Annotated in this window: 48 protein-coding genes and 1 pseudogene (1 of these 49 running past the window's edge); 35 read left to right on the top strand and 14 right to left on the bottom strand. The window is 43.6% G+C overall.

Translation table 11 applies throughout. The features are described 5' to 3' along the window. Positions 1–272: 272 nt before the first annotated feature. Positions 273–1,592 (top strand): M18 family aminopeptidase, encoded by a 1,320-nt coding sequence (locus HMPREF9193_RS07275; protein ID WP_021687453.1) that lies wholly within the window; start codon positions 273–275, stop codon positions 1,590–1,592. A gap of 38 nt (positions 1,593–1,630) precedes the next feature. On the opposite strand, the gene HMPREF9193_RS07280 is transcribed toward HMPREF9193_RS07275, so the two are convergent. Continuing rightward, positions 1,631–3,463, bottom strand: coding sequence for a methyl-accepting chemotaxis protein (locus HMPREF9193_RS07280; RefSeq protein WP_021687454.1), 1,833 nt, complete (start codon positions 3,461–3,463; stop codon positions 1,631–1,633). A 253-nt stretch (positions 3,464–3,716) separates the two neighbouring features. Between HMPREF9193_RS07280 and HMPREF9193_RS07285 the strand changes: the two genes are divergently transcribed. Together HMPREF9193_RS07285 and HMPREF9193_RS07290 are read left to right on the top strand one after the other, a co-directional pair. Continuing rightward, positions 3,717–6,389 carry a cadherin-like beta sandwich domain-containing protein gene (locus HMPREF9193_RS07285; RefSeq protein WP_021687456.1) on the top strand — a complete coding sequence of 891 codons (2,673 nt, stop codon included), beginning with the start codon at positions 3,717–3,719 and terminating at the stop codon, positions 6,387–6,389. Positions 6,390–6,477: 88 nt separating this feature from the next. Further along, a complete protein-coding gene (locus tag HMPREF9193_RS07290; RefSeq protein ID WP_051306032.1) occupies positions 6,478–7,071 on the top strand; it encodes a hypothetical protein in 594 nt (197 codons plus the stop codon). 67 nt (positions 7,072–7,138) lie between these two features. On the opposite strand, the gene prtP is transcribed toward HMPREF9193_RS07290, so the two are convergent. From prtP to HMPREF9193_RS07310, 4 genes are all read right to left on the bottom strand, one after another. Then, positions 7,139–9,022, bottom strand: coding sequence for a dentilisin complex serine proteinase subunit PrtP (gene prtP / locus HMPREF9193_RS07295; protein WP_051306044.1), 1,884 nt, complete (start codon positions 9,020–9,022; stop codon positions 7,139–7,141). A 42-nt stretch (positions 9,023–9,064) separates the two neighbouring features. After that, complete coding sequence (gene prcA / locus HMPREF9193_RS07300; protein ID WP_021687459.1) at positions 9,065–10,948, bottom strand: dentilisin complex subunit PrcA; 1,884 nt, start codon at positions 10,946–10,948, stop codon at positions 9,065–9,067. Between the two features lie 123 nt (positions 10,949–11,071). Beyond that, entirely contained in the window at positions 11,072–12,529 is a 1,458-nt protein-coding gene (locus HMPREF9193_RS07305; protein WP_021687460.1) for a flavocytochrome c, read from the bottom strand. Positions 12,530–12,720: 191 nt separating this feature from the next. Beyond that, complete coding sequence (locus HMPREF9193_RS07310) at positions 12,721–13,101, bottom strand: FMN-binding protein (RefSeq protein WP_021687461.1); 381 nt, start codon at positions 13,099–13,101, stop codon at positions 12,721–12,723. A gap of 199 nt (positions 13,102–13,300) precedes the next feature. On the opposite strand from HMPREF9193_RS07310, the gene HMPREF9193_RS07315 reads away from it, so the two are divergent. Further along, positions 13,301–15,292 (top strand): hypothetical protein, encoded by a 1,992-nt coding sequence (locus HMPREF9193_RS07315; RefSeq protein ID WP_051306033.1) that lies wholly within the window; start codon positions 13,301–13,303, stop codon positions 15,290–15,292. Between the two features lie 25 nt (positions 15,293–15,317). Here HMPREF9193_RS07315 and HMPREF9193_RS07320 read toward each other — a convergent pair whose 3' ends face one another. Further along, entirely contained in the window at positions 15,318–15,917 is a 600-nt protein-coding gene (locus tag HMPREF9193_RS07320; RefSeq protein WP_021687464.1) for an MBL fold metallo-hydrolase, read from the bottom strand. Continuing rightward, positions 15,914–16,579 carry a pentapeptide repeat-containing protein gene (locus tag HMPREF9193_RS07325; RefSeq protein WP_021687465.1) on the bottom strand — a complete coding sequence of 222 codons (666 nt, stop codon included), beginning with the start codon at positions 16,577–16,579 and terminating at the stop codon, positions 15,914–15,916. The genes HMPREF9193_RS07320 and HMPREF9193_RS07325 overlap by 4 nt, the downstream gene beginning before the upstream one ends. A 53-nt stretch (positions 16,580–16,632) precedes the next feature. Between HMPREF9193_RS07325 and HMPREF9193_RS10855 the strand changes: the two genes are divergently transcribed. Both HMPREF9193_RS10855 and murI read left to right on the top strand, forming a co-directional pair. Continuing rightward, positions 16,633–16,980, top strand: coding sequence for a hypothetical protein (locus tag HMPREF9193_RS10855; RefSeq protein WP_051306034.1), 348 nt, complete (start codon positions 16,633–16,635; stop codon positions 16,978–16,980). Next, a complete protein-coding gene (gene murI / locus HMPREF9193_RS07335; protein WP_021687467.1) occupies positions 16,977–17,798 on the top strand; it encodes a glutamate racemase in 822 nt (273 codons plus the stop codon). The genes HMPREF9193_RS10855 and murI overlap by 4 nt, the downstream gene beginning before the upstream one ends. 77 nt (positions 17,799–17,875) lie before the next feature. Here the strand turns inward: murI and HMPREF9193_RS07340 are convergent, their stop codons facing one another. After that, positions 17,876–19,900, bottom strand: a complete 2,025-nt coding sequence (locus HMPREF9193_RS07340; protein WP_021687468.1) for a LacI family DNA-binding transcriptional regulator — start codon at positions 19,898–19,900, stop codon at positions 17,876–17,878. 302 nt (positions 19,901–20,202) lie between these two features. On the opposite strand from HMPREF9193_RS07340, the gene HMPREF9193_RS07345 reads away from it, so the two are divergent. The 6 genes and pseudogenes from HMPREF9193_RS07345 to HMPREF9193_RS11555 all read left to right on the top strand — a co-directional run. After that, a complete protein-coding gene (locus HMPREF9193_RS07345) occupies positions 20,203–21,150 on the top strand; it encodes a sugar ABC transporter substrate-binding protein (RefSeq protein WP_021687469.1) in 948 nt (315 codons plus the stop codon). Positions 21,151–21,220: 70 nt separating this feature from the next. Continuing rightward, the gene (locus HMPREF9193_RS07350; RefSeq protein WP_021687470.1) at positions 21,221–22,714 is read left to right on the top strand and encodes a sugar ABC transporter ATP-binding protein; all 1,494 of its coding nucleotides are present in this window, start codon (positions 21,221–21,223) and stop codon (positions 22,712–22,714) included. Between the two features lie 2 nt (positions 22,715–22,716). After that, positions 22,717–23,733, top strand: a complete 1,017-nt coding sequence (locus tag HMPREF9193_RS07355) for an ABC transporter permease (protein WP_040847919.1) — start codon at positions 22,717–22,719, stop codon at positions 23,731–23,733. A gap of 60 nt (positions 23,734–23,793) precedes the next feature. Then, positions 23,794–25,275 (top strand): glycoside hydrolase family protein, encoded by a 1,482-nt coding sequence (locus HMPREF9193_RS07360; RefSeq protein ID WP_021687472.1) that lies wholly within the window; start codon positions 23,794–23,796, stop codon positions 25,273–25,275. A gap of 141 nt (positions 25,276–25,416) precedes the next feature. Next, positions 25,417–26,319, top strand: coding sequence for a PfkB family carbohydrate kinase (locus HMPREF9193_RS07365; RefSeq protein WP_021687474.1), 903 nt, complete (start codon positions 25,417–25,419; stop codon positions 26,317–26,319). Between the two features lie 52 nt (positions 26,320–26,371). Then, positions 26,372–26,521, top strand: a pseudogene (locus HMPREF9193_RS11555) (Rpn family recombination-promoting nuclease/putative transposase); the annotation flags it as partial. A gap of 88 nt (positions 26,522–26,609) precedes the next feature. Here HMPREF9193_RS11555 and HMPREF9193_RS10860 read toward each other — a convergent pair. Next, positions 26,610–27,473 carry an AraC family transcriptional regulator gene (locus tag HMPREF9193_RS10860; RefSeq protein WP_021687476.1) on the bottom strand — a complete coding sequence of 288 codons (864 nt, stop codon included), beginning with the start codon at positions 27,471–27,473 and terminating at the stop codon, positions 26,610–26,612. A 116-nt stretch (positions 27,474–27,589) separates the two neighbouring features. Here HMPREF9193_RS10860 and HMPREF9193_RS07380 point away from each other — a divergent pair, with 116 nt between their 5' ends. From HMPREF9193_RS07380 to HMPREF9193_RS07410, 7 genes are all read left to right on the top strand, one after another. Continuing rightward, the gene (locus HMPREF9193_RS07380; protein ID WP_021687477.1) at positions 27,590–28,864 is read left to right on the top strand and encodes a Gfo/Idh/MocA family protein; all 1,275 of its coding nucleotides are present in this window, start codon (positions 27,590–27,592) and stop codon (positions 28,862–28,864) included. Between the two features lie 14 nt (positions 28,865–28,878). Beyond that, a complete protein-coding gene (locus HMPREF9193_RS07385) occupies positions 28,879–30,141 on the top strand; it encodes an ABC transporter substrate-binding protein (RefSeq protein WP_021687478.1) in 1,263 nt (420 codons plus the stop codon). A gap of 19 nt (positions 30,142–30,160) precedes the next feature. After that, on the top strand, positions 30,161–31,045 hold the full coding sequence (locus tag HMPREF9193_RS07390) for a carbohydrate ABC transporter permease (RefSeq protein ID WP_371440103.1): 885 nt from the start codon (positions 30,161–30,163) through the stop codon (positions 31,043–31,045). Then, a complete protein-coding gene (locus HMPREF9193_RS07395; protein ID WP_021687480.1) occupies positions 31,038–31,865 on the top strand; it encodes a carbohydrate ABC transporter permease in 828 nt (275 codons plus the stop codon). The genes HMPREF9193_RS07390 and HMPREF9193_RS07395 overlap by 8 nt, the downstream gene beginning before the upstream one ends. Positions 31,866–32,009: 144 nt before the next feature. After that, complete coding sequence (locus HMPREF9193_RS07400; RefSeq protein ID WP_021687481.1) at positions 32,010–33,053, top strand: Fic family protein; 1,044 nt, start codon at positions 32,010–32,012, stop codon at positions 33,051–33,053. 161 nt (positions 33,054–33,214) lie between these two features. After that, positions 33,215–33,595: a hypothetical protein gene (locus tag HMPREF9193_RS07405; protein WP_021687482.1), complete on the top strand. Its 381-nt coding sequence runs from the start codon at positions 33,215–33,217 to the stop codon at positions 33,593–33,595. A 31-nt stretch (positions 33,596–33,626) separates the two neighbouring features. Continuing rightward, positions 33,627–35,030: a leucine-rich repeat domain-containing protein gene (locus HMPREF9193_RS07410; RefSeq protein WP_021687483.1), complete on the top strand. Its 1,404-nt coding sequence runs from the start codon at positions 33,627–33,629 to the stop codon at positions 35,028–35,030. Positions 35,031–35,069: 39 nt separating this feature from the next. On the opposite strand, the gene HMPREF9193_RS07415 is transcribed toward HMPREF9193_RS07410, so the two are convergent. Genes HMPREF9193_RS07415 through HMPREF9193_RS07430 form a run of 4 tightly spaced genes read right to left on the bottom strand, consistent with a single transcriptional unit; the run spans position 35,070 to position 37,708 of the window. Beyond that, positions 35,070–35,675 (bottom strand): methylated-DNA--[protein]-cysteine S-methyltransferase, encoded by a 606-nt coding sequence (locus tag HMPREF9193_RS07415; protein WP_021687484.1) that lies wholly within the window; start codon positions 35,673–35,675, stop codon positions 35,070–35,072. Then, entirely contained in the window at positions 35,660–36,877 is a 1,218-nt protein-coding gene (locus HMPREF9193_RS07420) for an NADP-dependent isocitrate dehydrogenase (protein ID WP_021687485.1), read from the bottom strand. The genes HMPREF9193_RS07415 and HMPREF9193_RS07420 overlap by 16 nt, the downstream gene beginning before the upstream one ends. Positions 36,878–36,929: 52 nt before the next feature. Further along, complete coding sequence (locus HMPREF9193_RS07425) at positions 36,930–37,253, bottom strand: hypothetical protein (protein WP_040847922.1); 324 nt, start codon at positions 37,251–37,253, stop codon at positions 36,930–36,932. Continuing rightward, positions 37,229–37,708 carry a hypothetical protein gene (locus HMPREF9193_RS07430; RefSeq protein WP_021687487.1) on the bottom strand — a complete coding sequence of 160 codons (480 nt, stop codon included), beginning with the start codon at positions 37,706–37,708 and terminating at the stop codon, positions 37,229–37,231. The genes HMPREF9193_RS07425 and HMPREF9193_RS07430 overlap by 25 nt, the downstream gene beginning before the upstream one ends. Positions 37,709–37,871: 163 nt before the next feature. Between HMPREF9193_RS07430 and HMPREF9193_RS07435 the strand changes: the two genes are divergently transcribed. The 16 genes from HMPREF9193_RS07435 (at position 37,872) to HMPREF9193_RS07515 (ending at position 56,301) form a co-directional block, all read left to right on the top strand. Further along, positions 37,872–38,666: a threonine/serine exporter family protein gene (locus HMPREF9193_RS07435; RefSeq protein ID WP_021687488.1), complete on the top strand. Its 795-nt coding sequence runs from the start codon at positions 37,872–37,874 to the stop codon at positions 38,664–38,666. Beyond that, positions 38,663–39,136, top strand: coding sequence for a threonine/serine exporter family protein (locus HMPREF9193_RS07440; protein WP_021687489.1), 474 nt, complete (start codon positions 38,663–38,665; stop codon positions 39,134–39,136). Before HMPREF9193_RS07435 ends, HMPREF9193_RS07440 begins: the two co-directional genes overlap by 4 nt. Before the next feature lie 145 nt (positions 39,137–39,281). After that, a complete protein-coding gene (locus HMPREF9193_RS11080; RefSeq protein ID WP_021687491.1) occupies positions 39,282–40,307 on the top strand; it encodes an FMN-binding protein in 1,026 nt (341 codons plus the stop codon). Between the two features lie 16 nt (positions 40,308–40,323). Further along, the gene (locus HMPREF9193_RS07455) at positions 40,324–40,953 is read left to right on the top strand and encodes a rhodanese-like domain-containing protein (RefSeq protein WP_040847923.1); all 630 of its coding nucleotides are present in this window, start codon (positions 40,324–40,326) and stop codon (positions 40,951–40,953) included. A gap of 286 nt (positions 40,954–41,239) precedes the next feature. Beyond that, a complete protein-coding gene (locus tag HMPREF9193_RS07460) occupies positions 41,240–42,949 on the top strand; it encodes an SUMF1/EgtB/PvdO family nonheme iron enzyme (protein ID WP_156882482.1) in 1,710 nt (569 codons plus the stop codon). 288 nt (positions 42,950–43,237) lie between these two features. After that, a complete protein-coding gene (locus HMPREF9193_RS07465; protein ID WP_002672173.1) occupies positions 43,238–43,525 on the top strand; it encodes a BrnT family toxin in 288 nt (95 codons plus the stop codon). Continuing rightward, positions 43,503–43,793, top strand: coding sequence for a BrnA antitoxin family protein (locus HMPREF9193_RS07470; protein WP_051306036.1), 291 nt, complete (start codon positions 43,503–43,505; stop codon positions 43,791–43,793). Before HMPREF9193_RS07465 ends, HMPREF9193_RS07470 begins: the two co-directional genes overlap by 23 nt. Before the next feature lie 98 nt (positions 43,794–43,891). Further along, positions 43,892–45,391 carry a lipoprotein 17-related variable surface protein gene (locus HMPREF9193_RS07475; protein ID WP_021687496.1) on the top strand — a complete coding sequence of 500 codons (1,500 nt, stop codon included), beginning with the start codon at positions 43,892–43,894 and terminating at the stop codon, positions 45,389–45,391. Positions 45,392–45,446: 55 nt separating this feature from the next. Continuing rightward, positions 45,447–47,546, top strand: coding sequence for a formylglycine-generating enzyme family protein (locus HMPREF9193_RS07480; protein ID WP_021687497.1), 2,100 nt, complete (start codon positions 45,447–45,449; stop codon positions 47,544–47,546). A gap of 212 nt (positions 47,547–47,758) precedes the next feature. Beyond that, positions 47,759–48,049, top strand: coding sequence for a hypothetical protein (locus tag HMPREF9193_RS07485; protein ID WP_021687499.1), 291 nt, complete (start codon positions 47,759–47,761; stop codon positions 48,047–48,049). Between the two features lie 43 nt (positions 48,050–48,092). Further along, positions 48,093–50,570, top strand: a complete 2,478-nt coding sequence (thrA, locus tag HMPREF9193_RS07490) for a bifunctional aspartate kinase/homoserine dehydrogenase I (protein ID WP_021687500.1) — start codon at positions 48,093–48,095, stop codon at positions 50,568–50,570. Between the two features lie 6 nt (positions 50,571–50,576). Continuing rightward, positions 50,577–52,178 carry a citramalate synthase gene (cimA, locus tag HMPREF9193_RS07495; protein WP_021687501.1) on the top strand — a complete coding sequence of 534 codons (1,602 nt, stop codon included), beginning with the start codon at positions 50,577–50,579 and terminating at the stop codon, positions 52,176–52,178. Between the two features lie 61 nt (positions 52,179–52,239). Continuing rightward, positions 52,240–53,352, top strand: a complete 1,113-nt coding sequence (locus tag HMPREF9193_RS07500) for an ABC transporter ATP-binding protein (RefSeq protein WP_021687502.1) — start codon at positions 52,240–52,242, stop codon at positions 53,350–53,352. A 30-nt stretch (positions 53,353–53,382) separates the two neighbouring features. Then, on the top strand, positions 53,383–54,366 hold the full coding sequence (locus tag HMPREF9193_RS07505) for a TRAP transporter substrate-binding protein (protein ID WP_021687503.1): 984 nt from the start codon (positions 53,383–53,385) through the stop codon (positions 54,364–54,366). 106 nt (positions 54,367–54,472) lie between these two features. After that, positions 54,473–54,970, top strand: a complete 498-nt coding sequence (locus tag HMPREF9193_RS07510) for a TRAP transporter small permease (RefSeq protein ID WP_169720459.1) — start codon at positions 54,473–54,475, stop codon at positions 54,968–54,970. 2 nt (positions 54,971–54,972) lie between these two features. Further along, the gene (locus HMPREF9193_RS07515) at positions 54,973–56,301 is read left to right on the top strand and encodes a TRAP transporter large permease (protein ID WP_021687505.1); all 1,329 of its coding nucleotides are present in this window, start codon (positions 54,973–54,975) and stop codon (positions 56,299–56,301) included. 2 nt (positions 56,302–56,303) lie between these two features. Here HMPREF9193_RS07515 and HMPREF9193_RS07520 read toward each other — a convergent pair whose 3' ends face one another. Next, positions 56,304–57,671 carry the 3' portion of an RNB domain-containing ribonuclease gene (locus HMPREF9193_RS07520; protein ID WP_021687506.1) on the bottom strand. It continues 522 nt past the right edge of the window, so only the last 1,368 of its 1,890 coding nucleotides appear in the window; its start codon lies beyond the right edge, outside the window; the stop codon is at positions 56,304–56,306.

A 57,671-nucleotide genomic window follows, 5' to 3' on the forward strand; every position in this document is an offset into this window, starting at 1 on the left:
CTTTTATCAGCTGTACAGCGGTCATCGTTTATGCCCCCTTTTGATTGGCAGTACATATGCCGATGTAAACACCAAAGCAGAACCTTCTGTTGTTTTTAAAACCGTCTTTTTCATAGTAAAGTCTCGTTATGAGTATAACGGCACAGCTTTGTTTGCGTCAACACGCACGCGACAAGCACACGCTATAGATATGCGCGGCGTACATGGTACACGGTGCGCTTGTCCGGCTTATACAATGTCGGTATAATGACATTTAAGAGAGGAAGAGCGGTATGAATAAAACGGCTGCCGAAAAGTTAATCGCTTTTATCGACAAAAGTCCTTCGGTGTATCACGTGGTACACAATGCGTTGGATTTTTTACAAGAGAACGGCTTTGTCTATTTAAAGCGCGATGAACCCTTTGATTTGCAAAGCGGCAAAAAATATGTTGTTACAAATAACGGCAGTGCACTTATCGCTTGGCAAATGTGTACCGACAATCTTGCTTTAAGCTCTGCAAAAGGCGGCTTTAAAATTATTGGAAGCCACAGCGATTCTCCGACTTTTAGAATAAAACCGAACCCGGAAATTACGGTAAACGAGCATTATTTAAAATTAAATACGGAAGTATACGGCGGTGCGATTTTATCGACGTGGTTTGACCGACCGCTTTGCGCTGCAGGCAGAGCGCTTTTAAAAAGTGCCGACCCTTTACAGCCTCACGTGCGTCTTGTCGATTTTAATAAAGAATTGCTTGTTATTCCGAACCTTGCCATTCACATGAACCGGGAAGTAAACGAAAACTGTTCTTACAACAAACAAAAAGATACGCTACCTATACTTTCGCTTATAAACGAAAACACAGGTAAAAACGGTTTTTTACTTAAACATATTGCCCGAACACTAGATGTAGCAGAAAGCGAAATTATCGATTTTGATTTATATTTATACGACAGACAGCCGGGCTGTTTTATCGGTTTAAACGACGAATTCTTTTCGGTAGGGAAAATCGACAATTTGGGTATGGCGTACGCTTCGCTCGACGCACTGGTACATACACCGCCGTCTCAAAGCTATGTGCAGCTTGCCGCAGTGTTCGATAACGAAGAAGTCGGCTCGGCAACAAAGCAGGGAGCGGCAAGTCCCTTTTTATACGAAACACTGCAGCGCATTGTACTGCAATCGTGTGCAAAGAATCCGTTTGAAACGCTGCAAATGCTTTTTGAGCATTCGTTTTTAATTTCTGCAGATCAAGCGCACGCATTGCACCCGAATTATACGGAAAAAAACGATATTACCAATTTTCCTTTAATAAACAAAGGACCGGTAATAAAACACGCGGCATCAATGTCTTATACATCCGACGGTTTGTCTGCGGCGGTGTTTAAAAGCATTTGTGAAAAAGCGCACGTTCCGTGCCAAACCTTTGTAAACCGTTCGGATATGCGCGGCGGCTCTACTATAGGACCTATTTCATCTTCTCACGTAAACATAAAAAGTGTGGACGTGGGCAACCCCATTTTAGCAATGCATTCGGTACGCGAATTGGGCGGCACGCAAGATCAAGAATACATAACAAAAGCTTTTAGTCAATTTTACGCGGATTTTTAAACCGCAAAAATCCGCGTAAACACACTCAAAGGCATTTTTTAACTTCGGATTCTAAATTTGCTTATTTTTTGTTCAAGCTCATTGCTGACTTGTTCCAACTCTGTAGACACACTGCGCGAAGTTTCCATAGCCAAATCCAAAGACCGCGCATTTTCGGTTAAACTGTGCATATCGATTTGAACGTTTTCCGATATGTTGTTTACTTCTTGCATCATATTGTTTATTAAAGCCGTTTTTCCGCAAATGTCGCCGAAACGCGTTTTTAATTCGCCGAATATCGTATTCAAATGCGATACGGCATTTTTTATACCGCCGCTGTCGCTTTCCAAATCAGAAAGTCCGTTTATCATATTGGAAATGTCGGTGCTTAAACCTTTTATGCTTGTATCGATTGAATCGAAGATAACGCTGGTGGAATGTGTTTGATTTTGTGCATTTTGCACCGTGTACACAATGCCTTTTACACTGTCTGAAATATCGCGCGAGCCTTTTGCGCTTGCTTCGGCAAGCTTGCGTATTTCACCGGCAACAACGGCAAAGCCTTTACCGATATCTCCTGCATGGGCGGCTTCTATTCCCGCATTCATAGCCAGCACGTTCGTTTCGGCGGCGATATTGTCTATAAGCGTTACCATTTCTTTTATGCGTTCGGTTTGCTCTTCTATGGACGCCATATGATTTACCGATTGGCTTAACAGCGAACGTCCCGAAGAAGAAAGTTCTACCAGCGTTTCGGCATTTTTACCGACGTGTGTGGAATGTCCGTACAGCGATTTTATAATACCGTTTATGTTTTCTACGGAACCGGAAACGTTTGAAAGCAAATCCGCATGGTTGGTTAAATTGCTTTCCAAAGAGGTAATTGCCGTCGATATGGTTTCCGAATTCCGTTTGGTGTTTTCAATGTTTTCTTCAAGCGATAAAAGACGCTTACCGACAGTTTCGGTTGCCAAAAACGTATTGTTTGTTACCGTTTTAAGGTCTGCGATAACACCGGTTACATCCGTTCCCGATTTTCGGTTTGATATAACAGCCGTTTGTATTTGCACAAGTGAATCGTTAAGATAGTTGGTAAAACCGTTGAGCATTTTACCCAGCGAGGAAAGTTCGTCCCGTCCTTTTTCTGCAAAAGAAACGTTTAATTCGCCTTGGCTTAATTTGCTTACTTCTCTTTCGTGGCTTGCTATAAGGTGTGAAAGTTTATTTGCCCACGTAAACGAAAATACCAATCCCGTGCTCACAAAAACAATACCGATGATAACCGATAACAGCATGGCAAACATTTGTACGCGCTTCATATTGCGGTCGACAACGAGCTGCTGCTCGGAAATGGTTGTTTTTATAAGCGTTACTTTATCGGCAAGCAAGTTTAATTGCCGCGTGTAATCGCTGATCATTTCGTCGCGCTCGTCGCTTTGATAGTAATTATGTTTGTATAATTGCAGCGGCGCAAATGCGTCGGCAACAAGCACTTGCTGTTTTGCCTGATCGTATAAATCGCTGTATGCTTTTTGAATGGAGTACAGCGAACTGATAATCAAAGGGCTGAAATCTTTGATAATTTTAAAGCTTTCGGCAACTTGTGAGCCTATGCTCGGAAGATAGGTTACATTGTCCAAGTGTTTAAAAGAACTTTCCACGTCTTTGGTAATCGTCTGCATTTCAGGTATTGAAACTGAAAATACCGTAAATACGCTTCTTTGTGCCGTAAGCACGGCATGATCCAGTGACGAATAAATTTGGTCGAAATATTGCGTTTCGTTGCGCATTTTTTGCAGCGGCATGGATGCTATTAAATATAAACCGAATGTAAAAATGAACACAAAACAAATAAACAGTACTAAAGAATTAAGCTGGGTTTTGATCTTCATCTTTTTCCCCCAAATATATTGTTATACAATATTTTTAAATCGACTGTAGAATAACACAGGTTTAAAATATTTGCAAGAAAAATCTTTTTTTATCGTAAAAAAAATTTGATGAAAATGCAGTTTAACGAGATTTTTTTGCGCAGCGCCGCCTCTCAAGCGAGAGTGCCGTAAAATTTAAACGCAATTTATTGACTTTTATGTGTGTTTCGCTATAATAAAGATTAGTTATATCTAACTAATTAGAGGAGTTGTTATGAAAAGGTTACAAAAACTTATTTACACGATTTTACTTTTCTCAAGTATACTGATCGGCTGTAACCAAAATGTTGTGTCTTCTTCCGGGGGAGGGGGGGGCGCCGGTGCTGACAATAGCGGCTGGAAAAAAGTACATATTTCCGTGCTTGACGGCAATAACCAAGTTTGTACGCTGAGCGGCAGCGGAAACAACTATTTTACGACGGTAAAAACCGAAAAAGCCACGGTTTCCGTCAGCATACCGCTTGGGGCAGAGGTTAAAATAAACGGAGAAAAAACACGCTCCAAAGAACTTACGTTTGCAGCAAACGGAGAGCAAAAAAAGGCTAATGTTTCCGTTTTTTATAGCGGTACTACGCAAAACTACGAAGTAACTATCCGTTATTACAAAGGTGCGATAAAAAAACTTACCGTTAAAGATGAGGGCAACAATGCTGTGCCGGTAGTTTCTCCTGATGCATACAGTTATACGGCAAGTATTGGAACAAAAAAGGCAAATATAACCGTTGAAACTTTTGATGCGGCAGACACGGTAAAAATCGACGGCGAAAAAACAAAGACAAAAAATATTGAACTTGCTCCTACTGAAAAGGAAAAGATTTTGCCGGTAATCGTTACCCACGAAGGCAATGACGAAAACTACACGGTAAAACTTTTATATAGCGACCCGAACGAAGTGCCTAAAGCGGCAGTGCTGAAAAGCATTACCGTAAAAAATGCGGAAGCTCCGGCTCAAACCTTTGCACTGTTGCCGCAGTTTGCTCCGTATAACGATACGTATGCAATTTCGGTTTCGAATAGCGTAAATAAAATAAAAGTAGAAGCTGAAGCGGAAACCGGTATCGATGTTCAAATTGACGGCGGCGAAGAACACATGCTTGTTGACGGCAAAAACGTTATAAAAATAAAGGCGGTACAGCAAGGCAATTCCGCCAATGCGTATGAATATACAATAAACATACAAAAAGCTGCTGCAGGTGCTTCCAACGATGCGTTTCTTAAGTCTTTGACTTTGAACAGCAAATGGGCAGGCAAACCGAAAGACTGGAAGACGCCTCCCGCGCCGTTTGCTAAAGAAACATATACGTATACCTGTACGATGGACGCGCACTGCGACGAATTTTTTATTAAAGCCGAACCCGAAGAAGCGCATGCCGTTATGACGGTACAAGCAAACGGTGAAGATCCCGTTCCCTTAGTATCCGGCGAAGATAAAAAGTTTGTGCCCAAAAACGGTACAAATACCTTTGTTATTACAGTTACCGCTCAGGACGCTTCTACCGTAAAAACTTACACCGTAACTGCGGAAAAAAAAGAAGGCAGTTATGTATTGAAAAACCTTACGGTGAGCGGGGTGCCCGATTTTTATACGGGACGGTACGAAGAGTATAAAAAAACCGGTATATTCGGTTCAAAACGTTTTGATGTAAATGTTTTTGAAACAGCGATTCCGGTAACCGTAAAGGCGGAACCCGAATTTCCTGCAAGCACTACGATGAAAATCCAAATCAACAAAGGACCGGAAAAACCGTTTGACGGTACGCAAGTCGTCGATTTTTCGGATACATGGAAAGCTAAAGGAAAACCCGATACTAAGGATCGTGTACTTCTGACAATAAAGCTTGAGTCGTCCGTAACAAGCGATCCTCAAGACACATACTATCTGTGGTTGTATAAAAAACCTGCAACGGGCGACAACGATAATACGCTTAAAAGCCTTGAAGTGCAGTACTACGGAAACGGCTATAAATTTTATGCCGTTAACTTAAACGAAACGTTTGAATCAACCAAAACCGATTATTCGGTAACTTTACCGTACGGAGTTCAGGAAATCAGAGTAACGGCAACGCCGACCAGCGAAAAAGCTTATATAGACGGTTGGCGCGGAAGCAAAACAAACGCATTTTTCGGTCCGTTCGATACGGTAAAAATTCCTGTAGTTGCTGAAAACGGCGATCGGAAAGTCTATGAAATTACGGTTAAGCAAAAACCGAAAACGACTATAAAGATAAACAATATTACGGAAAACCAAACCATTGACTTAAAGGTTTTGTCGTCCGGTCTTTCCGTAACCGGTGAGTTTGATGGTCCTGACGGAGTTGTCGATAATATCTGGGTCGGCTCTTCGGGATTGCCGATACAAAAAGACAAAGGCGGTAAATGGGTAGAAGCATCAATAAACGGTAAAACATTCAGCGCCGTTTTGCCTTTGGAAACGTTAAAAGAACTTCCGAACGGTTTGCGCGATATAAAAGCGGGCGCTTTTAATTTTTCAGGCAACGCTGTTGCTGTAACGCGCGTACCGGTTACCGTAACGGGGAACCCGGTTGCAACCGCTCCGGTTTACGTAACAATAAAAAAGGCGGCAACGGTTACCGGTTCCATTCCCGCAAACGCTTCAATGAGCATTATAGCTTTGGATCAAGAGCTTTGGGGAAAACATGAAGACGTGGTTTATGCAAGTAAAACGGTAAGTCCGATCGGTACTTTACAGTTCCCCACCAAGATACCGCTTGCCGGCATAAAGGCAGGCGTTGAATGCCGCGTGGAAGTATATATATACGAACGTATCTTAAACAAAGATGTGCTGTTGTATTCCGGTGTCGAAAAAGTGCAAGTGCAGGCGGGATCAGGCAACGCGTGTACGGTTGAGCTGAAAAGCGCTCAATAACTGCGGTATTCAACCGGTACTGCAAAGTACAAAATTACGAGGGCTGCCGAAACGGTAAGTGCCGGCGGCCCTTTTTTTGGAGATAACTATGAAAAAGCGCACCTTTTTTACTGCAGTTTTTCTAACATCGCTCGGCACGGCTTTACTTTTTTGTTTTACAGCATGCAAAATGGACGTTCCTATAAGTAAACCCGCCGTCGACAACCGGGAGCCTATAACCGAATCCGATATTTTCGGCGAGTATGATGGAGATGTTATACCGGTAATGAACGGTATTGTATTCGGCAAAACTTCAGAAAAAATCCAAATAAAAAAATCGCCGGGAACGCAAAAAATTACGTTTAGGACCCGGGAGCAAACTTCGTATAAGTCGATTATGCCTGCGGATTTGAGTTATGGATTCAAAGAAATTACGCTTGTTCCCGCTGCGGACCGAAAGTCTTTTTCTTTTAGCGCAACCGGCGGCTATTTGCGCTTGCACAGTCCGCCGAGCGATATAACTGGGGAAGAGGTAAGTACAAAAACCGTTCTTAAAGACGGCTCCATTTATAAAAAAGAAGGGAAGGTGTATATCAAGTATATCGTTGAATATGATGTGAATGATATACGCGCAACTATACCTACGCTGCCGAAAGATCACAAAACATTGGCTTCTGTTATGAAAAACGGTGTAAAGCAGTAAAAATAAGCATTAAAATCAAAACGGAACGCTTAATAAAAAACCGCCTCAATGCGAGGCGGTTTTTTATTTATAAATTAAAATCATAAGATGTATCGGTATAACCTGGTGCACTAACGGCAAGCGTTTTGTATGTTCCCGCATCGTTAATGCCTATTTCGTATTCGGTGTTCGTACGTAAACCGTAAAAGCGTATTGTACCGTTGTTTTCATCGGTTATGCCGACCGAAGCGCATATACCGTTTGGTTTTTCGTACAGCCACACGGTTTTCTTTTTTTGCGCGATGCCGCCTTTTTTTACGGTTATAATTACCGCTTTTTCGGAGTAGCGGCTGCCCTCTGCGGGAACAGAGCCGCTTTTTATTGCTTGAGCGGCTTTAAGCACATTTACTCTTCCATAGCCGTACCATTTTGAAAAACCGCGCACATCGTACTTGCCGTACGGAGAAAGCTGGTCGATTTTGTCGGCGGTGTTTTCTAAAAGCGTTTTAATTTGGTATGGACTTATGTTCGGATCAATCGATAAAAGATAAGTGAGCGTTCCGGTTACAAAAGGCGTTGCCATAGACGTTCCGCTCATCCACGTATAACTTTTGCGCAATTCGGGAGCGGCGGTATTGGACCAGTTTGTGCCGTTGTTATAACAGCTGTAAATGCTGTCTCCGGGAGCGCACACGCTTATCCATGAGCCGCCGTTACTGAATGCGGCTTTTGTATCGTCCATAGAGGTTGCGCCTACAGCCAATACACCTTGAAGCGCTGCAGGATAGGAAGCGACTGTTTTTCCGTCGTTTGCCATTGCGATAACCGGCAGTACACCTGCTGCGAGGGCTTTGTTCATCATTTCCACTTCATACGGGTGTATCGAATAGCCGCCCAAAGATATATTGACTGGTACGGTTTTTTGCGTCAGTTTCGGGTAAGCGCTTACTTCGGCAGGTAAACCTGCAAAAAGGGCAGGGTTGCGGCTTCCCGGTTCTTTTCGCAGTTCGCTGATGATTTGTGCAAGGTCGCCGAGGCAAGAATACACCGAATACGAAGAGCCGCCCGTTTTGCCTAATCCGCGGTACGTAATCAATTTTGTATTCGCATGAGAAACACCGCAAATGCCTTTACCGTTGTTGCCGACGGCCGCAATGGTTCCCGCACAGTGTGTGCCGTGTCCTACGTCGTCCCAATTATCATTTATCGGAATTATCTGGAGCGGATTATATTCCGCGCTGCTTCCTTTATGCAGAGATGATTTTGCATACAGGATGATAGAGCCGTGTGCGTCATAAAAGTCTTCGTGCAAGCCGTTAACGCCGCTGTCTACGATGGCGGCAAGCACCGGGTGTTTTGCATCGCTTGCATCGTATTCTTTAAATGCTTCCAGTGCATGGGTTACGGTTAAGCCCCAATCCGCAAGGGCTGCTTTTGGGTCTTCGTTTACATCCCCATCTTTTGTGCCGAGCGGTTTTACCGAACCGGAATGGGCGGATGAGATCGTTTTTGGGGTACGATACGGCGGCTGATCGTCGCTTTGCATTGCTTGGGGCGCTTCGTATTGATAGTCCGGCTGTGCATACAAAATGCCGTCCAGCTTTCGTACTGCATCGCGGAATTGTGCGGCATCGCCTGCGGATTTTACCAAAAAGTATACGTAGCCGTCGTGCAAATCGAGCGTACTTTCAACGCTGCCGTTCAGTGCGGCAAAGGAATCGCCGTTTACAAAACGTGCGGCTTTAACGATTGAATAATCTTTGTTCACTTTTTCGTTTTCGTCGCGCCGTTCTTGCTGTTCGCTAATCCATTCGGCTCCGAACGGACGCGCTGTGCTGCCGGAAACGCCGGATGTTCCGCCCTTACCCGTTTGAATAAAACCGGCAGGGCAGCCTGCAAGTAGTACGGCAAAAGATGCCGATACAAGCAGCACTACGACCGCTTTTACGGCAAAGACGTGTTTTTTGTGCATTATATTTTTTGTGTACATATTATACCTCTAATTTTATGCTTTTTATTCAGCGGTTACTCTAAAGAAATACTGCCCGTTTGAACTGCTTGCATAGCGGATGGCGTTTGCAAAGCTTTCGCTTGAACTGAGCGGTTCAATATCCGTACCTATTTCATTGCCGTCTACGTCTTTACTTTTCCATGCGGCAGAAAAAGCCGCAGGTTCGTCGTCGTAGGTTTCTTTGAGCCTTTTTCCCCAGTCGAAGATGTCCCACGCGTAGGTAACGCCTGTTTGGAACTTTTCGTCCTTGCACTGCGGGTGGTTGAAACCTTCAGTTATAAGATACGCCGGTTTAATTGTTATAACGCCGTCCTTGTACGAAATAAAATCGTCTTCCGTAAGATTCGAAGCAATAACTCCTCTCGTTTGTAATTCTTTAAAAGAGTATTCCTGAGGGGTCCCCGATATGGCATACTGTAAAGCGAGTTTTTCGCCGCCGTTCTTTTTAAGGTAAAAAGTCGCTTTACCTGCAAAAATAATTTTTTGATTTGAAGTTTTTTCGGTAACGAACAAACCGAACGAAAAAGAGTCTGCAAGTTTGTGCTCCCAAATATCGGGATTTGTCAGACGGAACGAAAAACTCAAATTATTGAGCTTCGATTTTTTTACAAAGCCGTTGTCGGCGGGACTTTGCAGTTCGATAGTGTTTGCAGGCAACAGGCGTGCGGTTGCCGTCGGTGAAACAAGGTTTTTACCGCTGCCGTTAAAAGGTCTGACTTGATATTCGTAAGTTACGTTTTCTTCAAGCGATGTGTCCGTATCGTAACCGAGGTGATATCCCTTGTATGACGGCCAGTTCGGATTGTTTTCACCGGCATAGTCTGCCACATATTGTCTTTGTCCTATGTGGGTCCATTCCGTTTGACCTTGTAAGCGCCGGTAAATATCATAGCCGCGGATGGGTAAATCCTGCGAGGAGGCATCTTTGACTCTAAAGTACAGTAGCACTTCGTAGGTATTGCTTTCCCCGTTGTGCGATCTAATACCGAAGGGGCTTATTGCCGATTGGTCCGGTAGACTAAAAAGTTTTAACGAATGCGGAAAGCGGTGCATTTCAATCCGAAAGTCTTTTACTGAAGAGCCGCTTATATCTGTAAGCGCCGGACGGCGTTCTTTAAATTCGATGGAATTGATATGACGTTCCACACGGTTTCCCGCCGTATCGTATGCGCTGATGATAAAGTCGTCTGTTTTATTCGGAAAGGAAATTTTGTCGAAATTGAAGCGGGCGGTGCATGTCCAGCTGCCGTCGCCATTGCGGACGCATTCGGGTGAAACGGAAGCTATTTTGTTGCGTGAAGAAGGCGAAGAGCCGACTGCAACGGCGCAACCGAAATTGCCGTTAGTCGGTACCGCTTGAATGGCGCGCGAAGGGGCGCGCAAAACAATTTCCAACACCATCGGCTTGTCGACTGCTCCCGCCCACACGCCGCTGTCTTCAAAGGGTACGCCGTTTAATTTAACGGATTGTACGCTCGGAGCTTCCGTTGCAGCACCTTGTTGAGGAGTGCGCTGAAACATAGTAACCGTTTGCGCGTTCGCGCTTTTAACCCAGTAATTTTCAATAACGGAAGCGGCGAGTTTGTTTTTTTCTCCGCTTAAGTATAAATCGTAGCATTGTCCTTCGGGTAAGTACAACTGTGCACTGCCTCCGCTGACCGTAACCGGTTGGCAAGCGGCGGATTTTGTGCCTGCTTTGTATGCGCTCAGGATTGTGCTTTCCATTTGCGGGGTGCCGCCTACCGAATCCAGTATATTGACGGTGACGGCGGTGCCGCTGGCATATATGCCGTTTTGTTGAGCTCCGTTCGGGCACGATGTAAAAAAACATACAAGCGCGCATAAAAAGCAAAACGCTGTATATCTTGTAAATTGTGAATACTTCATAGTTAGTCTATTAAAACAAAATGCGGGATAAATTTCAAGTATACGTAAAAAAATCAAAAAAAATGCGGTTTAACGGATGTTTTGCCGTCAAACCGCACATCGTATAATTATGTAAAAGAGTAATTATTGTTTTGCATAGGCTGCAGCATTGGTTCCGGCAATTTTACCGAATACGGCTATGTCTGCCATAGCGTTGCCGCCCAAGCGGTTGGCACCGTGAACGCCTCCGGTTACTTCTCCTGCAGCGAATAAGCCCGGTACTGCGTTTGCGTTTTCGTTAAGCACTTGCGTATCGGTATTGATGGCAAGACCGCCCATAGTGTGGTGGACGGCAGGAGCTACTTCAACCGCATAAAACGGAGCGGTTTCGATTTTGCGCGGCATATCCTGTCTTGCAAAATCACTGTCTTTTTTTGTATCGACAAAGCTGTTGTAGCGTTTTACGGTTTCTTCCAGTTCTGCCGGAGGAATATTCAGTTTTCCTGCTAATTCGGCTAAGCTTGCACCTTCGGTAAGCAAGCCTTGTTTATAGTAGCTTTCGATTGCTTTAAGTGAATTGCGCACGCCTTGATCGAACAGCAAATAAGCGGTTGCACCCGTTTGTTTTAAAATGGCAGCAGACATTACATCGCGTGTAGTCATTTCCTGTTCAAAACGGTTGCCGTCGCGGTTTACCATAATCGCGCCGTTGCCGCGGACAGCTTCGGTAATCATAAGGTTTTTTACCGGAACAACGGTCGGATGTGTTTGAATTTGGTCCATATCGACCAGGGCAACGCTAAACGGTTTTACCAATGCCAATGCATCACCGGTAGCTCCGGGAAAATTTGTCGTACCGAAACCTTTAAGATTCGGTTTATAAGAAACAACCAGTTCACTGTTTGCACCGAAACCGCCGGTAGCGATAATAACGGCTTTTGCATGTACGGTATACTTTTTGCCGTTTGACAAAACGGTAACGCCGGCAGCCGCGCCGTCTTTATTTACAATGGAAGTAACTTTACTGTTGTAGCGGATATCCGCTCCTGCATTTTCGGCAGCTTTAAGCATAACGCTTGCAAAATGCGATCCGACGGCAGCGCCGCCTGCAGGACGGTGCGCTCTTGCGTTTGTGGCACCGCCGGTTCTACCCACGTCGGATAAATCCATTCCCAAACCGATAAGCCAGTCGACCGTTTGTGCGGACTGTGAGGTAAGCGTGCGTACAAGGTTAGGGTTGTTTAAGTTTTTTCCACCTTTCATTGTATCTTGATAAAACTGCTCATTGGTATCGGCAATGTTCAGCTTTTTTTGCACCGATGTTTCCGATGCGTTTAAGCCTGCCGTTGCATAATTGGTATTACCGCCTGCAAAAGGCATTTTTTCCAACACGATAACGGAAGCTCCCGCTTCACGCGCGGCAACTGCAGCCGAAAGACCTGCACCGCCGGCGCCGACAATAACTACATCAACCGTATCGTAGCTTTGCGTTTTTGATGCACAGCCCGAAAAACAAATTGCGCACAAAAGAACAGCACATACAGCAGTTAAAACGGCAGTTGAAAATCCGTTTTTTTTCGCTTTTTTTTGAAAATTCAACATAAAATCTCCTATTATAAAAACATTTACAAGCAGTTTTAACTGCCGAAAAAGTTTTTATTGCATATAATTTATAGTTTTTTATCGATAAAACTATAAAAAAAGTACCGAACACGCAAACCGATTGAACGTACTCGTTCGGTTTGCCGCACAGCGTTTTTATACACTGCGACGGTTCGGTAACTTAAAAAAAATTAGCGGGCTTTTATAGCACCTTGTTCAACCGCTTTTTTTTCTGCAGCTTGAAGTGCAGCGATGGTTGCTTTTGAAGAAAACGTTGCTCCCGATACGGTATCAAGTTTATCCGCTTTCCCGGTTTTTACCGCTTGAGCTAAAACCGTTTCGATAGCAGGTTTGGTAAAATCGGAATCTTCGCTGGAAACCAGTTTTGCAGCGGTGATTTTGCCGTTGGAAAACGTCGTTTCTATCGTAATCAATCCTTTAAACCCTTGTTCTGCGGTTTGTACCGTAAGAGGCGGGGCTTTTTTTGCACTTATGGTAAAAAAAGCAACCAATGCAAATCCGATAATCGCATATATAACACTTGCGGTTACGGACGTCTTTTTTTCATTCATAGAATCCCTCCATAAAAGATGCTTCAAAAAATATAAAATATAACGCTAAAAAAGGCAAGAGTAGGTACAGGTTTATTTTTTTTATTTTTCGACTGCAACGTCGGCTTTTTTTTTACTCCATAAAAAAATTCGGTAGACGGTGTTAAATTGCTTAGTATAATTGTCTTTCGGCAGTCTTTGTGGTAGTATATTGAAGCTTATGGCAAAAAAAAATATCGGCGGTGTGTGCGTTTTTTTGTGCGTATGCACGCTGCTTTGCTCTTGCAACCGTTCCGTACGCTCATCGTTAAGTCTTTCCGTTCCCGAATCTAAGCGTACTTCCGGTTCTTTTTCCTCATTTTTTTTAACGGCGCTTAACAAAAATGCGCGCTATGGCCGCATAACAAACCCCGAACAATCACCGTATTTATATTTTGAATTTGAAACGGAAACGGCTGCGGCGCTTAAAGATTTTTTAACTTCATCTTCGTATGCGCTCGAATTGCAAATAAAAGCCGAGTCTCCTGCCGGCACCAAAAATACCTTTATTGCCGCTTTTTTATACGATGACGATTTTACTGCTTCGGGCGCCTTAAAAAAACAACTGACAGACCGCGCTGCGGTACGTGCCCGCATTGAAAACGCTTGTGATTTTACTCTAAGCATGGGCTTAAAAGAAGCTGCCGTTTCCGCAGGACAAGCAAGTAGCCGCACACAAGCAAACGCAAATTCCGGCGGTACACAAAACGCGGCGCTCGGACAAACTCAAACGAAAACTCAAGCGCTCGCCGTACGCGGTTTTATGCTGTATGCGCAAGTACCGCTTACAATACAAAATGCGTCAATAAAAAAAGCCCGGTACGGCTGGCATAAAGAAAATTCACGTTTATGGTGCGGGTTTTCCCACGAGGGCGGTTTTATACCGGCTGAATTACTTGCAAGTTCAAGCGCGCATGCAAAAGGTTTTGAAAAAACGGTTTTTTCCGGTGTGCCGGCGGCAAAAAAAGGCGAGCGCCAAACGCTTAAAATCAGCTTGTGCTCAAACGGATTTGACAAACAAGCGCATACAATGCAAACAAATGTTGACAATAACGAGCGCACGGCGGCTGCGCAAGATTCATCCGCTGGGGGGCATGCGGACACTGCGCTAAGCTTCGACAAAGATTCCACTGCGACGGCTGCGGCAAAACAAAACACCGTACGCTTTGCTTGCGGCGGGCGGCGTATAACGGTACAGCGTTCGCCTGCAAAAAAACAGGAACTTACGCTGGACGGCTGTTTTGTTCCGAACGGTTTTAATTCAATCGAATTTGTATCCGGCGCACAGGCGGTGTGCGGTGTAACCGTCGAAAACACGGAATATGAGCCGCTTAAACCCTTAACCGCGGATCCGGGACTTATTTTAGACTGGCCGCAGCGCTCGTGGCGGCAAAACGCGTTTGAACTGTTTTCGTGGGAAAGTTTTCCTTCGGTTTTAATATTCGATTGCGCCGATTACCGCATTCAAGACGCTTTTTTTAAACGCATTTCTTTTTATGCCGAAAAAAAAGGCTATGCCGGTACCCTTGTGCCGGATACAAAGATGAGCGGTATGCACGGTTTTAATGCCCACGATTACCGCGCCGAAACGCTCTCTTCTTTTTTTGCCAAAGCCGAACAAGAGGGTTTTAAGCTTAACGATTTTGAACTTTTGCTGCGCGATATTTTGTATAAAAACGGTGTTATCGAACGCTCCGCTGCCGGTATCCGCGCTGGAAACGGCGCCGTTTTGTCCATAAGCAGAGAATCGCCGCACTATCTTCGCACTCTTTTTATAACGCATGAAGGGCTTCACGGTATATACTTTACCGAAAAACAATTCCGTCAAACGGCGGATGCGGCATTCGAGCGCCTCGATAAAAACTCTCGTCTTTTTTTAAAACGCTATTTTGAACTGACGCCTTCGCTTAATTACAATACTGCCGACGAATATTTATTTAAAAACGAGTTTATGGCATATACGCTGCAGCAGCGTGTTGAAAACGTGCAAAACTATTTTATCGATACTTTATCGTACCGAAAAGCGGTAAGTGCTGCAGAGCCCGAGTTGTGCGACTACATCCGTGCGAGTAAAGCTGCTTCGTTTGTGAGCGCGGCACAGCAGATGAGCGGTTTTTTATACGCAACATGGGGTATAAAAGCCGGCAAAATTGCGCTGGTATCGATTGAATAAGGTCCGCCGCGCTGTGCTTAGCGGCTTAATGTGTGATCGCCGACGGTCCCGGTTTATGCGCGTTTGCAAAATCCAAATTAAAACGCTTTTCGGATGCAACGGTTGAAGGCGGTCCGTGTCCGGGCATAATAACCGTATTTTCTTGCTGAGATAAAATCTTTGATTGAATATTCGTTATTAGCGTATGTTTTGAATAGGTACTGTTTGTGTATCCGGCTTGTCCTGCAAGCAGCACATCACCGGTAAACAAACACAAGCCGATTTTGTATACCATAGAATCGGGAGTATGACCGGGCACCGAAATGTAGTCAATTTGTAATCCTGCTTCCGTTACACTGCCGTCCCCTTGCAGTACAAAACTGTCGTTTTCGCACACTTTGTAATCGGCAGCATATATTTTCGGACGGTATATTTTTTTTAGCGTGTGTAATCCCATAATGTGACTTTTATGGTTATGCGTAATAAACACGGCACTTAAATCATATTTGTCTTGTTCAATTTGATCTATCATTTTTGTCGTAATTTTTCCGGGATCTACGATGAGCGCTTTTTTTGTTTCGGGATTAAGAATCAAATAGGCGTTTGAAAAGCCTTCGATGTTCAAATGAAAATATATTTTCATCATAGCTTGTCTCCGTTACAAAAGATGTCTTCTTTTTGTTCGGGACTGAACAGCGCTTCTCTGGTATTGGACAGTTTGAACGATACATCGGTTTGTTCGGCTTCATAAAAGCAGGTTTTTTTTATATTACAATTGCGGAACGATGTTTGCACCAAGCGCGCACTTATAAAGCGTGAATTATACAAATCCGAATCGTCAAAAGAAGATTGCAAAGCCGAAACACCGTTAAAATTGTTATGAATTAAATCCGAATCGGTAAAAATAGCATGCGAAAACACAGCTCCGGCAAAAGATGAAAATTGAATGTTTGACTTGATAAGATTGCAATCGGAAAAAACCGAAAAATCGAATATGCACATGCGTATTCTGCAATTTTCCGAATGAATGCCCGTAAACGTGCAGTTTTGAAAATTACAGCCGTAAAAATGTTTGCCGCTAAAATCGTCGGAAGCAAACTGCATATCCGCTGCCGATAAGCCGACTATTTTATCGTGCGAATCAATGTATTCACGGATAGACTGCTGCAATTCCTGTTGGTTTTCGCAGTGTTCAAAACAGTACGGGGCTATAGGTAATTCGCCATTTCTTTCGCCGCCTGCTGTTTCAATCAGGGAAACGGCAGGTTTACTGCAGCCCTTTTGTCGGCAAATATCGAACGTAAACATAGCTTGTATGTTAAGTTATTGCACTCATTATGTCAAACGGATATGATGTACATATGTGCTGGAAATGCGGAAAAACGCTCGATATTAGCCCTCCGGTAAGCCGTTCGGAACAGTGTCCGTCGTGCGGCGCCGATGTACGCAGTTGTCGCAATTGCACTTTTTACGATGTCGGCGCTCCTTACGATTGCCGTGAACACATTGAAGAGCCGGTAACGGATAAAGAAAGAGCGTGCTTTTGCACTTGGTTTTCCCTTAACCCTTCGGCAAGCGGCACATCTTTTTCCGCTTATACCGGTGCGCTCTTTTCAGCTAAAAGCGCTGCGAATTCGGTGCGCCCTGCAGCAGTGCAAGCCGAACAGGCAAAAAATGCGTTTAATGCTTTGTTCGGAGACAACGCATGAGTTTTGCAGCGGACTTTGTGTTTTTTGATTCGGGAACCGGCGGCATTCCTTACATGCTCTACCTTAAGCAAAAGAGTCCTCATTCAAGCTGTGTGTATGTTGCCGATACAAAAAACTTTCCCTACGGCGAAAAAAGCGGCGGCGAAATTGTGCGCTGCGCTTCGGATACGGTACATTTGATTTTACGCCGCTTTGTACCGCGTGCTTTTGTTGTTGCTTGCAATACTCTATCGGTTACCGCCCTCGAACAACTGCGCGCCGCATTCCCTGCCGTTCCCTTTGTAGGTACGGTGCCGGCAATAAAACAAGCCGCCGCCGTAAGCAAAAACCGCCGTATCGGTTTGTTGGCAACGCAGCGTACGGTTGACGAGCCGTACACAGCGGAACTTGCACAGCGCTTTGCCTCGGACTGTACGCTTATAAAACGGGCGGATCCTGCTTTAATCGAATTTATCGAACACGATTTTTTTACCGCTTCGGAAGCCGATAAAAAAGCGGCGGTAAAACCTGCCGTAAACTTTTTTTTGGAAAACGGGACGGATACGATTATCTTGGGCTGTACGCATTTTCTTCATATTGCCGATGTGATTGCACAAGAGGCGGGAAAAGAGGTGCAGGTCGTCGATTCAAAAGAAGGAGTGGTAAATCAAGCTTTACGCGTTGCGCCCGCAGATTCCGCCGTGCACTGTAAAGCCGGCAGTACCGACTGTACCTTTTTTATCAGCGGTCCTTCCGGCATCGACGAAGCGCCTTACAAAGTTTTGTCAAAAAAACTCGGCATCCCCTACGGCGGCATTCTTGCGGAGTATAACGTTTAAAACATCTTGCGGACGTCCCTCATTTTTATTTATTTTACTCCATTATTTTTTTTGTTTTGCGGTGCCCGTATAGTTTTTTATAAAAAATTATTCTTTAGTTCTTTTTCCAAATCGGACGGTAGCTTTTCATGCATGATATCTTTCCATGCTTTTATAAGCTGTTTGGGTTTTACAACATACGGATCGACGCCGATGTATTTAATTTTTTTATTTGAAACCAAGGATTTTGCAACAGCCATTGCAGCTGCGACTCCTTGTTCATACGGGCGCTGAGTGCTTAAACCTTTTACCATTTTTTGGCGCAACATATTCATTGAAATATCATGATCAAGATCACATGTGAACACGGCAATATCCAATCTTTTTAAATCGGTAAGGGCACGAATCGCTTCAAGTGCAGGCTGATCCCATGAAATATATAAACCCTCGATTTCGGGGCATGAGTTAACCAAGTCATAGCAGGTTTTGTATGCGTTTGAAATCGAGATAAATTTTTCACATGCAAAAATATTTATATTAGTATAATACTCTCTGACAAGTTTCTCTGCAGTAGAATCTCTTATCTGTGTTCCGTAAAAAGGTATTCCATGGACAAGAAAACCCACCGTCACATGTTCCCTTTTTTTGTAATATTCGCCAAGCAGTGTTCCGACATTTCTTCCATTTTCGTTTTCATTTACCGAAACACATGAAACATATGTGTCGGCATTAAAACCGGCGGGAACATTGCTTAAAAAAATAAGTTTCATCTGTTTTGATAATTCCGTAAATTTAAGAGACGTAAGATTATCATCGGTAGGTATTGCGATCAGAGCGTCGGGTTTTTGCAATCTAATCGCATCCAGCTGTGCAAGCTGTAGTTTAGGATCGAAATCTGCATCCATAACGGATATTACCGAAATTCCAAGATTTCCCAGGGTTTCTCTGATCCCTTGTTCGTGCAATCTTGCCCATGCAGTTCCTCCGTAATGAAGAGAAATCGCAACCTTGGGCTTTTTATTTCTGATAATTTCTTTTTCCCTTTGCGTTAATTCCAATTCTTCAGGTGCGGTTGCTTTTTCTCCAAATGGCCCCATGCTGATCATCTGTATAGATTTACCTTGTATAATTTCAATCGGTATGACAATCTTCTTTGTTTCGGGTCTTTCACCCTGTAAAAGTTTCATCATAAGGACATTTGAACTTTCTATAATTTTTGAAACATTCTGTTTTAATACAGTCAATGGGGGAGAGTACAATTCACTCCAAGGAGAGTCTCCGTATCCGATAACGGATATGTCTTCAGGGCAATCCAAACCAAGTATTTGAAGGACTTTAATTAACGACAAGGTAAGATTGTTTCCGCATGTTATGCAGGCTGTAGGTTTTATGTCTTCTAAAAACGTTCTGATCTTATGCTCTTGATTTTCCATAGATTGCTCTGAGTCAACGGTAAGAACCAGAGAATCTCTAAAGAAAACATTGTGCTCTGCCACGGCTTCTCTGTACCCTTCAAGCTGTTCTGAAACTCTCGATGGGTCATTTTCTAAAACAATAAGAGCAATGTCATGATGTTTGCAGATTAAAAGCTGCTGTGTACTGAGGTAGACGGCCTTTTTATAATCGGAAATTATTTGATATATGTTTTTAGAGTTAAGTTTTCCGTCCAAAAAAACTATGGGTTTGTTTATTTTTATTAAACGTTTATAATTTGCAATGTTATTTGTGGTAGGTATAATAAATATGCCTGCAATAGTTTTATCGGCAGCTAAAGAAGTAAGTATGTCTTTTTCTTGCGATATGTTATTACTCGTAATCTCCACGATAAAGCGGTAATTATGTGACATGAAATACATTCCCAGCATAGTGGCAATTTGAAGATTTACGGTACCGGAAAGATTGGGTAATAATAGGCAGATTACGGAACATTTGTTTCGCTTTTTCAGACCGGTATCTTTTATGTTGTCAGTGATATACCCCAACTCTGCAATAGCTTTAAATACTTTTTCATTCAGGTTTTCGGCGACAAACCTTGTATGATTTATTGCATGAGAGACGGTTGCAATCGATACCCCCGCTCTTTCAGCTACATCCTGTAAGGTAACTTTTTTATTATTTGCCATCGGTGTTCCTCAAATTTTACGTAAAATAATAACATATGATTGCATAAAACACAGAGAATAACAAGGATAAAAGCTTCTGTGTGCGTGTAAAAAGAAACAGCCTGATATTTTTTACAGGTTTTTCTATTATGGTGTATAAATTTATACAGATTATTTGCACTTTGTAATATTTTACGTAAAATTAAAGAAAAAGTCTATATAAAATAAATATTAAAATAAATTTGTTGACATATACCTTATATCGTGTTAATATTTACGTAAAACAAGGGCGGTTGTATCCGCCAAACAAGGAGGCTGGTAATATGAAAAAAGCAGTAAGCATAATCTTATCGCTGTGTGTTGTTTCTATGGCAATGTTTGCCGGAGGAGCAAATGAGAAAAAATCGAAATCTCTTAGATTTGCTTTTTTGCCAAACACGCAGAACAACACATTTCAGAGCACAATGAACGACACTTTTAAAAAGCTTTGTGCCGAAAAAAATATTGAATATACTTGTCTGGATCCGGACTACGATCTGAATAAACAGCTGAATCAACTATCGGATGTTGCAACTCAAGGCTATGACATGGTATTCGTAATTCCGGTGGATTCAAACGGTATTACTGCAGGACTTATCGAGCTTAAAAATGCGGGTGTTCCCGTAATCAATGTCGATACATCTGTAGGAAAGGCGGATTTGGGCTTGGTTTTATCGGTTGTAGCAACGGATTGTTATATGGCCGGACAGCTTGTCGGACAACAGATGGTCAAGGACTTTCCTTCCGGCGGACAAATTGCAATTCTGGATTTTCCGTCAAACGAAAGCTGTGTAGATCGCGTAAACGGATTTTTAAACGGACTTGGATCCAATAAGACTAAATTCAACATAACGGCGCAGCAGGACGGAAAAGCGGCTTTGGACGCATCTTTAAAACTCGCAGAAGATATCATTACGGCTAACCCCGACCTAAAGGCCTTTTTCTGCATAAACGATCCGTCGGCTTTAGGAGCTGCTGCAGCGGTAAAAGCTGCAAATAAAAGCGGTAAAATAAAAGTATACAGCATAGATGCTTCTCCCAGCGGAAAAAAAGCTTTGCTGGACGGAGAATTTGCAGCCGTAGCCGCACAAGTTCCCATAGAAATCGTAAAATACGCATTCCAACAAGGACTCGATGTGCTAAGCGGCAAGCAGATCAAAAATTCCGTTTACCTTGCTTCTCACTTGGTTTCCATAGACGAAGCTAAAAAAACACTCAACGACTGGCAGTAATTTTCAATAATAATCAACACGAAGGAAAGCATTCCTTTCCTTCGTGTTACATGTTTTCAAGGGTAATATTATGAATGGTCCGATCCTGGAAATGAAAAACATATCAAAATCATTTTCAGGCGTTTATGCGCTCAAGGGAATAGATTTTTCACTGGAAAGAGGAGAGGTACACGCTCTGCTTGGCGAAAACGGTGCAGGAAAATCTACTCTAATAAAAGTGCTCGGAGGCATATATAAACCGGATTCGGGATCTATAAGTTTAAACGGAGCTCCTGTTGAAATTAAAAATGTACATACCGCCCGAGAATATGGCATAGGAATAATCCATCAGGAAATAATGCTGGTTCCTTCCATACCGGTTTACAGAAATATTTTTCTTGGACGGGAGATAACAAAAAAAACAGGAATTCTTGACGAAAAGGCAATGATCCTTGAAGCGAAGGACAAGTTAAACTCTCTCGGGGTGGATCTTGACGTCACACGGAGAGTTGAAGAATTGACAATAGCACAACAGCAGATGGTTGAAATAGTTAAGGCCATCTCATTTAATGCCAAAATACTTGTCATGGACGAACCTACCTCCTCAATAGGAAAAGAAGATGTAAATACTCTTTTCCGGACGATCGAGCGTTTAAAAAAACAAGAAGTAAGCATCATCTATATTTCTCACAGAATGGAAGAATTATTCCAAATTTCCAACAGGATCACCGTTATAAGAGACGGACACTTTGTTGGTACAAAATTTACTCAAAAAACCGATACGGATGAACTTGTATCCATGATGGTAGGACGCGCTTTAGAGAAATATGATTTTCGTACCGGAATTTCATTTAAAAACACTCAAACTGTTTTAGACGTACAAGGGCTTTCGAGTGAATCCTTTAAGGATATAACTTTCAAAGTTCATAAAGGAGAAATCCTCGGCTTTGCAGGCCTTATAGGGGCCGGACGGAGCGAACTTATGATGAGCATCTTTGCAAACACGCCTCATCGCACGCAGGGACAGGTATATTTAAACGGTGAAAGCGTTTATTTTAAAAAATCTTCTCAAGCTATTAAAAAAGGAATCGGATTTGTTCCTGAAGACAGAAAAAAACAAGGATTGGTTTTGAGCAATTCGGTAGGCTTTAATATGGTACTTGCGTCTCTTGATCGGATCATGCGCGGATTTGCCATAGATACTGCAAAGAAGAATAAACTGATTCACTACTATGCGGATAACTTTAAGATAAAGGCATCATCTTACGATACCGACGTTATAAATCTTTCCGGAGGCAACCAGCAAAAAGTTGTCATAGCCAAATGGTTATCTACCGATCCCAGCTTGTTAATTTTGGATGAACCTACGCGGGGTGTAGACGTGGGCGCCAAATTTGAAATTTATTCAATAATTAATGAACTTTCGAAAGCCGGACTGGCAATAATACTGATCTCCAGCGATCTGCCGGAGGTGATTAATATGTGCGATTCCGTGTGTGTAATGAAAAGAGGCCGATTGGTAAAGCAACTCACAAAAAACGAATTATCGCAGGAATTAATCATGAAATATGCGGCAGGAGGATGATAATGAACAATAAAACAATCATAAAAGTAAAAAACCGGGGTATGTTTGCAACATTAAAAAATAACGCAGGCATATTGGTTGTTCTGCTTTTTTTATGTATCTTATTAACGTTTCTTACGGATAAATTTTTTACCGCAAATAATATTTTGTCCGTTTTAAGACAAATTTCCATCAATATGTATATCGCAATCGGAATGTCGTTAGTAATTATCCTTGGCGGCATTGATCTTTCAGTTGGGAAGATCGTTGCGATGACGGGAACCTTGACCGTAGGCTTTATAGTCACCCAGGGTATGCCTATATGGGCGGCTATTATTTTGGGGTTACTCATAGGCACGGTTACGGGATTCTTATCGGGTTTGTTTATTGCCAAATTCAATGTTCCCGCTTTTATTGTAACCATGGCTATGATGAATATTACAAACGGCGTTGCCTATGTATACAGCGGTGGAAGATCAACTCGAATTCAGGAATCTTTTTTTGTTAACATAGGGACGGGCTATTTGTTCAATGTTATTCCGTTGCCGATTGTCTACATGCTAATTCTCATAATTATATTTTCATTTTTGCTGAATAAAACCAAATTCGGCGCCTACATATATGCGATCGGCGGCAACAGAGAATCTGCAAGGTTAAGCGGCGTGCCTATCTTTAAAGTTGAGGTGTTGATATATACCATCAGCGGATTTTTATCCGCTTTTGCGGGACTAGTCCTTTCAAGCAGAATGTATTCGGGACAGCCTTCAGTAGGAAGCGGCTATGAACTTGACGCCATCGCCGCATGCGTACTCGGTGGGATTTCCATGTCGGGCGGCAAAGGTCTTCTAAGCGGAACCGTAATAGGTGCGATGGTCATCGGTATCATTTCAAACGGTTTAAACTTACTGGGAGTAAGCTCTTTTTGGCAATTGATAGTAAAGGGCATAATCATCTTGATCGCAATCCTGATAGACACTCAAAAGGGCGGCAACGGTATATTGCGTTCTTTTATTAAAAACAATAATAAGCGAGCGCACTAGTTCAACAGCTTATAAAATCGATATTTTGTTAGATTGTCGAATTTTAAGGAGAATAAAAAAATGACATCAAAATTATTCAGACATACAAAACACTGCCCGTCAACAGGCGATGCAATTCCCTTTTTTCATGACGGCACATATCATATTTTCTCACTTACCCCGCCCCAAGGCACTACAGTATATCCCGATCGACTTAGAACTTCATGGTGCCACACAATTTCCAAAGATCTGCTTCACTGGGAAGAATTACCCGTAGCCATACATCCGGGCACAAACGATGATGCGGATTCTTCAGGTGTTTGGACGGGTTCCGTTGTTTTCGCTAACGGAATGTTCCATGCGTTTTATACCGGATACAATATTAAAGCAAAATATCAGCAAACTATATGCCATGCATACAGCAAAAACAGTATCACATGGGAAAAAGATAAAAAGAACCCCATACTGTTACCTAATGAAGATCTTTTTGAAGCTTTGGACTGGAGAGATCCTTACGTATTTTACAATGATGAAGAGAATGCCTATTGGATGATCTTGTCTGCAAGACTTAAAGGCAATGCAATTACCAGAAGAGGATGTGTTGTATTGTATACTTCCCCGGACTTGGATAAATGGACATATTCACGTGTTCTTTATTATCCGGGGAACACCAACTGTCCCGAATGTCCCGAAATGTATAAAATCGGCTCAAATTGGTATTTATCTTATTCAAGGTTTTCGGAATACGTAAATACCATTTACAGAGTTTCAAGTTCGCCTTTCGGCCCGTGGAGAACCCCGAAATCCGACGGAATAGGCGGCAGACGCTTCTATGCCGCGAAGTCCATGGCAAACGATGAAGGACGCCGTATTTATTTTGCTTGGGCGCACGACAGAGGCGACGATTGCGATCAGGGAGAATGGTATTGGGGCGGTAAATTTTGCGTCCCGCACGAAGTAGTACAAAACTCAAAAGGAGAATTGGATGTAAAAATGCCGCCTGAAATTCGCTCTCTATATCCTAAAAAGATCGATTGGCAGTATATGCAGATCCAAGGAAACGGGACTAATTTCGGCAACAGATCTATCGACATATCCTCTTTAGGAACGTGCTCCTACGGTTTTTTCACCGGCATCCCCGAATCCTATTTATTTTCCTGCCGATGCAGAGCGCATGAAATATATAACAATTTCGGCATTCTTTTAAAAAGCGATCGCGACGCATCGACTTGTTTGCAGTTGGAATTCGATTATTCCATGCAAAGGGTATCCCTTTTAAATCTTCCCATGCCCGTGGATCCGTTTTGGCAGCAATCCTGTCAGGCTATCCCAAAACCGAAAATGCCGGGCCCTGACGGTTTTAGGGTTTGCGAAAAATCTTTTGCCTTTGATGTAAATTCATGGATAAAGATCTGCCTGCTTGTTGAAAAAGACAATATAGACATATTCATTGACGAAAAAATTGCTTTTTCATATCGTCTGTATGAAAAACCCGAATATGAGCTGGGCTTTATAGCGGAAGACTGCAACGTCGAGTTCGGCGATATAAACTTTGCACTTTAGACGGAGTATGTTGCCAAAAATCCGCAGTACCGGTTTGTTGCCGCCGCTTGGACATCAATAATCCGACGGAAACAGGCGGTAACAATACGGCAACGATACGGTCGCCTTATAGCGGCTGTTATGTTATAATGATTGAATAATATGAAATTTATCTGTTTCGGAGAAATACTTTTTGACATATTCAAAGATTCGGCGCGAATCGGAGGCGCCCCGTTAAATGTGGCCGCGCATTTTCAAAAACTCGGCGCAACGGGAACTATCGTCAGCGCGGTAGGAGACGACGAACTGGGGCGGTCGGCGTTGAACACCGTTAAAAAATTCGGAATAGGCTCCGAGCATATTCATATAAGCGAATTTCCTACCGGAAAGGCTGAAGTTTTTCTTGTCGACGGAATAGCCGACTACGCTTTTAACGAGCCGTGCGCTTGGGACGACATAAAAATTTCCGACGCACTAAAAGGACCGTTCGACGTTCTATGTTACGGAACTCTTGCACAACGCAGCGAACAAAACCGAAAAGCTCTCCGCCGAATATGGGACTCTCTTGACGTACCTGTAAGATTTTTCGACGTGAATATCCGTAAAAATTTTTACAGCAAGGAAATAATTGAGCAAAGTCTTCTTCACGCCACCGTTCTTAAAATGAATGACGATGAAATTCCCGTTATAGCGAACGCTGCAGACATCGGTAAAAAGAATTTCGATGAAACGATAGCGGAACTTTTTTGCCGGTACCCGCTCGATATAATCTTAGTAACCCTTGGAAAAAAAGGTTCGGTTTGCTGCACGAATGACGGAAAAATTTTCTGGCAAGCCTGCAAAGACATAACTGTCGTAGATACAGTCGGCGCCGGAGACAGCTTATCCGCAGGTTTTTTGTACATGATGCTTAAAGGTGCTCCTTTACAGCAGGCGTTGGCTTTCGGATCAACCCTTGCAGATTATGTCTGTGCGCATCAGGGCGCAATTCCAGAATACGACAAAGAACTTTTAAATAAATTTAAAGAATATAGAAACGATGATACAGGCAGTAAAACACAGTGAACAAGCACGGCAAGAATATCTCATAATGTCAGCATTTGAAATGGACCCACGGAAAGAGGGTGTCCGGCAAGGCTTTGCCGACGGCGCATGCTAAACGAAACTTGAAACGGCAAAACTGATGCGCGCCCGTAATTATCCGATTGCCGAAATCTGTGAAATGACCGGTCTTCCTATTGAATCTTTCCCCAAAAAACTGTTTTAATTCTGTTAATTGATAATAGTGTCGCGCAGGGGCTGCTGTTGGTAATGCGCTTGCACTTGTCAAGGCACTTATTTGTGCCGGCGTTCCGTTATTGAGAGTATACATTTTTTTCTGTAATGGAAAGCGATCCGATCGTTCCGTTTATATTCTTTGCCGATTTTCGATATTCGGTCGGCGTCGTATTAAAATGCTTTTTCATTTCTCGGGAAAAATGGCTTACGTCGCAAAAGCCCGTGTCTTCTGCAATTTGGTACACCGGTAATACGCTGTATTTTAGTAACTCCATTCCTGCATGCAGCCTATGCATCATAATATAGCGGTGCGGAGACATATCCAATGTTTTTTGAAAGATTTTGAACAAATGTGAACGGCTGATGCCTACCATATCGGAAAGTTCTTCAACGGTTAGCAAAGCCTTTTTATTTTCAATGATTTCAAATGCGCGTTCCAATACATAATTTAAATTCCGTTGAGTTTTTTTCCGCTCGCTTTGTACTGACAGTTCGTCGAAAATACGAAAAAGGGTGGCGTTCATATTATAGACGGTATCTTCCGGTAATCGCAGCGTTTCAAACAATGTTAACAAACGAGTTCCGTCGGTTATAGGAAAAACGGGACAGTCTTTTACTGCACCGGTCAAAGCTACCAAATGCGGAGCATCAATTCCTGTGAAGCCGATCCACCAATATTCCCACGGATCTTTTATAGATGCTTCATAGCGCGTTTGTGCATCGGGAAAAATAATGAATACGTCATTTTTTTTCAGTAAAAAACGTTTTCCGTCTGCGATGTATGTACCGCTGCCTTCTTTTATGTAGTGCAGCACAAAATGCCGTCGTACCGAAGGACCGTAGCTGTGTTTCGGTCCCGACTGCTGCCATCCGTATTCAAGCACCGATAAGCCGTAGCATAACTGCGTATTTGTATTAAAATATTTATTTTTATAGGTCATTGAACTATCAGTATAAAGATGTTTTTTCAAAAATGCAACAAAAATCCTGTTAAAGATAACATTTATTCATTGACGGATCAAAAAAACAATCTTATGCTGTATAACAAGGAAATATTATGAGCAAAATGCTGACAGTCGCTTTAGCGGGATTGGGAAACCGCGGTTTAGGCGCTTACGGTAACGAATTATGCAAACTGAACGATCTTGTAAAGGTTACAGCAGTTGCCGACATCGATCCTGAAAAAATCGAATATGCAAAAAAGCTTTTTTCACTTGACGATTCCGTTTGTTTTTCCAGCGCGGAAGCTCTGTTAGAGCAGCCGCAATTGGCTGATGTGCTTTTTATTACAACGCAGGATCGTCAGCATGTCGCTCATGCAATTCCCGCACTGCACAAAGGGTATAATTTAGTACTCGAAAAACCGATTTCTCCCGATATTGGCGAAATACGTGCTTTATTGCAAGCAAAGCGTCAAACCGGTAAACAGGTTATTGTCTGTCACGTGCTGCGCTATACCCCGTTTTATAACACAATTAAAGATTTACTCGATAACGGTGCTGTCGGTACTGTTATGAATATTCAGGCGATTGAAAATGTCGGCTATTATCACCATGCACACAGTTTTGTCAGGGGAAATTGGCGGCGCAGCGACGGTACCTCGCCCATGATTTTACAAAAATGTTGCCATGATTTCGATATTTTTCTTTGGTTAACCGGTAAAACGCCGCAGCGCGTAAGTTCTTTCGGCTCTCTTAGCTATTTTACCGAAAAAAATGCTCCTCAAGGAGCGCCGCTTTATTGTATGGACGGCTGTAAAGCAAAACAAGCCTGCCTTTTTGATGCCGAAAAGATATATTTGACTAATTCCGGGACGGGGTTTTTGCAGGGGAATCACGGATGGCCGAACGATGTCGTAGCTTTTAATCCTACCGAGCAAAAGCTGCGCGATAATTTAAAACGGGGACCGTACGGACGCTGTGTATTTCAGTGCGATAATACCGTCGTTGATCATCAGGTAGTAAACGTCGAGTTAAGTGAAAATACCCTGATAAACTTTACTATGTCGGCTTTTTCACCGGAAGTTACCCGTGTAACGAGAATTATGGGAACAACCGGCTGTATTTTAGCCGACACCGAAACCGATACTATTACCGTACTTCCGTTCGGGAAACAAGCATACCAAGCGAAGATTGACTCTTTAGCCGGCAATTCGGGGCATGGAGGCGGAGACGGCGGTTTGGTACGCGAAGCGGTAGACTATTTTCTTAATCCCGGACAAAAAAGCATACGGCTCAGCTCCTTGGAAGTGTCCGTCGGCAGTCATCTTATCGCTCTTGCAGCGGAAACATCCCGTTTGGAAAACGGACGGGTCATCGATATCGAAGCTTAACATAAGGAGGCAATATGAAAAAGAAAATGTATACGGCGATTGCGGTTGGTTTGTTGCTTATTGCAACACTGTGTATCGGATGTACAAGGGGGGGGGCAAAAGCAGATAGCGCAACGAAGGTAAATCTTGTATTGGGCATTTGGGACAAAAATCAAGAGCCTGCAATACAAAAGCTTATCGCACTGTATCATGAAAAAAATCCTGCCGTTAGCATAACTGTGCAGCTGACGCCGTATAAAGAGTATTGGACAAAGCTGGAAGCCAGTGCGGCAGGGGGAACGGCACCCGATGTATTTTGGATGAATGCTCTTAATGTTGAAAAATACACCGAAGCGGGTTTATTGGTCGATTTAACCGAAGCGTTACAAAAAAACGGTATAAACTCAGATAATTTTCCGCAATCTTTATTAGACTTTTACACCTTTAACGGAAAAACTTACGGCGTACCGAAAGACTTCGATACTAATGCACTTTGGTTTAATAAAGAGATTTTCGACGCAGCGCATGTTCCCTATCCTAACGATAACTGGACATGGGAACAGATGAAAGCAACGGCGGCAAAGCTTACCGATACATCAAAAAAGATATACGGCATTGCCGCTCCGTTGGATTTTCAAACTTGTTACTACAATACGGTGTTCGGCTCAGGCGGTTATATTCTCAACGGCGATAAAACCAAATCCGGCTATGACGATCCGAAAACAATTGAAGGAATCCAGATATGGGTCGATTTAATACGGGAAGGAATATCGCCGAGCTATGCCGATTTGACCGAAAGCGGTGCAGACGCTCTTTTTGAATCGGGTAGAATTGCGATGCTTTGGGCAGGCTCGTACATGGCGCCGGAATACTTACAAAACGATATTATCAAAGATAAAATCGATTTGGTTGAAGCGCCGGCATATAAAAAGAAAGCCAATGTAATCAACGGTCTTGCGTATACGGTTTATGCAAAATCGAAACATACGGTAGCTTCGGTCGATTTTGCCGTTTGGCTCGGCAGCAGCGAAGCAATGCGGATACAGGGCGAAACAGGAGCTGTTATTTCTGCACGAAAAGACGCGCAGCATTATTTTTCCGATTCGATGCCTTCAGTCAATCTAAAAGCCTATATAAACCAAGCGGATTTGGCGACGCCTTTGCCGGCGTGTTATGTTTCGCCGCAATTGTTCCATGCAGAAGACAAGTGGCTCAAGCAAGCCTATGCAGGGCAAATGAGCGTCGAGGACGCTTGTAAAGGACTTGCAGCTGAAGCAAATCAACTGCTGAGTAAATAACCGAAACGGGAATATGAATGTGAACGTAAAGAATAAAAGACAATGGATTTACGGTTATCTTTTTATAGCACCGGTATTTATCGGGCTCGTAATCTTTTATATTTATCCGTTCATAAAGAATATTCTGAACAGCTTTTGCAGCATTAATAATTTTAATGCTGCAAAGTTTATCGGTGTTGAAAACTATAAACAGATACTGCACGACGGAGAATTTCGGCAAACGGCATATAACACGTTTTTATATGTCATCATTTCAGTGCCGATCGGTATTATCATTTCAACGCTCTTGGCAGAACTGTTAAATACGGATATACGGGGAAAATCGGTATATCGGACGCTTTACTTTTTACCGGCGGTTACCATGCCTGCTGCTGTCGCAATGGTGTGGAAGTGGATTTATAACGGTCAATACGGATTGTTAAATCAATTGTGTTCATTATTAAAGTTGCCGGAACGAAGCTGGATTTCCGATCCGAAAACGGCGCTTTATATGGTTATTGTTGTCGGCATTTGGAGCAGTGCCGGTTATAATATGATTATTTTGCTTGCCGGACGGCAAGGAATCTCAAAAAGTTATTATGAAGCGGCTATTATAGACGGCGCCGGCACCATTACTCAATTTTTCAAAATTACTTTGCCGCTTTTAACGCCAACCTTATTTTTTGTATCGATTACTGCAATGATAAGCAGTTTTCAAGTATTCGATATCATTTATATGATGATCGGAAAAACCAGTATCGCGCTGGAATCGACGCAATCGCTCGTGATGATGTTTTACCGGTATGCATTTGAGTACGGTCATAAAGGATATGCGGCGGCAATTTCGATATTTATTTTTTTAATTATCTTGTGCATCACCGTGCTGCAATTACGGCTGCAAAAAAAATGGGTAAATTATGAATAAGTTTCCCGGTATGAAAAAAGGCTTTGTACATTTTATATTATTGCTGGGAACAGCGATAGTTATTACGCCGTTTTTGTGGATGATTCTAACATCCTTTAAAACCGCCGGAGAAGCGGTGAAAATTCCGCCGGTATTTTTTCCTTCTCGCTTTCAATTTGCCCATTATTTATCCGTAATAAAAGCGCTGCCGTTTGGTTATATTTACTTTAATACTGTTTTTTCTACTATTATAACTGTGTGTGCTCAGCTGCTTTTTTGTTCGATGGCAGCCTATGCTTTTGCACGTTTGCAATTTCCGGGGAAAAATATATTATTTGTCGTTATGCTTTCGGTTTTAATGGTACCGGGGCAAATTTTTTTAATTCCTCAATATATGATTATACTGCGTATGGGATTGCTTGAAACTATTCCGGCGCTTTTTATGCCGAACTTGTTCAGTGCATTCGGCACTTTTTTGCTGCGCCAGTTTTTTTTGGCGCTGCCTCGGGAATTGGAAGAGGCTGCCGTCATCGACGGTTGTTCGCCGATCTGTATGTATGCTTCTATTATGCTGCCGCTCGTTAAATCCGGTATTGTTGCGTTGAGTATTTTTACTGCAAAATTCGCATGGAACGATTTTATGTGGCCTCTTATCGTAAATGCCAAACCGGAAAAAATGATTTTAGGACCTGCGCTTGCCTCATTGCAGGGGCGCTATCTCAACGATTTTCCCGGTCAAATGGCGGGAGCTGTAATGGCGGTAGTTCCGATGATACTGCTTTTTTTTATTTTCCAAAAACAATTTATAGAAGGTACGGCGCGTGCAGGTATGAAACTGTAAACGCTGTGTGCGCCCGTCAAGACACTTATTTTTCTTTGTTGTTCCGTTTTATTTGCGCGGCGGAACGTATTTGCCCTTAAACGATTGCTCTTTCCCTTATTTTTAGCTATGATTTAAGGGAAAGACAAGAGGCAAACGGGAGCTATGAGAACCTTTAAGTATTCCGAAATTAAAAATCAAAGATGGGACTCAGATACATTAAGTTTAATTGCTGCAATATACAAAGAAGCGGGCAAACAGGAAATGTATTTGAAGCAGCGACCGGAAGAACTGAAAAAACTGATAGATATTGCAAAGATACAAAGTACGGAATCTTCCAATGAAATTGAAGGCATTGTTACTACAAACACCCGTATCAGGCAGCTGGTCGAAGAAAAAACAACTCCTAAAAACCGTGATGAGCAGGAAATAGCAGGCTATCGCGATGTACTGAATATCATATATAAAAATTTCGATACAATTCCGATTTCGAAAAACTATATCCTGCAATTACATAAAATGTTGTACAGCCATATAAATAATCCTATGGCGGGTAAAACAAAAAGCGTACAAAACTATACCAGCGTGACATACCGTGACGGTCAGGCAAAAACATTATTTATCCCTCTTGCGCCGTATGAAACACCGGAAGCGCTTGATAAAATTTGTGCTGAATACAACCGCGTAATCGGAAATATGGAAGTAGAACCTTTGATTGCAATTCCTATTTTTATCCATGATTTTTTATGCATTCACCCATTCAATGACGGCAACGGCAGAATGAGCCGTATTCTCACAACATTGCTGCTGTACAAAAGCGGCTTCTATGTCGGTAAGTATATATCGCTGGAAGCAAAAATCGCAAAAACCAAAGCGCTTTATTATGAAGCTCTCGGTAAAGCGCAAAACGGGTGGCATGAAGGTACGGAAGATGCGGTTCCGTTTATTAAGTATTTGCTTGGAACCGTTCTTGCCGCATATAAGGATTTTGAAGAAAGATTTGCGCTTGTAGAAACCAAATTACCGGCTATTGAAACGGTAAGACGGGCAGCAGGTAATAAAATCGGGCGTTTTACAAAACAGGATATCTGTGAACTTTGCCCTTCGCTTAGTATAAGCTCGATTGAAGGAGCACTCAGAAAGTTGGTGGAAGATGGAGAGTTGAAGCGGGAAGGTATAGGAAAGCGTATCTGCTATTATCGTTTATAGTCATAGGCTAAAAGTTTTATACCTTTGCAAATTATACGGGATTTTACGGGATTTTTCTATAAAAAATTTTTCCTAAAAAGTTGATATCTGCGCAAAAGCGGGGTATACTGAATATATCAGTCATCTTAAGTTTATCCTGCAATTTTTTACGATGAGGACGTATGAACAATACTGCCAACGCCGGCACAACTCTATTTTTAACTCAAAACGCACAAAAGAGCGCTCGGGCGCTTGACAAAGCTGCCGCACGAGCCATAATCGTTCGTTCGTTCGTTCGTTCGTTCGTTCGTTCGCGTAGCGTAAAGTATACCCAAAACACAACACAATTTTTCTCACACAACAAGCGTACCGAAAGACATCCTTTCGGCGCGCTTGTTTTATTTTCTCAACAAAAGGAGTGGTACCGACTTAAAAGGATGAGGTTCCGCCACTACGGCATAGTTGAGTTTTTTTGGCGTAATTACCAAAGCATAACACTCAAAATGCCTCGTGCCGGCACCTCAGTCCTTGTTCAGCTTGAACGCTGCGTGTTTGTAGCGTAACAAAAAGAGGACTTTGATAAGGAGTAATTATATGACAAAGTTTAGAGCAAAACACAAGGCACCTGCCTTTTTGGGAGCAGCTCTCATGCTGCTCATCGCACTTATGTTTACCGCCTGCAAACAGCCGGCGAGCGCCGAGAAGCCTGAGCCGCCAGCCCCGCCTGCACCGCCCAAACACGCCGTCACTTTTAGCGTAGAAGGCACACCGCCTAACGGCACGCTGAAAGCGATACTCGGCACAAGCGAAATCACTTCAGGCGACAAGGTTGAAGAGGGCAAATGGGTAATATTTACTGCCAAAGCCGACGAAGGCTATCGCGTAAAAGAGTGGAAAGTGGACGGCAATGCCATTTTAGGCAACAAGACAAACACCTACGCCTGCAACGTAACAAAGCCTTGCGCCATTACGGTGAGCTTTGAGCCCTACTCTGTCAAACTCACCTTGAGCCCCGATAAGAACACCGTCAAAGTCAAGGCAAAGACAAAAGACGGCTCTGCAATGAAGGTGGAAGGCTGCACCGTAACAGAACTTACAAGCGATGTGGAAACCACACTCACCGCAATAGGTACAAAGGTTACCCTCATAGGAAACATCACCGAGCTTGACTGTAGGGGTGAAGAAACGCCAGGAGGTAACAGACCGCTCATCGCCCTTGACGTGACAGGCTGTACCGCCTTGCAAAAGTTTGACTGCCGGTTCAATTTTATTACCGAGCTTGACGTGCAAGGCCTCACTGCATTGCAAGAGCTTTACTGTAACAGCAATATGCTCACCGTCCTTGATGTGCGGGGCTTAACCAAATTGGAAAAGCTTTACTGCAGCGCCACTCAGCTTACCGCCCTTAACGTGTCAGACTGCACTGCCTTGAAAGAGCTTATCTGCAACGACAATGAGCTTAGCACCCTTAACGCCTCAGGTTTAACCAAATTGCAAAAGCTTAACTGCCGGAACAATAAGATTACCTCCCTTGACGTGTCAGGCTTAACCGAATTGCAAGAGCTTTACTGCAACAGCAATAAGATACCTAAGCTTAACGTTCAAGGCCTAACCAAATTACAACAGCTGAAATGCGGAGGCAATCAGCTTGCCAGCCTTAACGTGCAGGGCTTAACCGAATTACAACAGCTTGACTGTGCAAGCAATCAGCTTAGCTCCCTTAACGTGCAAGGTTGCACCGCTTTGAAAAGCCTGCTATGCTTCAGAAATAAGCTTAATGCCGATGTGTTTACAAAGCTCTTTAACGATTTGCCGGCACGTGAGGCAAGCGACGGTGCATGGGCTAGAGTTTATATGAAAGGAACAAACGTTACCGAAGGCAACTGCACAGACTTCACCCAGCCCGACCCCCTTAAAAAAGCCTTTGAGGACGCAAAAAACATAAAGCACTGGAAGATGCAAAAAGTAAATGGCGCTTTTGTACCGAGCGACATTTAAGAGAATGGGGAATGGTATGGAAATCGGACAGCGAGTTTTTTAAGATTTTTCTTTGTTGTTCCGTTCCATTTGGAGCAGGGTGTGCTTTAAATCCAAGCCGCCGCCGTAGCCGACCAGCGAGCCGTCCGCTCCTATGACGCGGTGGCAGGGGACGGCAAAGGATATGGGATTGCGGTTGTTTGCCATGCCGACGGCGCGGCACGCTTTGGGGCTGCCCACCGCTTGCGCTATTTCTTTGTACGTTCGGGTTTCGCCGTAGGGAATGTCGCACAAAGCGCGCCATACTTTTTTTTGAAAATCTGTACCTTCGGCTTTTATTAAAAAATCGAAGGTTTTGCGCTTGCCCTCAAAGTATTCGTTTATTTGCTTAAAGGCGTTGTCCGATACGGCACAGCGTTTTTCGCTGCTTGAAGTGCAGCCGGGCGCGCGCTTGCCGTCCATTGCCGTGTCCGATACGCTTTCCCTATCCGTGTGGCGTACACGGTTTATTCCGGTTATATACGAGCCTTTGTAGTCTATCCGTATTAAACCGAATTTTGAAGGATACACGGCAAAGTGTGGTGTTTCGCCCCTTTCGTCTTGCTCTTCGTTTTGTGTCCCGGCAGAGGATGTGTGTGCAGCTCCGGCGGTTATGTGTTTTGCCATAGCCCATCCAATTCGGTTTGCACCGCACCGATAAATTCCTGCGAGTTTAACACTTGCTTTGCTTCGGGCTTTGCGATGCGCGCAAGGTCTGCCGTCATAAGACCGTTTTCGATCGTGTCAAGTGTCGCTTTTTCAAGAGTGCGGGCAAAATCGGCAAGTTCTTGCGTGCCGTCAAGTTCGGCGCGTTTTGCCAAAGCTCCTGTCCATGCAAAGATAAGGGCGCACGGATTGGTCGAAGTTTTTTCGCCTGCAAGGTAGCGGTAATAGTGCTTTTGAACGGTGCCGTGTGCGGCTTCGTATTCGTATGCGCCCGACGGGGAAACCAAAACGCTGGTCATCATAGCAAGGCTTCCGCACGCCGAAGCAATCATATCGCTCATAACGTCGCCATCGTAGTTTTTGCACGCCCACAAAAAACCGCCTTCCGATTTCATTACGCGTGCAACCGCATCGTCGATGAGCGTATAAAAATATTCGATGCCGTTTTCGGCAAAGCGTTGTTTGAATTCCGCTTCGAAAACGCTGTAAAAGATTTCTTTAAAGCGCCCGTCATAGGTTTTGCTGATGGTATCTTTTGCGGCAAACCATACGTCGATTTTTTCACCCAGTGCGTACAAAAAACACGTGCGTGCAAAGTCCGTGATAGAAGAGTCCGTGTTGTGTATGCCCTGCAAAATACCCGGTCCCTTCATGTCGGCGATCGTTTTGCGCGTTTCTTTTCCATCTGCGCCGGTAAACACCAATTCGGCTTTGCCCGGACGGTCGACGTACATTTCGCAGTTTTTGTACACATCGCCGTATGCATGGCGTGCCAAGGTAATCGGTTTTTTCCAGCAGTTGATGCTGCCGCGTACGTTTTTAAGCAAAATCGGTTTGCGGAATACCGTTCCGTCAAGTTCGGCGCGGATAATCGCGTTTGGACTGGGCGTTAAGTGCTGCAGTTTGTATTCTGCCATGCGGGCTTGATTTGACGTAATCGTTGCGCATTTTACGCCGACACCTAGCCGTTTTATCGCACGGGCTGCCTCGTAAGTTACGCGGTCTTCCGTTGTATCGCGGTTTTGTAAGCTTAAATCAAAGTATTCGGTTTTTAATTCCACAAAGGGCGCCAAAAGCCGCTCTTTTATAAGATCCCACAAAACGCGGGTCATTTCATCACCGTCGAGTTCGGCGACGGCATTTTTCATCGGTATTTTTGCCATGGCACCGATTATACTTTCGATTTAAGGCTCTGTCAAACAAAAGATAAAAACCTTATCGCGACTTTAACATCCGAAGCACCAATCCTTCCTGTTCGACACAATTAAATACATCGTTTATATCGCCACTTTTATCCGTTTTAATACTTAAGCTCATTATGTTATCTTTGTTTTTATATAGATATTCCAAGCCTTTTTCAATTTCGTTATTTTTATAATAATTTTCCGTTATGTTGATATAGGTAATCGCCGCCGGATTTTTTTTCGATTCCTCTTCTAAACGTTTGATTTCTTCAGCAGGATCGATAAGTAAATCGGCTTTATCGATGTCGTGATACGATATAAGTTTTCCGTTTACAATATAGTACATATTGCCCATGAATCGGTAAAATCTCCGTTTTTTTCGATAAGCGCATTCTTTTTAACGTCAAAATTGGAAGTTATCAATAGCGCTTTGTTATCCTCTTCAAATTGCCCGAACGAAAAGTATAAATCGGCTTCATTTATATAATTTTTTATAATAAACTGAACCTTATATTTTTCTTTTAAAGAATCATAGATTATTTTACACGCTTCCCTCAGTTGTTCTTTGTCAACTTTATTGATTAAATCGAAATCAAAACAGATGTTTTGATAAAAAAAGGAAACATATTCATAATCGGAATCTATTTCCGCTAATTGCAAGGACGCTGCCTTTTCCCGGTTTATTTCTATTTGTAACTTTTTTTCGGATGATTCCCGCAGCGAAACGGGATGAGTTTTTTTTGTGTTTTCACAACCGATAATACTTCCCAAAAGGATGATTATCGAAATACAAGTTAAAAACTTTTTCATAATTTCTCCTGCTTTGCGTTATTGTAATGTTTCGGTAATTTGTGTAGTAAATATACCTGCAATACGCATAACTTTTTATTATAGTTATGATAAGTCATAAAGTCCGATTTGTAAACAAAAATATTGTTAAAAGTTTTTTTTTGCGCTATGCTGTGTTTCTCTTATGAACAGATTACGTGCCGATGAGATAACCGATATCGCTTTAAAAGCGGGCTGCATTGTGCTTGAAAATGGAGGAGAAACCTACCGTACTGAAGATACGATTATGCGTATCGCTTCTTCTTTGGGAGCGTGTTCTCCTTCATCGTTTGTAACGCCGACGGTAGTAATGCTTTCGTTTACCGACGCTGAAGGAAAGCACTACAGCGCTATGCGGCGTATAATCAGACGCGGCGTTAATTTACGTAAAGTTGCGCTTATAAACGAATTGTCGCGCCGAATCGAAAAACGGAAGAGAGAAGGGAAAACCGAAGATTTTCCGCAAATAGAATACGTACTCAGGCGCATACACTGTTCGCCGACTTACGCCCCCTTTGCCGTTCTTTTATGCGCTGCGTGCAGTTCGTTCGTTTTTGCCCTTATGTTTGCCGGCTCGTTTAAAGATGCGCTGGGAGCTTCGGTTGTCGGTTTTGTGCTGCGCCTTATTGTTATGCGGCTTGAAAAAATGACGCTGAACGGTTTTATTTTATCGATGATTTACGGGGCGGCGGTTTCGGTGCTGAGCGAGCTCGCTTTTTCTTTGGGCTGTACCGATTCGGCGTTGACCGTTACGACTGCTGTGCTTATGCAAGTTGTTCCCGGTCTTGCGATTGTAAACGCAATCCGCGATATTATTGCAGGCGATTTGGTTTCAGGTGCGGCGCGAACGCTGGAAGCTTTTATGGTTGCCGCAGGTCTTTCGGCCGGATCGGTTTTGGGCTTGCTCGTTTTTTCGCGCCTTACCGGAGCGCTGCTGTGAACACTGCTTTATTCGTTTTGCCCTTTGTGTGGGGTTTTGCCGCATCGTTTTGCTATGCGCTTATTTTTAACGCCGATTTAAAAGGACTTTTATGGACGCCCTTTGTCGGCGCGTTGGGCTGGGGCTTATTCATGCTTTTGTCGAACCTTACCGGATCGGCGGCAACCGCTTATTTTGCAGCATCGTTTTGTGTCGCCGCTTTTTCCGAACTGTGCGCCGTTTTGTCGCGGACTCCCGCAACCGTATTTTTAATACCCGGCTTGATTCCCCTTGTGCCCGGAGGCGGCATGTTCCAAACCATGCGGGCTTTTGTGCAAGGAGATCCGGATACGGCAACGCACATCGGTTTTACAACCCTCAGTGCAGCGGGCGCTATCGTTTTGGGTATCGCAATCGCTTCATCTTTTGCCCATATCGTTTTCGTTTTTATAAAGACTGTAAAAACCCGCAAGACAAAACGGCAAAACTGAAGCCAGCTTTGTGTGCAAGTGTACCGTTTTGTACGCGCGGCAGCAATAAAAACGATACCGTGTATGATTATCTTGCTGTCAATCTTGTTATTAATCCAAAATTATGCTACATTAAAACTATAACCACAAAAGATGAGGTGAATACATGAAGCGATTTTTATATGCAAAGCTGTGCGTAATGCCGCGCGCCGTATCGGTTGCAGTGCTGGCATCGTTTACGGTTCTGGCGTTTGCAAGCTGTTCGGGCGGAAAAAAAGCCGTTTATACTGCAAAGACTTCAGGTTACGGCGGAGAGATTACGGTTGAACTGACCGTAGTAAAAGATAAAATTACGGCAGTAAAAATTACCGGCGATAAAGAAACTGCCGGAGTGGGCAGTATGGCGGTTGAACAGCTTCCCGCCGCAATTTTAAAAGCTCAAAGCTACGATGTAGACAGCGTTTCGGGAGCGACTATTTCTTCAACTTCAATTAAAAAAGCCGCAAAAGAAGCGATGATGCAAGCCGGTCTTATGCAAGCAAAGGCGGGCAAAGCAAAGGGCGCGGGAATGGCAAAAGGAACCGGCACTCTTACACTGGAAAGCCTTAACGAATTCTTAAACAGCAGCGCCGATATGGGAGAGGGTACCGTTGCCAATGCGGTAACGCTGATTCCGGTAAAACACATCAACGGTCCTAAAGAAGAACATAATTTTTACGCCTTTGTGAACTTTAAATACAAAGCGCGCAATTTTATTAAATATCAAGTTACGTATTTGTCGTGTACGTGCCGCAGCTCTGCCGTAAACTATTGGATGACCGCGTATGTGGAATTGTCTTTGCCCAAAAGCGGCAAGCTTGAAGACACGGTAGTTAAATATTTATCGTTCGATTACGATTCGGACGGACATTATTTGGCAGGCTTTTGGGGAGATTCAAATCCCACTCCTGCAGGAGCTACATACGAAGACTTTAAGCGCGAGTACATCCCGTTTTTTATGGGCAAAAACTGCAAATATCTTAAAACTTTAAGCACGGTAGACGACATTGCGGCAGCCGACTATGCTGCAGGAAACGGACGGTCAAACTACAGCTTGGACAGTCTTACCGGTTCTTCCGTTTCCTCCAATAACATGATTCGCATGCTGAATGCTCTTTTTGAGTACCACGGCACCGATGAATATTTTAATTAACCTAAGGGGTAACAAAATGAAAAAACACCTGTTGTTTTTGTGTGCGCTTGCATTAGTGTTTGCAAGCTGTTCTATGAAAAAGGATAAGGGCGATATGATGTCCTCTTCCATGCAAAAAATGCTGCCTGCTCCCACGGATTCTGCAAAAGCTGAAGCTTCTACCGCTCCGTTTTCCACTGCGGCGGCTTCAATCAATGCATCCAATTTGTATCAGTATTTCGGCAGAGACGACGTATTGTACATTGACTTGCGCGATTTCGGCGATTATCAGCAAAAGCATTTGCGCAACTTTGAATGCATTCCTTACTTTGCCTATATCTTCAATGCCGAAGCACATAAAAAACCGGAATTGATTCAACTGTACGGCGGAACGGTAACTGAACCGGTAGCGACTTACCAGGAATCGGATGACTTATTGCAAGTTCTTTTTCCCAAAAATAAAACTATTTTTCTTATGTGCCAAAGCGGCGGCCGCGTAGCTCAACTTATGACGCTGTTGAATGCCAAAGGCTACGATATGTCCAAGATTTACAACGTAGGCGGCATGGGGCAGTTTACCGCACCCGAATATGCCGATTACACGGTAGACGCGTTGGAATTTAAAGTAAACGCAACTTATGCTATTGAAGGTTTAACCCGCAACTAAGGCTGCCTCCGGCGTAATCTTCAGTTTAAACGGCTGTCGAAAAAAGAATGTTCGAAAATTGAAAGCCTACCGGCTTTTTCTGTAAAGAAATAATTTGTCATATCCGCTCACGCGGATTGCGAATCAGTTTTCAGACAAATCTCTTTGCGGCAGCCTTTTTTTTGTATGAAAAACATGTAGCGCAGCATACGGCTTATGGAATTAAGCGGAAACGGGATTGCTTGAAATTTTCAAAAAAAATCATTATATTTATTTTATTCGGCTGCCGCATTTTAAGGAGCAAAAAATGAATGCAGTTATTGCAAACAAAAACGTAAAGCATTTTTGTAATACGTTAATTTTGCCGATCGCCGTATTGTCGATGCTTATTTCGTGCAAACAAACCGTTACACCATCTGAGCAAAACTCAATTCCGGCAAAAACGGTTTATGTAATTTCGTATGAACTGAACGGCGGTACAAATCCTGCTGAAGCTCCGGCTTCATACACAAGTGCAACGCCTACGATAACGCTTCCCATTCCCCAAAAAAGCGGCTATTCGTTTGCAGGCTGGTATGAAAAATCGGATTTTACCGGTGCTGCGGTAACGCACATTACAAAAGGCTCTGCCGGCAATAAAAAATTCTATGCAAAATGGGGCGACGAAGCGCCTGCCGATGTAACAAACTTACAAGCGCGCTCCGGAAAAGACGATATAGTATTAAGCTGGAAAAATCCCGGCGATGCCGATTTTGCAAAAGTGATAATTACCTACGGAAGCGAAAGCATAGAAGTTGCAAAGGCTGAAGGAGAAACAAAAACCGTTACGGGGCTTGCAAACGGAAAACATACCTTTACGGTAAAAACGTGCGATACTGCGGGTAATACCGGCGGCGGAAAAGAAGTAACGGCATGGAAAGGTTGGGGCGGCTTAATAGGAACGCCTAGTGACCCGGCACAAAAGCAAGGAGATATTGCAAAAGCCGGTCACTTGGACAATGCAACCGGCAATATAAAAATAAACGGAACGCTGATAGACAAAACGGGCGAAGTTGTAGTTGTGCCCAAAGGACAGGAAGCAACAATTACCATGCCCGATGATTCTGCATGGAACGGTTATGCAGCAAAAACGGACGATGAATTATATCGCGGTGTATTTATAAAAGACCGCAAAGTAAAACTCAGCCCGTTTGCAATGGCTAAATACGAAGCTACCCAAAAGCTGTATAAAACGGTATTAAGTGACGATACTGCGTGCAATGCAAGCCCGAGCTTTTTTGATAATACGGGACTTAAAACCCGCTTTTCTACTACGTTTGACACGGATCCTGCCGCCGGCGAAGTGCAAGACAAGCGTCCGGTAGACTCCGTTTCGTGGTATGATGCTGTATATTTTTGCAATAAATTAAGCGAAAAAGTAGGTTTTACGCCTTATTACCATATAGAAAATATAGAGCGCAACTTTAACAGCCGGTCTATAGAAAAAGCCAAGGTAAGCATCAGTACGCAGCCGGATGCAAAATACGGGTACCGCTTGCCGACGGAAGCGGAGTGGGAATTCAGTGCACGCGGCGGCGATCCGAATGCTGAAGCTTGGCTGTACTCGTACGCGGGAGTTAATACGGACAAAAGTTCCGAGACTTTTTTAAAGGAGCCGTTTGAAGATGCAAAGCTTAACGGCTACGGTTGGTATCAAAAAAATACACCTCAAAAAACGCATGAAGTAGGATTTAAGGCTGCTAATACGCTCGGATTGCACGATATGAGCGGCAATGTATTGGAATGGTGTTATGACTGGAATGAGCGCAATGTAACGATAGAAGATAGCAAATATATGAACGGGGATTATGTGCAAGACCCCAAAGGTTTTATTCTTAATCTTAATGCCAATAGAGTGTGCCGCGGCGGTGCCTTTGCTTTGCAAGCATATACCTGCTGTGTGTCAAGGCGGAGCGGATTTGTTCCTTCCGCTTTGAACTATTGGGGCGGTATCCGCATTTGCCGCTACATAAAATAGCGGATCTAAACTGCCGGCTGCTTGTGTGTAAACACGATAGCCGATTGTAGCTGTAATAGGGCACCTATTACGGCACTAATAGGGCATCGGAAGCATACAGCCCCGATATGCTCAGTGCCGCTCTTGCCCGGCACTAAGGCTTTACCTATAATGCTGCTTGAAAAATGCGAATTCGGCAAAACCTGCTACAGCCTTAACATTATTCATAATCCTGACGAGAAAGATAAAAAAGTGTTAGGCAGTTCAAGTAAATCGCAAAATATGATATAATTGTAGTAGGAAAAAGAGATGATATTTGAGTGGGACGAAAATAAAAACAAACAAAATAAACGCAAGCACGGTATTTCATTTGAAGAAGCTTTGTCAGTTTTTCTTGATGAAAAACGCATTGAAAAATATGATATTAACAATTCGACTTTAGAAGAAGATAGAATTGATATTATAGGTCAGATGAATAATATGATTATTTTGTTTGTTGTATATACAGACCGTAATGATAAAATACGGCTTATCTCTGCAAGAAAAGCAGAAGCTGATGAGGAGGCAGAATATTATGAAAACTATGACGCTCGATGAAGTTAAAAATCTTCCGCCGCTTACGGAAAAACGGATAAACGAAATTAAAAACTTTCAAAACACCGACTTTTCGGACTGTCCCAAACAGACAAAAGAAGACCTTAAACAGTTTCGCCCTTATTACGAACTTCGTGCGGAATCACAAAAATCTAAAAACAATACCATACAAGTAAATATTGATACGGATATTATAGAAGCCCTAAAAGCTCAAGGAAAGGAATATCAAACTTTCATAAATGCAATTTTAAGAAAAACCGTATTAGGTTAAAAGGGATGAATGAATGATGTAATGTTATATTAATATAATAACAATAGCCGATTGTGAATTGACTGTAAAACAAAGACTTAAACGGAGGCAACAAAGAGATGAAACTTACAACAAAACCGATACTGCCGGCAGTGCTGATTTTTGCACTGTCATTAACCGGCTGTCCGCAAGCGGGTACAAATCCCGGTGAAAATTCGGGAACAAACCCTGCCGTTCCCTCAAATCCGAACGAATTGGTTGAATCCGATGTGCTTACGGCATTCGGCTTAACAAAAGGAACTCAATCGGCATTTGAAGCTGCCGAAAAAATTACTTCGGGCTCTTCCGCTGTTCCTGCGATTACGTTTACTCAAAAAAATGTTACCGACTATGATGATCAGGCGGGAACGTTTACTGTAAAAGTAAAAGGAACAAAAAACGGCAAACCTTTTGAAAAAGAACTGACCTTCAGCGGATTTTCCAATCCCTATGCAGCCAATCCGCAAAGTATGGATACAACCGGCGACAAGGGCGAGCTAAAGCTCGATGAGGGCATTGAGCACAACCATTCAATCGAAAAATATACGGGAAAAGCAAATTTGAATATTGCAAATTTTTTCCAAGCGCCCCTTACATTTTCGCTTGTAAACGGAACTTCGATTACACTTGGTGATTTTCCCGGCTATAAACTGACTGCCGCTCTTGTACAAGAGGGAAACGATAAAGTGAAAATCGTACCTGAGTACACCGTAAAAAATCATAAAAAAATTGCCGGCGGAACGCCTACGGTAACGGAAGAGACGAAATATTCCGTATTTCCCTCGGCAAAGTTTGCCGCTAATCTTACCAAGCCGTATTTTACCGAAAAAGATGTGTTTGCCTATGTATTAAGCAAAACAAACGACAGTGTTATAAAGGTATATCCGAACGAATTCGCTTCGTCTTTTTATGCTTTTGCAAAATCAGCCGAAACTGCTCCCGGCAATCTTTTTGATACCAGTGCGATTGATCCTTATACTGCACTGTATCAAACCAAAGATACCGATGAATACATGCAGCTTGATATTACGTGCGGTATACACGATCCCAAAAACGGCGGCATTGATGCGGACGATTATAAAGGAGAACTGACAGTACGATTTTGCATTGCAACACATGAACAATTGGCAAACAAAGAACTCATTACGGCTGTTAAGCTGATAACACGCTCAGGCTATGCAAGCATCCCCGATAATGCAGCACTTGCGAAAAAGGATCATCTTTTCTTTAATCTTATACCGAAAGCTCCGCTGTCACCGACGGATAAAACTAAGTGGAAAGATAGAAACTTTAGTAGGTCTTTATTGCGTATAAATGAATCCGGTGCTGCTATAATAGACAACCCTTTTAGCGGCAGCGATTCTCTTTTTAATTTGTTTGTAAACAGTTCGGATCCGAATCCTGCCGCTTATTTAGGCAGTGCAGGAGCCGCATACGGCGGGGCTTCAAAAACCAAAAATAATAAGGTAATCTTTATTGAACACATACAATTGGAAAAAAAGTCAGAAAACGAATCTCTTGAGGTACAGGTAACGCTCAAAGGTTCCGGTTCCGCATTAAAGGTAACCGCCGAACCGTAGTATTGATATTGCCTGTTTGTCCGCATAAAGACGGGCACAGGATTAAGGAAAGATTATGAAAAAGATATTCTTGATTACAACGGCTGTTATAACGCTTGCAGCCTTTTTCGCAGGTTGTAAAAATCCTGCAGAACATAACCCTGTGCCGTCTTCACCGCAGCAAGGCGGCGGAACCGGCGGCGGTTCAACGCCAGCGCAAATAACCATTACCGTTGCTGGGGATGAGCACGTTACGCTTAAAGCAGAAAAAACGTTTACGGAGAACAAGGGAAAAACCTGGCATCAATTGAAAGCCGCAGCGGAAGATAGAATCGACCACTACGAGGCCGGACACGGACTCGACAAATGGACGCTTACCGATGCCGCCGGTCAGGAGTTAACCGATGATTATACTTTTAATACAAATGCAACGGTCTTTATTGTAACAAAGACAACGGTAGTTCCTCCTCCGGCAAAGATTACGATAACGGTTGCGGGAGACACAGGGGTTGTATTAAAAGCTGCTTCTTCATTTGAAGTGGATCCGGGCAAACACTGGGATCAAATCGAAGTGCTTGCAAAAAAGAAAATACAAAACTATAAGCCCCATTATGAGCTTAAAAACTGGCGCCTTAACAACGCTTCGGGTGCAGTCTTAGATGACAGCTATATAACACCGTTTAATGCCAGTGCGACTGTCTTTATTGAAACAAAACCGGTAGATATAAAGCTTACCATTGAAGGAGATCATGTTGATATAACTTCTCCTGCTGAAATGTATGTACCCAGAGGAACAAAGTGGAGCGAAATAAAAACCGAAGTTATGAATAAGGTTACTCCTAAACCTAATTTTGTCATACTTGCATGGAAAAAAGGCAGTAAAACCGGTATCGAATTTTATGATGACTTTCAATTTAGAGGTAAAACGAAGATATATGTCGAAACAAGACCGATAAATGTTACCATCACGATAAAAGGCGACACTCATATTCAGATCGGTGCGTCTCCTACAATCACAAAGCCGTACGGAGTAACGTGGGGCGAAATAAAAGACGAGGCAAAAACCAAGATAACTCTTCAGCAGGGCTATGTGTTTGCCGCATGGAAAAAAGGCAGCATAACCGGAAAAGAGTTGTTTGACATCGACGAGTTTGAAGAAGACACCGAAGTCTATGCGACAACGCAACAAGTTCCCGTTCCTGCCGGCGTAAAGGTAACGCCCCCTGCAGGAGGCATTATCGGGCATGCCGTTTCGTATACCTTGCCCGGTACCGATACTTCATGGAAGGGTGTATTTATTAACGGGCGTACGGTTAATTTAACTGATTACACTATAGGTAAACACGAAGTTACCGTAAAAATATGGAATGAAGTATGCGAATGGGCAAAAAAGAACGGTTATTTGTTTGAATTTGAACCGGATAACCCCGATACTCCTACGGAAGAGAATCAACCGATGGCAAACATAAGCTGGACCGACTGCATAGCGTGGTGTAACGCGTATACCGAGATGACATTCGGAAACACGGAACAGTGCGTATACCGCACCGGATCAGCATCGGCATCGGTCATAAAACATGCTTTCCACGGTGATAAAGCATATTGCGACTTTTCAAAAAAAGGCTATCGTTTGCCGACGGAAGCCGAGTGGGAGTATGCTGCACGTTATCAGGGTAATGACAGCACCAATGCCGAACAATACGGCACTGTCTATCTGACCAATTTGAATTCAGCAAGCGGAGCGGCAAAGCCTGTCGGCTTTGAGAATATGACAGTGCCGTCAGGCGAAAACTATGCAAGCCTACATGAAGAAACCGCTCGTGTTGCAGTTTTCAATAAATGGTGGAACGGCACGGCATTTGCAACACAAACTCCGCCCGTAATCGGCAGAGCAAATGTCGGAAGCAAACCAGCAAACAAACTTGGGCTCTGCGACATGAGCGGCAACGTTGCCGAATGGTGTTGGGACTTATATACTGCAACCGTAAATGCAAGTACGAATGCCTATCCCACCGGTCCCTTCCCGGACTATGATACGCAACGGGTAGTACGTGGCGGCAACTGGTCTGAAAGTACCGAGCAAGCCGTGTACGATTGCATGACTGGCAAGCGGAAATCAAAAGGTTCTAGCGGAGCCGATCCTATCAGAGGTTTCCGCCTGGTCTGGAAAGAATAACGGGCGGATGTAGTTTTGTTCAAGGGGCTGTCCAAAAACTTCGGTTTTCGGATAGCCCTTTTAATTTAATACGCGCATCGATTTTTGAGACTGCCCTGCGTGCCGGTTTTGTGCGGTAGGACGGGAGTAGAAAAATCCGCTTGATAATGTTGACAAAATCAAGATCCGGCAATATACTTTATCGCGGAACAAAGATTTAAGGAGAACTAATTATGGAATACGTATTTGTAAAAGATTCGGAGGGTTTTGTTTTTAAGAAATTGCAATCGGAAATAAGTGTTGATGAAAAGATTATACCCGAAAAAGAATACCTGAAACGATCCGGGCTTGCATTTTATGAAAAGCAATTCGGGCATGGCGGAAGCAGAAAGAATGCCGGACGCAAATTGAAATTTGAACAACCGCTGGAATTTCAAATTCGTGTAACTAAAGACGAAAAAGACTTTATTTTATATGCCCGCGAACATAACATAAATTATACTTCGCTTATGTCGCTTAATTGAAAAAAATCCTTTTTTATGCTATTATTGCCCATTCGGAGAATATATGCTGACATTAAAATTCGGCGGTACCTCTATGGGCAGCGCCGCTCGTATACTTAATTCGGCGGATATTGTTATCGGTCGTGCCGAAAAAGACCGCGTAAGCGTCGTTGTGTCCGCCGTTGCAGGCGTATCGAATCTGCTTGCCGACAGCATAACAAAATGTGCGTCCGGCAGCGAGCCTGTCGAATTCGTAAAAAACGTAAAAAAAATACACTCGGACATTTGTACCGAAATCGCTTCGCTGTGCCCTGCCTTTGATGCTGTCGGTGTGCTTAAAATCTTACAACCGCTTTTTGACGAATACGAAAAAATGCTGAATGCCGTTGCAGCTTTCGGCGAATGTCCGCTTTCCGTTCACTGCCGCATTATGGGTTTGGGAGAGCTTTTAAGTTCTCCGATTATGGCAGCGGTTCTTAAAGCAAAAAAACAAAAGGTGTGCCTCATCGATTCGCGCACGCTGATTTTTACGACGGGTTTGCAGCAAGAAGGCGATCCGGTTTATAAAAAAACGCTGGACGCTTTTGCTCCTTACTTGGACGGCGAAAAGGCTGCTGACGCGCGTATTTTGCTGTTGCCCGGTTTTGTGTGCACGTGGGAAAACGGACAGCCGGGCTTACTCGGCAGAAACGGTTCTGATTTTTCGGCAGCAATCGTTGCCGTAGGCTTACGCGCTTCAAAAGTGGAGTTTTGGACCGATGTTGACGGTATTTTCAGCGCAGACCCGCGCATTGTAAAAGACGCCGTATTGGTAGACGATATGAGCTACGAAGAAGCAATGGAGCTTTCGTTTTTCGGTTCAAAAGTGCTGTACCCTAAAACACTTGCCCCCCTTGCTGCGCGCGGCATAGAAGCGTGGAGTTTAAACAGCCACAATCCGTCCGCCCGCGGAACACGGATCGGTGCGCTTTCCCGTGCACCGGTCGGTACGGTACGGGGCATAAGCTGCCTTAAAAAAACCGCTTTAATAAGCGTGTCCGGTTCGGGCATGAAAGACAAACACGGTATTGCCGCGCGCATATTTGCTGCAGTTGCCCGTACGGGCATTTCCATGCTGCTTATTACCCAATCCAGCTCTGAATATACGGTCAGTTTTTGCGTTAAGCAAGAGTATGCCGCTTCAGTTGAAGAATCTTTAAATGCCGAATTCGAATACGAAATCCGCACCGGCGACATCAATACGGTGGAGGTATTAAACGATTGCGCCATTGTGTCGATTGTCGGCGACGGTATGAAAGAAAAGTGCGGAGTTGCTGCAGCTTTTTTAAACTCGCTTGCCCGGCGTGGTATAAGTATTTCAGCCATTGCGCAAGGTTCTTCCGAACGTTCCATAAGCGCGGTTATAAACGGAGTTGACGGCGATACTGCCGTGCGTACCGTACACGCTTCGTTTTTTAACGTGCGCCGAAGCCTCGACCTTTTTGTATTCGGTACCGGAACCATCGGCGGCTGTCTTTTGGATCAAATACAAGAACAAAAGCACAATTTAACTTCACGTTACATTGACATACGAGTGCTTGCTGCAGTTTCTTCAAAAAACGCAATTTTAGACGAAAAAGGCATTGATTTAAGCGATTGGCGAAGTCTGCTTGCTTCTTCGGCGCACACCGTTTCCGTAGATGAAGTTCTCGATTTTGCCGCGCGCATAAAACCTTTAAATCCGGTATTCGTCGATTGTACGGCTTCAGATGAACCGATGCGCCGTTATTGCGATATTTTGCGATCAGGTTTTCATATTGTAACACCGAACAAAAAAGCCAATTCGGCGGATATGGATTTTTATTTAAGTTTACGATCGCAAGCGTACGCTTCGCACCGGCATTTTTTGTACGAAACCAATGTCGGTGCAGGATTACCGGTTATCGACACACTTAAAAATCTTATTAAAACAGGCGACAAACTTTTATATTTTTCCGGCATTATGTCCGGATCTCTTTCGTATATTTTCGGCTGTCTTGATGACGGCATTCCGTTCAGCCAAGCCGTCGCCGAGGCAAAAAAACTCGGCTTTACCGAGCCCGACCCGCGCGACGACCTTGCCGGAACCGATGTTGCCCGCAAAGCGCTTATTATTGCTCGCGAGTGCGGTATGCACCTTGAATTGTCCGATATAAAAATGCAAACTTTGTTCCCCGAAAGCTTTGATTCTTCCGGTTCTATTGAAGATTTTATGCAAAACCTAAGCGCTTTGGATTCATATTTTGCCGAAAAGACGGCAAAGCTTGCTCAACAAAATAAAGTGCTGCGTATGGCATCTACTATAGAAAACGGCGTTTGTACTGTCGGCGTAATCGAGGTTGCAAAAGATAATCCTTTGTATGCGGTTAAAGGCGGCGAAAACGCTTTTGTGTTTACTACCGAACGCTACCATCCGATTCCGCTGACAATCCGCGGATACGGGGCGGGCGCACAGGTGACGGCTGCCGGCGTATTTGCCGATATTTTGCGCACCGTTTCGTGGCAGACTTCTTACACGGATTGATTTTAGATGAAAAATAAAGTTGTTATCCTCGATTCTACGTTACGCGACGGCGCGCAAGCCGAAAGCATTAATTTTTCAATCCGAGACAAATTGCGCATTGCCGGTGCCTTGGATGAGTTAGGAATTCCTTTAATAGAAGCGGGAAATCCGGCATCAAATCCCAAAGACTTGGAATTTTTCCGAGAAGCGCACAAACTGCATTTAAAACAAGCAAAGCTGTGCGCATTCGGTTCAACGCGGCGCAAAGACACTTTGTGCAGTAAAGATAAGGGTTTGCGCAGTTTGCTGGATGCCGAAACCCAAACGACGGTTATTTTCGGCAAAGCATGGGACTTTCAAGCAACCGAAATTTTACGCACTTCTCTTAAAGAAAATCTTGCTATGATACGTGAAAGTGTTGCTTATATGTGTAAACACGGTCGCACGGTTATCTACGATGCCGAACATTTTTTTGACGGCTATAAAGCAAACCCCGCTTATGCTTTGCAAACTTTAAGCGCCGCGTGCGAAGGCGGAGCTTCCGTTTTGGTTTTGTGCGATACAAAGGGCGGCGCTATGCCGCACGAAGTATATGATGCCGTTCAAAATGTTTGCGCTGAATTCAAAGAATTTACCGTAGGTATACATGCACACAACGACTGCGCCCTTGCCGTTGCCAATTCGCTTTGCGCGGTTCAAGCGGGTGCCTTACACGTACAGGGCACGCTGCTCGGTTTTGGCGAAAGAGCCGGCAACGCCGAACTTGCTTCGCTTATCGCCGATTTGGAATTAAAGATGAACAAGTTTTGTATCGGTAAAACGGGCTTGCAAAACTTAACTCCTTTATGCCGCAAAGTTGCCGAAATTGCAAATATTCCGATTTCTTCCGGCGCGCCTTATATCGGGTCGGGCGCTTTTGCGCATAAAGCCGGTATGCACGTAGACGGCGTCAGTAAAAATCCTACGGCATACGAACACGTTGACCCTTCAAAGGTCGGCAATAAGCGTTCGTTTTTAGTAAGCGAAGTTGCCGGTCGCTCAACGGTGATTGAAAAAATTCACGCTTTTAATCCGGCAATAAAAAAAGACAGCTCCGTTGTTTTAAAAATCATAAAAAAAGTTAAAGAATTGGAGCATGAAGGCTATCAGTTTGAAGGAGCCGACGGAAGCTTTGAATTGCTTGTGCGTAAAATTACCGGCAGCTATAAGCCCTTTTTTACTCTGCGTTATTACAAAACGGTAGGGGAGCAGCCTCGCGTTGATAAAGACTTGTGTTCGTTTGTGCAAATTAAAATAGAAGTTGACGGACAAATCGAAGTTACCGCAGGCGAGGGCGACGGTCCCGTTCACGCGCTGGATACCGCTTTGCGCAAAGCGCTGGAGCGTTTTTATCCGTGCGTTAACACCATGCGCCTTATAGACTATAAAGTGCGCGTTTTGGATTCAAAAAGTGCTGCCGCCGCAAAGGTACGCGTTTTAATAGAAAGCGCTTCGGGTTCGGAAGTGTGGACAACCGTAGGCGTTTCTTCGGACATCGTTGAAGCTTCATGGCTTGCATTGGTCGATTCGTTTGAATACAAATTGATACGTGATGCGGCGGCGCTGGAATTACAAAAAAATAAAATTTGACAGCTCATTTTTTATCGTGTATACTGAATAGCATAAAATAATTTTTAGGAGGCTTTGAGCGATGGCTAAAGTTGAACTCAAAGGTATCGGAAAAGTTTACGACGGAAACGTGCGCGCAGTAGATAATGCGAACATCGTTGTAGACGACAAAGAATTTGTGGTTTTCGTAGGTCCTTCCGGCTGCGGTAAATCCACAACATTAAGAATGATTGCCGGATTGGAAGACATTACCGAAGGCGAACTGTACATCGACGGCGAATTGATGAACGACGTTCCGCCGAAAGACCGGAACATCGCGATGGTTTTTCAAAACTACGCTTTGTACCCGCACATGTCCGTGTACGACAACATGGCGTTCGGTCTTAAAATCCGCAAAGTAGATAAAGCTGAAATCGACCGGCGCGTTCACGAAGCCGCCCGCATTTTGGATATTGAAAAACTGCTCGACCGCAAACCCAAAGCGCTTTCCGGCGGACAGCGTCAGCGTGTTGCTGTAGGCCGTGCAATCGTGCGCAATCCCAAGGTATTCCTTTTCGACGAACCTTTGTCGAACTTGGACGCAAAGCTGCGCGTGCAGATGCGCGCCGAAATTTCGGATTTGCACCACCGCTTAAACGCAACGATGATTTATGTTACGCACGATCAAATCGAAGCTATGACGATGTCGGATAAAATCGTTGTCATGAAAGACGGAAAAGTACAGCAAATCGGCTCTCCCTTGTATTTGTACAATCACCCGATCAACAAATTCGTTGCAGGCTTTATCGGTTCTCCGCCCATGAACTTTTTAAGCGTTAAAATCGGCGAAAAAGGCGGAAAAATCGTTGCCGATGAGGGAACCTTTGAGTTAACCGTTACCGACGATCAAGCGAAAATCCTTAAAAATTATGTCGGAAAAGAAGTCTTTTTCGGTATTCGTCCCGAAGACATGGAGTACAGCGCAACGGCTGCAGCGTCCAACAATATGCAAATGAAAGTGTCCGTTATCGAACCGTTGGGTGCAGAAACTCACTTGTTCCTTAACACAAAAACGCAGTCGCTCGTTGTACGCACGACGCCTGACATTACCTTCCAAATCGGCGATACGGCAAACTTTGTTCCGGTTATGGCAAAAGCCAAATTCTTCGACAAAGATACCGAGTTGAGTATTTGCGACGACGTAAAAGCCGAATAAATACGGCGGTTAATGTAAGGAGATTTTTGTATGAAAAACAGCAGGTTTTTCCTGACGATTTTATTGCTTTTTACACTATGCGGAATACTGAGTGCGGCGGGAAAAACCCGCGTTATTAAAGTCGGGCACACGGGTACAAAAGACCATTACTACCAAATGTACCTTGAAAACTGGACAAAGGCGGTAACGGAGCGCACAAACGGGCGTTACACTTTTGAAATTTATCCGTCCGACCTTTACGGTAAACCCAATCAATTGATTGAAGGTTGTCAGTTGGGTACGTCGGATATGGTTTTGGCAACCGGTTCTCTGCTTTCGTCTTACAGCAAAATTGTCGGCGTACTCGATTTGCCCTTTTTGTTTGCAAACGAAAAAGAAGCCAGCTACGTGCTTAACGGTCCGATAGGGGATGAATTGGCTGCCAGTTTAGCTGCAAAAAATCTTGTAGTTCTCGGCTGGTGGGAAAACGGCATGCGCCATTTGTTTCCGCCGCGTCCGGTCAATAAACCTTCCGATTTAAAAGGTTTAAAACTGCGCGTAGTCAATTCAAAACCGATGATCGAAACGATTAACGCTATGGGCGCTATTGCCGTTCCGATGGCTTTTAATGACGTATATTCGGCTTGGCAAATGAAAACGATTGACGGCTGCGAAGGCACCATTACGCACATGCTTACTCAAAAGTACTACGAACTTACCAAAACGGGTGCTTTGCTGTGGTATATGCACGTGCCGAACCCGCTTATCATTTCCAAAAAGCTGTGGAACCGTATTCCCGAAGCGGATAAAAAGATTTTTATCGAAGAAGCTAAAAAGATGAGCGTTTTTTCATTTGACTTTCAAGCTAAAGCCGATGAAAACGATATTAAAAAATGCGAAGCTTTGGGCGTTGTATTTACCCGCCCTGACCGTGCTCCGTTTATTGAACTGTGCAAGCCCGTGTACGAAAAGTTTCGTCCCGACTACGGCGATATGATAGAGCGCATTACCGCCGAAGCTGCAAAAGCAAAATAAAAAAGCAGTTTACATAAAACACTTACGGTTTTATTCCATGCAGGATAACGTTTTACGTATCGTTATCCTGCGTTTTATTTTTTTACCGTTTTACGGAGGTTTGTTTATGCTGAAAATACTTAAAGTTATTAACGACATTATTACAAAAATTACGCAAACCGCCCTTGTTTTTTTTATGTCGGGTATGGTTGTATTGATTTTTGTGCAAGTTATTTATCGTTATATTCTTAAAGAGCCGCTTTCGTGGTCGGAAGAACTGGCGACATACTTTTTTTCGGGTATTATCTTTTTTGGGGCTGTAATTTTGTACCGCGACGAAAAACATATTAATATGTCAATGCTGCTCGATGCAATTAAAAATAAAACGGTAAAAAAAGTTATTAAAATAGCAGCAGATTTATTGATTATTATATTTTTGTGCACTATGACTTTTTATACTTATCCGCTTGCACGCGATATTCTTGCACTCGGCGGAGTTTCCCCGTCTATAGGGTGGTTAAAATTGGGGTTAATTTTTATGATTGTACCGGTAGGAAGTTTGCTTTCGCTTTTGATGATGCTTGAAGTGTTATTAAAAACTATTGTAATTAAGGGGGAAAAATAAAAATGGGATTATACCTTATTTTATTTTTTATCGTCTTTTTGCTTATGGGCGTTCCTATTGCGGTGGCGCTCGGACTGACTTGTATTTTTGCTTCTTTGATGGATCCCCTTGGCGCTTTTTTTGCCGGAACCATGTCAGCAGCCGATTTGTATTGGGATTGTTCGGATATTATCAGTGAATTAATGCAAAAAACATTTAATTCGTCCAACGGTTCGGCGCTTATGGCAATACCGTTTTTTATTCTTGCCGGAAATATTATGTCCTCCGGTGGCGTGTCCAAACGCTTGGTCGGTTTAGCTGAAGCTTTTTTAGGGCATATCACCGGCGGCTTGGCAATTGTTGCAACCGTTGCTTCTACGTTTTTTGGAGCCGTTTCCGGTTCAGCACCGGCGACCACTGCAGCTATCGGCGGCGTTATGATTAAACAAATGGAAGAAAGCGGTTACGACCCCGCTTTTGCCGGTGCGGTTGTTGCCGCTTCCGGTACCATCGGCTTGATTATTCCGCCCAGTTTAACAATGGTGCTGTATGGAGTGAGCACGGGTGTTTCCATCGGAGATTTGTTTATTGCCGGTATTGTTCCCGGTATTATTATTTGTCTTGTATTGATTATTCCCGAATATTTTATTTCGAGAAAACGTGGTTATAAAAGTGTACGTAAGTTTACCGGAACTGAGCGTTGGAAAGCATTTAAAGACGCTTTTTTTGCTTTGCTTATGCCGATTATCATTCTCGGCGGTATTTACTGCGGTATTTTTACCCCTACCGAATCGGCAGCCGTTGCCGTTATTTACGGTATTATAGTCGGTGTTTTTATCCACAAAGAATTGCATTGGGCCGATATTTATAAACTTGTTCTTAAGTCTGCCCGCTCCACGGCAATTATTATGTATTTAATGATCACCGCCGATATACTCAGTTATATTTTGGTCAGTCATCAAATTCCGCAAAATCTTGCCGCATCGATATTAACCGTTTCTACCAACCAAATTGTAGTACAGCTGTTTATGATTTTAATATTGCTCGTTGTCGGAACTTTCTTAAATAATTCGGCTGCTATGGTTTTGCTTGCTCCTATTTTTTATCCGATTTTAATCAGCTTGAACATAAATCCGCTTTTTTTCGGTATTATTATGGTTATTACATTGGCTATCGGTCACAATACGCCGCCGGTCGGTTTATGTTTGTTTGTCGCCTGCGATATCGGAGGGGTTAAACTGGAGCGTTTGGTAAAAGAAGTTGCTCCGCTTGTGCTTGCGATGGTTGTTGCCACACTTGTGATGAACTGTCTTCCGCAGCTTATTTTGTTTTTACCCGATTTATTGCATTAAAATTATACACACATAAAGGTAACCGCCAGTTCAGGAAGGTTTATACTGCTTGCCCGGACGGTTACCTTGTCGTTTAAGCGCAGGTTTTGTACGTCGCTTAACAAAGTTTCTTGAGCCAGAGAGGGGATGTATACTACGGTTTGCTTGCCCTTTGTGTCTACCGCAACCGCTTCTCCTTGCCAATTTTCGTTTTGCAAAAGGTATACCAATGTCCAATGCAAATTGCTTTTACGCTCGGCTTGAACGGCGGCGGACGAAGAAGCGTCTCCTGCGGCAATGCGTTCCAATACGGTGTCTTTACTTAAAAGCGGCAGTCCGTTTAAAAATGCGTGAAGCTGCTGGTGTGCAACCAAATCGCCGTACCGCCTTAAAGGGCTGGTAACTTGACTGTACATACCCACTCCTAAACCTGCATGAGCTGCAGGGCTTATGCCCACCGAACGGCTTTTCATGCAGCGGCGCAGTTTGTATTGCCCTGCAAGGGCGTCGGGTAAATCTTGAGGAATGTCCGGTTTTTCTTGCCTGATGTAGGGGAAGGGAATGGCATTTTTAAACGCAAAGCGTGCGGCAGCTTCACCTGCTAAAAGCATAAACTCACGCACCACTTCGACAGACTTATAGCGCACAAAGGGTGTAACGGCAACTTTCGGCTTTTGTGTTTCATTTTGGTTTTGGCTTAAAGCGATGTGTACTTCCGGCATGTGTATAAAAACCGCTCCGGCGTTTTTTCTACGTTCGGCATTTTTGTGCGCGATTTCAAATAGAGGTGCCAATTCTTTTGAGCCGCTTTTTTCATCGGCTTGTGCATACGTAAGCCTTTGTACGTTTACCAGCGTTTTTAAAACATCGGCTTCTTCTACGCCGCCGTTTTCATTCAGCTTTATACGGAAAGATAAAGCGCGCGACGCTTGATCTTCGTTTAAACCGAGTGCGTAGTCTGCTAAGGATTCTTCGCACAGCATGCGGGCGGCACCTTCCGGAGTGTACAGCGTAGCTCCTCGTGCACGTGCATCTTTATCTGCGGCAGAATCGGGCAGCACGCTTGCCGCCGGGTCTGCAATGTGTATCCATACGTATGTTCCGTCAAAAGCAATTGCGTCGTCGGGGTCGGTGCTCCATTCGTTATCTATGGCATACGCGGTATGATTTAGCTTTTCTCTTTTTCCGCTGTCGGCATATTTTAAAGTTTCGTTTGCAGACTGCATGGATAAACCGCGGCGCGTAGGGTAGGGGTTGCGGTAAATTGTCCATATTCCGCAGTCGAGCAGCAGTTTGTGCGCCTTTTCCGGTGTTTGCGAAAAGCCCGCTTCTTGCAGGATTTTTGATTTATCGGTTTTGCCTAAGGCGAGCGCTTCGACTTCGGTCATAAA

The sequence above is a fragment of the Treponema lecithinolyticum ATCC 700332 genome, from assembly GCA_000468055.1.
Taxonomy (GTDB): Bacteria; Spirochaetota; Spirochaetia; order Treponematales; family Treponemataceae; genus Treponema_C; species Treponema_C lecithinolyticum.

Bases quoted from the DNA above. Each gene is read 5' to 3' on its own strand.
- HMPREF9193_RS07345 (WP_021687469.1), top strand. From the start codon at position 20,203: ATGAAAAAAGCAGTAAGCATAATCTTATCGCTGTGTGTTGTTTCTATG.
- HMPREF9193_RS07320 (WP_021687464.1), bottom strand. From the start codon at position 15,917: ATGATGAAAATATATTTTCATTTGAACATCGAAGGCTTTTCAAACGCC.
- prcA (WP_021687459.1), bottom strand. From the start codon at position 10,948: ATGAAGTATTCACAATTTACAAGATATACAGCGTTTTGCTTTTTATGC.
- HMPREF9193_RS07315 (WP_051306033.1), top strand. From the start codon at position 13,301: ATGGCAAAAAAAAATATCGGCGGTGTGTGCGTTTTTTTGTGCGTATGC.
- HMPREF9193_RS07415 (WP_021687484.1), bottom strand. From the start codon at position 35,675: ATGGCAAAACACATAACCGCCGGAGCTGCACACACATCCTCTGCCGGG.
- HMPREF9193_RS07325 (WP_021687465.1), bottom strand. From the start codon at position 16,579: ATGTTTACGTTCGATATTTGCCGACAAAAGGGCTGCAGTAAACCTGCC.
- HMPREF9193_RS07460 (WP_156882482.1), top strand. From the start codon at position 41,240: ATGAATGCAGTTATTGCAAACAAAAACGTAAAGCATTTTTGTAATACG.
- HMPREF9193_RS07430 (WP_021687487.1), bottom strand. From the start codon at position 37,708: ATGAAAAAGTTTTTAACTTGTATTTCGATAATCATCCTTTTGGGAAGT.
- cimA (WP_021687501.1), top strand. From the start codon at position 50,577: ATGAAAAATAAAGTTGTTATCCTCGATTCTACGTTACGCGACGGCGCG.
- HMPREF9193_RS07360 (WP_021687472.1), top strand. From the start codon at position 23,794: ATGACATCAAAATTATTCAGACATACAAAACACTGCCCGTCAACAGGC.
- HMPREF9193_RS07485 (WP_021687499.1), top strand. From the start codon at position 47,759: ATGGAATACGTATTTGTAAAAGATTCGGAGGGTTTTGTTTTTAAGAAA.
- HMPREF9193_RS07355 (WP_040847919.1), top strand. From the start codon at position 22,717: ATGAACAATAAAACAATCATAAAAGTAAAAAACCGGGGTATGTTTGCA.
- HMPREF9193_RS07290 (WP_051306032.1), top strand. From the start codon at position 6,478: ATGAAAAAGCGCACCTTTTTTACTGCAGTTTTTCTAACATCGCTCGGC.
- prtP (WP_051306044.1), bottom strand. From the start codon at position 9,022: ATGCACAAAAAACACGTCTTTGCCGTAAAAGCGGTCGTAGTGCTGCTT.
- HMPREF9193_RS07385 (WP_021687478.1), top strand. From the start codon at position 28,879: ATGAAAAAGAAAATGTATACGGCGATTGCGGTTGGTTTGTTGCTTATT.
- HMPREF9193_RS07480 (WP_021687497.1), top strand. From the start codon at position 45,447: ATGAAAAAGATATTCTTGATTACAACGGCTGTTATAACGCTTGCAGCC.
- HMPREF9193_RS07310 (WP_021687461.1), bottom strand. From the start codon at position 13,101: ATGAATGAAAAAAAGACGTCCGTAACCGCAAGTGTTATATATGCGATT.
- HMPREF9193_RS11080 (WP_021687491.1), top strand. From the start codon at position 39,282: ATGAAGCGATTTTTATATGCAAAGCTGTGCGTAATGCCGCGCGCCGTA.
- HMPREF9193_RS07380 (WP_021687477.1), top strand. From the start codon at position 27,590: ATGAGCAAAATGCTGACAGTCGCTTTAGCGGGATTGGGAAACCGCGGT.
- murI (WP_021687467.1), top strand. From the start codon at position 16,977: ATGAGTTTTGCAGCGGACTTTGTGTTTTTTGATTCGGGAACCGGCGGC.
- HMPREF9193_RS07505 (WP_021687503.1), top strand. From the start codon at position 53,383: ATGAAAAACAGCAGGTTTTTCCTGACGATTTTATTGCTTTTTACACTA.
- HMPREF9193_RS07275 (WP_021687453.1), top strand. From the start codon at position 273: ATGAATAAAACGGCTGCCGAAAAGTTAATCGCTTTTATCGACAAAAGT.
- HMPREF9193_RS07510 (WP_169720459.1), top strand. From the start codon at position 54,473: ATGCTGAAAATACTTAAAGTTATTAACGACATTATTACAAAAATTACG.
- HMPREF9193_RS07465 (WP_002672173.1), top strand. From the start codon at position 43,238: ATGATATTTGAGTGGGACGAAAATAAAAACAAACAAAATAAACGCAAG.
- HMPREF9193_RS07425 (WP_040847922.1), bottom strand. From the start codon at position 37,253: ATGGGCAATATGTACTATATTGTAAACGGAAAACTTATATCGTATCAC.
- HMPREF9193_RS07365 (WP_021687474.1), top strand. From the start codon at position 25,417: ATGAAATTTATCTGTTTCGGAGAAATACTTTTTGACATATTCAAAGAT.
- HMPREF9193_RS07475 (WP_021687496.1), top strand. From the start codon at position 43,892: ATGAAACTTACAACAAAACCGATACTGCCGGCAGTGCTGATTTTTGCA.
- HMPREF9193_RS07340 (WP_021687468.1), bottom strand. From the start codon at position 19,900: ATGGCAAATAATAAAAAAGTTACCTTACAGGATGTAGCTGAAAGAGCG.
- HMPREF9193_RS07280 (WP_021687454.1), bottom strand. From the start codon at position 3,463: ATGAAGATCAAAACCCAGCTTAATTCTTTAGTACTGTTTATTTGTTTT.
- HMPREF9193_RS10860 (WP_021687476.1), bottom strand. From the start codon at position 27,473: ATGACCTATAAAAATAAATATTTTAATACAAATACGCAGTTATGCTAC.
- HMPREF9193_RS07420 (WP_021687485.1), bottom strand. From the start codon at position 36,877: ATGGCAAAAATACCGATGAAAAATGCCGTCGCCGAACTCGACGGTGAT.
- HMPREF9193_RS07470 (WP_051306036.1), top strand. From the start codon at position 43,503: ATGAAAACTATGACGCTCGATGAAGTTAAAAATCTTCCGCCGCTTACG.
- HMPREF9193_RS07285 (WP_021687456.1), top strand. From the start codon at position 3,717: ATGAAAAGGTTACAAAAACTTATTTACACGATTTTACTTTTCTCAAGT.
- HMPREF9193_RS10855 (WP_051306034.1), top strand. From the start codon at position 16,633: ATGTGCTGGAAATGCGGAAAAACGCTCGATATTAGCCCTCCGGTAAGC.
- HMPREF9193_RS07400 (WP_021687481.1), top strand. From the start codon at position 32,010: ATGAGAACCTTTAAGTATTCCGAAATTAAAAATCAAAGATGGGACTCA.
- HMPREF9193_RS07405 (WP_021687482.1), top strand. From the start codon at position 33,215: ATGAACAATACTGCCAACGCCGGCACAACTCTATTTTTAACTCAAAAC.
- thrA (WP_021687500.1), top strand. From the start codon at position 48,093: ATGCTGACATTAAAATTCGGCGGTACCTCTATGGGCAGCGCCGCTCGT.
- HMPREF9193_RS07395 (WP_021687480.1), top strand. From the start codon at position 31,038: ATGAATAAGTTTCCCGGTATGAAAAAAGGCTTTGTACATTTTATATTA.
- HMPREF9193_RS07515 (WP_021687505.1), top strand. From the start codon at position 54,973: ATGGGATTATACCTTATTTTATTTTTTATCGTCTTTTTGCTTATGGGC.
- HMPREF9193_RS07455 (WP_040847923.1), top strand. From the start codon at position 40,324: ATGAAAAAACACCTGTTGTTTTTGTGTGCGCTTGCATTAGTGTTTGCA.
- HMPREF9193_RS07305 (WP_021687460.1), bottom strand. From the start codon at position 12,529: ATGTTGAATTTTCAAAAAAAAGCGAAAAAAAACGGATTTTCAACTGCC.
- HMPREF9193_RS07435 (WP_021687488.1), top strand. From the start codon at position 37,872: ATGAACAGATTACGTGCCGATGAGATAACCGATATCGCTTTAAAAGCG.
- HMPREF9193_RS07410 (WP_021687483.1), top strand. From the start codon at position 33,627: ATGACAAAGTTTAGAGCAAAACACAAGGCACCTGCCTTTTTGGGAGCA.
- HMPREF9193_RS07500 (WP_021687502.1), top strand. From the start codon at position 52,240: ATGGCTAAAGTTGAACTCAAAGGTATCGGAAAAGTTTACGACGGAAAC.
- HMPREF9193_RS07350 (WP_021687470.1), top strand. From the start codon at position 21,221: ATGAATGGTCCGATCCTGGAAATGAAAAACATATCAAAATCATTTTCA.